Annotated in this window: 53 protein-coding genes, 1 tRNA gene and 2 pseudogenes (2 of these 56 running past the window's edge); 23 read left to right on the forward strand and 33 right to left on the reverse strand. The window is 70.8% G+C overall.

Annotated features, from left to right (window positions below; genetic code table 11):
- Positions 1-248, reverse strand: the 5' end (the start) of a protein-coding gene (locus NGB36_RS22060) for an SGNH/GDSL hydrolase family protein (RefSeq protein ID WP_255922119.1). It extends 625 nt beyond the left edge of the window; the window shows 248 of its 873 coding nt (coding positions 1-248); it begins with the start codon at positions 246-248; the stop codon falls past the left edge of the window.
- A 169-nt stretch (positions 249-417) separates the two neighbouring features.
- Entirely contained in the window at positions 418-1206 is a 789-nt protein-coding gene (locus NGB36_RS22065) for a carbon-nitrogen family hydrolase (protein WP_255922120.1), read from the reverse strand.
- Positions 1207-1343: 137 nt separating this feature from the next.
- Between NGB36_RS22065 and NGB36_RS22070 the strand changes: the two genes are divergently transcribed.
- Positions 1344-2168: a maleylpyruvate isomerase family mycothiol-dependent enzyme gene (locus NGB36_RS22070; protein WP_255922121.1), complete on the forward strand. Its 825-nt coding sequence runs from the start codon at positions 1344-1346 to the stop codon at positions 2166-2168.
- A gap of 130 nt (positions 2169-2298) precedes the next feature.
- On the opposite strand, the gene NGB36_RS22075 is transcribed toward NGB36_RS22070, so the two are convergent.
- The 5 genes from NGB36_RS22075 to pdhA (NGB36_RS22095) all read right to left on the reverse strand — a co-directional run bounded on the left by NGB36_RS22075 (position 2299) and on the right by pdhA (NGB36_RS22095) (position 7943).
- The gene (locus NGB36_RS22075; RefSeq protein ID WP_255922122.1) at positions 2299-3615 is read right to left on the reverse strand and encodes an MFS transporter; all 1317 of its coding nucleotides are present in this window, start codon (positions 3613-3615) and stop codon (positions 2299-2301) included.
- A complete protein-coding gene (locus NGB36_RS22080) occupies positions 3612-4274 on the reverse strand; it encodes a GntR family transcriptional regulator (protein WP_255922123.1) in 663 nt (220 codons plus the stop codon). Before NGB36_RS22080 ends, NGB36_RS22075 begins: the two co-directional genes overlap by 4 nt.
- A 118-nt stretch (positions 4275-4392) precedes the next feature.
- Entirely contained in the window at positions 4393-5796 is a 1404-nt protein-coding gene (locus tag NGB36_RS22085) for a dihydrolipoamide acetyltransferase family protein (protein ID WP_255922124.1), read from the reverse strand.
- Positions 5797-5817: 21 nt separating this feature from the next.
- On the reverse strand, positions 5818-6798 hold the full coding sequence (locus NGB36_RS22090; protein ID WP_255922125.1) for an alpha-ketoacid dehydrogenase subunit beta: 981 nt from the start codon (positions 6796-6798) through the stop codon (positions 5818-5820).
- 2 nt (positions 6799-6800) lie between these two features.
- On the reverse strand, positions 6801-7943 hold the full coding sequence (pdhA, locus tag NGB36_RS22095) for a pyruvate dehydrogenase (acetyl-transferring) E1 component subunit alpha (protein ID WP_255922126.1): 1143 nt from the start codon (positions 7941-7943) through the stop codon (positions 6801-6803).
- Between the two features lie 375 nt (positions 7944-8318).
- Here pdhA (NGB36_RS22095) and NGB36_RS22100 point away from each other — a divergent pair, with 375 nt between their 5' ends.
- A complete protein-coding gene (locus NGB36_RS22100; RefSeq protein ID WP_255922127.1) occupies positions 8319-8534 on the forward strand; it encodes a hypothetical protein in 216 nt (71 codons plus the stop codon).
- 93 nt (positions 8535-8627) lie between these two features.
- A complete protein-coding gene (locus tag NGB36_RS22105) occupies positions 8628-9659 on the forward strand; it encodes a phosphotransferase (protein ID WP_255922173.1) in 1032 nt (343 codons plus the stop codon).
- Between the two features lie 12 nt (positions 9660-9671).
- Here NGB36_RS22105 and NGB36_RS22110 read toward each other — a convergent pair whose 3' ends face one another.
- Positions 9672-11210: a protein kinase domain-containing protein gene (locus NGB36_RS22110; RefSeq protein WP_255922128.1), complete on the reverse strand. Its 1539-nt coding sequence runs from the start codon at positions 11208-11210 to the stop codon at positions 9672-9674.
- 364 nt (positions 11211-11574) lie between these two features.
- Between NGB36_RS22110 and NGB36_RS22115 the strand changes: the two genes are divergently transcribed.
- Positions 11575-13242, forward strand: coding sequence for a protein kinase domain-containing protein (locus NGB36_RS22115; protein WP_255922129.1), 1668 nt, complete (start codon positions 11575-11577; stop codon positions 13240-13242).
- Positions 13243-13318: 76 nt separating this feature from the next.
- On the opposite strand, the gene NGB36_RS22120 is transcribed toward NGB36_RS22115, so the two are convergent.
- The 9 genes and pseudogenes from NGB36_RS22120 to pdhA (NGB36_RS22160) all read right to left on the reverse strand — a co-directional run bounded on the left by NGB36_RS22120 (position 13319) and on the right by pdhA (NGB36_RS22160) (position 21596).
- Entirely contained in the window at positions 13319-13879 is a 561-nt protein-coding gene (locus NGB36_RS22120; RefSeq protein ID WP_269470442.1) for a bacterial proteasome activator family protein, read from the reverse strand.
- A gap of 82 nt (positions 13880-13961) precedes the next feature.
- The gene (locus NGB36_RS22125; RefSeq protein WP_255922131.1) at positions 13962-14504 is read right to left on the reverse strand and encodes a hypothetical protein; all 543 of its coding nucleotides are present in this window, start codon (positions 14502-14504) and stop codon (positions 13962-13964) included.
- A 79-nt stretch (positions 14505-14583) separates the two neighbouring features.
- Positions 14584-15561 (reverse strand): NAD(P)H-quinone oxidoreductase, encoded by a 978-nt coding sequence (locus NGB36_RS22130; protein WP_255922132.1) that lies wholly within the window; start codon positions 15559-15561, stop codon positions 14584-14586.
- Positions 15562-15603: 42 nt separating this feature from the next.
- Positions 15604-15744 (reverse strand): annotated as a pseudogene (locus tag NGB36_RS22135) (Ion channel protein); the annotation flags it as partial.
- 131 nt (positions 15745-15875) lie between these two features.
- Positions 15876-17153 (reverse strand): molybdopterin molybdotransferase MoeA, encoded by a 1278-nt coding sequence (locus NGB36_RS22140; protein WP_372509498.1) that lies wholly within the window; start codon positions 17151-17153, stop codon positions 15876-15878.
- On the reverse strand, positions 17150-18070 hold the full coding sequence (locus NGB36_RS22145; RefSeq protein ID WP_255922133.1) for an NTP transferase domain-containing protein: 921 nt from the start codon (positions 18068-18070) through the stop codon (positions 17150-17152). Before NGB36_RS22145 ends, NGB36_RS22140 begins: the two co-directional genes overlap by 4 nt.
- Positions 18071-18112: 42 nt before the next feature.
- Entirely contained in the window at positions 18113-19417 is a 1305-nt protein-coding gene (locus tag NGB36_RS22150; RefSeq protein WP_255922134.1) for a dihydrolipoamide acetyltransferase family protein, read from the reverse strand.
- Positions 19417-20442, reverse strand: a complete 1026-nt coding sequence (locus NGB36_RS22155; RefSeq protein WP_255922135.1) for an alpha-ketoacid dehydrogenase subunit beta — start codon at positions 20440-20442, stop codon at positions 19417-19419. Before NGB36_RS22155 ends, NGB36_RS22150 begins: the two co-directional genes overlap by 1 nt.
- A complete protein-coding gene (pdhA, locus tag NGB36_RS22160; RefSeq protein ID WP_255922136.1) occupies positions 20439-21596 on the reverse strand; it encodes a pyruvate dehydrogenase (acetyl-transferring) E1 component subunit alpha in 1158 nt (385 codons plus the stop codon). The genes NGB36_RS22155 and pdhA (NGB36_RS22160) overlap by 4 nt, the downstream gene beginning before the upstream one ends.
- 205 nt (positions 21597-21801) lie before the next feature.
- Here pdhA (NGB36_RS22160) and NGB36_RS22165 point away from each other — a divergent pair, with 205 nt between their 5' ends.
- Positions 21802-22284: an Lrp/AsnC family transcriptional regulator gene (locus NGB36_RS22165; protein ID WP_255922137.1), complete on the forward strand. Its 483-nt coding sequence runs from the start codon at positions 21802-21804 to the stop codon at positions 22282-22284.
- Positions 22285-22299: 15 nt separating this feature from the next.
- On the opposite strand, the gene NGB36_RS22170 is transcribed toward NGB36_RS22165, so the two are convergent.
- Positions 22300-22926, reverse strand: a complete 627-nt coding sequence (locus NGB36_RS22170) for a TetR/AcrR family transcriptional regulator (protein WP_255922138.1) — start codon at positions 22924-22926, stop codon at positions 22300-22302.
- A 169-nt stretch (positions 22927-23095) separates the two neighbouring features.
- Between NGB36_RS22170 and paaN the strand changes: the two genes are divergently transcribed.
- Both paaN and NGB36_RS22180 read left to right on the forward strand, forming a co-directional pair.
- A complete protein-coding gene (gene paaN, locus NGB36_RS22175) occupies positions 23096-24787 on the forward strand; it encodes a phenylacetic acid degradation protein PaaN (protein WP_255922139.1) in 1692 nt (563 codons plus the stop codon).
- Positions 24788-24818: 31 nt separating this feature from the next.
- Positions 24819-25589, forward strand: coding sequence for a TrmH family RNA methyltransferase (locus NGB36_RS22180; RefSeq protein ID WP_255922140.1), 771 nt, complete (start codon positions 24819-24821; stop codon positions 25587-25589).
- Between the two features lie 43 nt (positions 25590-25632).
- Here the strand turns inward: NGB36_RS22180 and NGB36_RS22185 are convergent, their stop codons facing one another.
- Together NGB36_RS22185 and NGB36_RS22190 are read right to left on the reverse strand one after the other, a co-directional pair.
- Entirely contained in the window at positions 25633-26913 is a 1281-nt protein-coding gene (locus tag NGB36_RS22185) for an HTTM domain-containing protein (protein WP_372509499.1), read from the reverse strand.
- Positions 26910-27680, reverse strand: a complete 771-nt coding sequence (locus tag NGB36_RS22190) for a DUF5819 family protein (protein WP_255922141.1) — start codon at positions 27678-27680, stop codon at positions 26910-26912. The genes NGB36_RS22185 and NGB36_RS22190 overlap by 4 nt, the downstream gene beginning before the upstream one ends.
- A gap of 160 nt (positions 27681-27840) precedes the next feature.
- Here NGB36_RS22190 and NGB36_RS22195 point away from each other — a divergent pair, with 160 nt between their 5' ends.
- Positions 27841-28983, forward strand: a complete 1143-nt coding sequence (locus NGB36_RS22195) for an acyl-CoA dehydrogenase family protein (RefSeq protein ID WP_255922142.1) — start codon at positions 27841-27843, stop codon at positions 28981-28983.
- Between the two features lie 46 nt (positions 28984-29029).
- Here NGB36_RS22195 and NGB36_RS22200 read toward each other — a convergent pair whose 3' ends face one another.
- Together NGB36_RS22200 and NGB36_RS22205 are read right to left on the reverse strand one after the other, a co-directional pair.
- Entirely contained in the window at positions 29030-29362 is a 333-nt protein-coding gene (locus NGB36_RS22200) for a rhodanese-like domain-containing protein (RefSeq protein ID WP_255922143.1), read from the reverse strand.
- A gap of 63 nt (positions 29363-29425) precedes the next feature.
- On the reverse strand, positions 29426-30244 hold the full coding sequence (locus NGB36_RS22205) for a J domain-containing protein (RefSeq protein ID WP_372509500.1): 819 nt from the start codon (positions 30242-30244) through the stop codon (positions 29426-29428).
- A gap of 148 nt (positions 30245-30392) precedes the next feature.
- On the opposite strand from NGB36_RS22205, the gene NGB36_RS22210 reads away from it, so the two are divergent.
- Together NGB36_RS22210 and NGB36_RS22215 are read left to right on the forward strand one after the other, a co-directional pair.
- Complete coding sequence (locus NGB36_RS22210) at positions 30393-32945, forward strand: ATP-binding SpoIIE family protein phosphatase (RefSeq protein ID WP_255922144.1); 2553 nt, start codon at positions 30393-30395, stop codon at positions 32943-32945.
- A gap of 55 nt (positions 32946-33000) precedes the next feature.
- A pseudogene (locus NGB36_RS22215) lies at positions 33001-33435 on the forward strand (MarR family winged helix-turn-helix transcriptional regulator); the annotation flags it as partial.
- Here NGB36_RS22215 and NGB36_RS22220 read toward each other — a convergent pair.
- Positions 33423-33803 (reverse strand): winged helix-turn-helix transcriptional regulator, encoded by a 381-nt coding sequence (locus tag NGB36_RS22220; RefSeq protein ID WP_255922145.1) that lies wholly within the window; start codon positions 33801-33803, stop codon positions 33423-33425. The pseudogene NGB36_RS22215 and the gene NGB36_RS22220 overlap by 13 nt on opposite strands.
- A 103-nt stretch (positions 33804-33906) precedes the next feature.
- Here NGB36_RS22220 and NGB36_RS22225 point away from each other — a divergent pair, with 103 nt between their 5' ends.
- Both NGB36_RS22225 and NGB36_RS22230 read left to right on the forward strand, forming a co-directional pair.
- Positions 33907-34557, forward strand: coding sequence for an FMN-dependent NADH-azoreductase (locus NGB36_RS22225; RefSeq protein WP_255922146.1), 651 nt, complete (start codon positions 33907-33909; stop codon positions 34555-34557).
- Positions 34558-34745: 188 nt separating this feature from the next.
- Positions 34746-36482, forward strand: a complete 1737-nt coding sequence (locus NGB36_RS22230; protein ID WP_255922147.1) for a sensor histidine kinase — start codon at positions 34746-34748, stop codon at positions 36480-36482.
- Between the two features lie 197 nt (positions 36483-36679).
- On the opposite strand, the gene NGB36_RS22235 is transcribed toward NGB36_RS22230, so the two are convergent.
- A complete protein-coding gene (locus NGB36_RS22235; protein WP_255922148.1) occupies positions 36680-37672 on the reverse strand; it encodes an Acg family FMN-binding oxidoreductase in 993 nt (330 codons plus the stop codon).
- Positions 37673-37866: 194 nt separating this feature from the next.
- On the opposite strand from NGB36_RS22235, the gene NGB36_RS22240 reads away from it, so the two are divergent.
- Positions 37867-38442, forward strand: coding sequence for an Rv1733c family protein (locus tag NGB36_RS22240; RefSeq protein WP_255922149.1), 576 nt, complete (start codon positions 37867-37869; stop codon positions 38440-38442).
- A gap of 108 nt (positions 38443-38550) precedes the next feature.
- Here NGB36_RS22240 and NGB36_RS22245 read toward each other — a convergent pair.
- A tRNA-Leu gene (locus NGB36_RS22245) sits at positions 38551-38637 on the reverse strand.
- A 387-nt stretch (positions 38638-39024) separates the two neighbouring features.
- Here NGB36_RS22245 and NGB36_RS22250 point away from each other — a divergent pair.
- The 6 genes from NGB36_RS22250 (at position 39025) to pknB (ending at position 47179) form a co-directional block, all read left to right on the forward strand.
- Entirely contained in the window at positions 39025-39873 is an 849-nt protein-coding gene (locus NGB36_RS22250) for an FHA domain-containing protein (RefSeq protein WP_255922150.1), read from the forward strand.
- Between the two features lie 10 nt (positions 39874-39883).
- On the forward strand, positions 39884-40399 hold the full coding sequence (locus NGB36_RS22255; RefSeq protein ID WP_255922151.1) for an FHA domain-containing protein FhaB/FipA: 516 nt from the start codon (positions 39884-39886) through the stop codon (positions 40397-40399).
- Positions 40400-40456: 57 nt separating this feature from the next.
- The gene (locus NGB36_RS22260) at positions 40457-42058 is read left to right on the forward strand and encodes a PP2C family protein-serine/threonine phosphatase (RefSeq protein ID WP_269470451.1); all 1602 of its coding nucleotides are present in this window, start codon (positions 40457-40459) and stop codon (positions 42056-42058) included.
- Positions 42059-42070: 12 nt separating this feature from the next.
- On the forward strand, positions 42071-43468 hold the full coding sequence (locus NGB36_RS22265; RefSeq protein ID WP_255922152.1) for an FtsW/RodA/SpoVE family cell cycle protein: 1398 nt from the start codon (positions 42071-42073) through the stop codon (positions 43466-43468).
- Entirely contained in the window at positions 43465-44916 is a 1452-nt protein-coding gene (locus tag NGB36_RS22270) for a peptidoglycan D,D-transpeptidase FtsI family protein (RefSeq protein ID WP_255922153.1), read from the forward strand. The genes NGB36_RS22265 and NGB36_RS22270 overlap by 4 nt, the downstream gene beginning before the upstream one ends.
- Before the next feature lie 286 nt (positions 44917-45202).
- Positions 45203-47179 (forward strand): Stk1 family PASTA domain-containing Ser/Thr kinase, encoded by a 1977-nt coding sequence (pknB, locus tag NGB36_RS22275; protein WP_255922154.1) that lies wholly within the window; start codon positions 45203-45205, stop codon positions 47177-47179.
- Positions 47180-47270: 91 nt separating this feature from the next.
- Here the strand turns inward: pknB and NGB36_RS22280 are convergent, their stop codons facing one another.
- The 6 genes from NGB36_RS22280 to NGB36_RS22305 form a co-directional block, all read right to left on the reverse strand.
- Entirely contained in the window at positions 47271-47858 is a 588-nt protein-coding gene (locus NGB36_RS22280) for a Uma2 family endonuclease (RefSeq protein WP_255922155.1), read from the reverse strand.
- 140 nt (positions 47859-47998) lie between these two features.
- Complete coding sequence (locus NGB36_RS22285; protein ID WP_372509501.1) at positions 47999-48748, reverse strand: class E sortase; 750 nt, start codon at positions 48746-48748, stop codon at positions 47999-48001.
- 31 nt (positions 48749-48779) lie between these two features.
- Complete coding sequence (locus NGB36_RS22290) at positions 48780-50006, reverse strand: class E sortase (protein ID WP_255922156.1); 1227 nt, start codon at positions 50004-50006, stop codon at positions 48780-48782.
- 7 nt (positions 50007-50013) lie between these two features.
- Positions 50014-50652: an aminodeoxychorismate/anthranilate synthase component II gene (locus NGB36_RS22295; protein ID WP_255922157.1), complete on the reverse strand. Its 639-nt coding sequence runs from the start codon at positions 50650-50652 to the stop codon at positions 50014-50016.
- The gene (locus NGB36_RS22300; protein ID WP_255922158.1) at positions 50652-50825 is read right to left on the reverse strand and encodes a hypothetical protein; all 174 of its coding nucleotides are present in this window, start codon (positions 50823-50825) and stop codon (positions 50652-50654) included. Before NGB36_RS22300 ends, NGB36_RS22295 begins: the two co-directional genes overlap by 1 nt.
- Positions 50826-50894: 69 nt before the next feature.
- Entirely contained in the window at positions 50895-51629 is a 735-nt protein-coding gene (locus NGB36_RS22305; RefSeq protein WP_255922159.1) for a class E sortase, read from the reverse strand.
- Positions 51630-51890: 261 nt separating this feature from the next.
- On the opposite strand from NGB36_RS22305, the gene crgA reads away from it, so the two are divergent.
- On the forward strand, positions 51891-52142 hold the full coding sequence (crgA, locus tag NGB36_RS22310; protein WP_255922160.1) for a cell division protein CrgA: 252 nt from the start codon (positions 51891-51893) through the stop codon (positions 52140-52142).
- Between the two features lie 255 nt (positions 52143-52397).
- Here the strand turns inward: crgA and NGB36_RS22315 are convergent, their stop codons facing one another.
- Both NGB36_RS22315 and NGB36_RS22320 read right to left on the reverse strand, forming a co-directional pair.
- Complete coding sequence (locus tag NGB36_RS22315; RefSeq protein ID WP_255922161.1) at positions 52398-53243, reverse strand: rhomboid family intramembrane serine protease; 846 nt, start codon at positions 53241-53243, stop codon at positions 52398-52400.
- Positions 53244-53372: 129 nt separating this feature from the next.
- Complete coding sequence (locus NGB36_RS22320; RefSeq protein WP_255922183.1) at positions 53373-53906, reverse strand: peptidylprolyl isomerase; 534 nt, start codon at positions 53904-53906, stop codon at positions 53373-53375.
- A gap of 202 nt (positions 53907-54108) precedes the next feature.
- Here NGB36_RS22320 and NGB36_RS22325 point away from each other — a divergent pair, with 202 nt between their 5' ends.
- The 3 genes from NGB36_RS22325 to NGB36_RS22335 all read left to right on the forward strand — a co-directional run.
- Positions 54109-54837, forward strand: coding sequence for a DUF5324 family protein (locus NGB36_RS22325; protein WP_255922162.1), 729 nt, complete (start codon positions 54109-54111; stop codon positions 54835-54837).
- Between the two features lie 265 nt (positions 54838-55102).
- Positions 55103-55846, forward strand: coding sequence for a hypothetical protein (locus NGB36_RS22330; protein WP_255922163.1), 744 nt, complete (start codon positions 55103-55105; stop codon positions 55844-55846).
- A 230-nt stretch (positions 55847-56076) separates the two neighbouring features.
- Positions 56077-56444 carry the 5' end (the start) of a hypothetical protein gene (locus tag NGB36_RS22335; protein ID WP_255922164.1) on the forward strand. It continues 883 nt past the right edge of the window, so the window shows 368 of its 1251 coding nt (coding positions 1-368); the start codon lies at positions 56077-56079; the stop codon falls past the right edge of the window.

The following is a 56444-nucleotide window of genomic DNA, read 5'->3' on the forward strand; positions in this document are numbered from 1 at the left end:
GAGACGACGTGCAACCGTCGCGCCACGATGGACGGATAGTTGTGGTTCGAGCGCATGCACCGTGCGTCGACGGTGTCGGGAACGCCGGACGCTGCGGCGGATGAGTCGCCGAGCGCGACGTAGTGCACGCCGTGAACGGGCGTGCCGGCCGCCGAGCCGGGCACGGCCATGAACAGACCGAGCACGAGGGCGACCACCGCGGCAATGCGCGGCGGGCGGAGTGGGGACAGGGACGGTGTGCGGGACATACGGGCTCCTGCGGACTTCCTGCGCGAGACGATCACCACGATCGCTACTGAATGTGATCGTGTGATCACCGCACCCGGAAGTCCACGGGGCGCGCCTGCCGCAACCCGAACGTTGACCGGATGGGCGTACCCCTCGCGCCGGCGGGGCCCGCCGGGCCCGGCGCGGCGACTACGGCGTCGGGAGCCCGAGCACGCGGTCGCGCAGCACCGGGAACTCAGCCCGCGTCTTCGCCACCTTCGCGGGATCGAGTTCCACGGTCAGCGTTTCCTCCCCGGCCCCGGCCTCCGCCACGACCTCGCCCCACGGGTCGACGACGACGCTGTGGCCGGCCTGCTCGACCCCCGCGTGCGTACCCGCCGTGCCGCAGGCGAGGACATACGCCTGCGACTCCACGGCGCGGGCGCGTGCCAGCAGCGACCAGTGCGCGCGGCGTCGCGCGGGCCACCCGGCCGGGACGACGAGCAGCTGCGCCCCGGCGTCGACGAGCAGCCGGAACTGCTCGGGGAAACGGAGGTCGTAGCAGGTGGCGAGGCCGATGACGGTGTCGACGACGGGCGCGGTGACGATCTCGCGCCCGGCTCCCATCAAGGTCGCCTCGCCCTTGTCGAAGCCGAAGCGGTGGATCTTGCGATAGGTACGGTTCAGCTCGCCGTCAGGTGAGAAGAGCAGCGAGGTGTTGTACAGCGTGCCGTCCGTGGCACGTTCCACGATCGACCCCGCGTGCAGCCATACGCCCGCGTCACGCGCCGCGGCGCCCATCGCCCGGGCGGTCGGTCCGTCGGCCGGCTCGGCGTGACTGGCGAACGCGTCGAAGGCGAAGGCGCCCATGGGCCACAGCTCCGGGAGCACGACCAGATCGGCACCGTCTTGTGCGCGTACCAGCCCCGCCACCCGCTCCCGGCGGGTTTCCACCGGCTCGTCCGGCTTGACGTCGATCTGGAGGAGCGAAGCGCGCACAGTACCACCGTCCATGGGTCCGGCCCGCCCCCGCGGGCTCTACGATCGTCACACGAAAGCACTGCCATGGTGCCAGCGCACAGCGTAATTTGGGGCGCACACCGCCACGACCGCGCACCGATCGTTCGAGAGGTCCCGTGACCGTCCACAGCACCCTCCAGCCCTACATCGACGCCTGGACCCAATCCATAGAAGCCATATCGGAATTGGTCGCGCCGCTCGCCGAGGGCGAGTGGAACAAGGCGACCGAATGCCCGGGGTGGTCGGTCCGGGACGTCGTCTCGCACATCATCGGCCTCGAGTGCGAGAAGCTCGGCGACCCCCGGCCGATTCACTCTCTCCCACGCGATCTCTTCCACGTCAAGGACGAATTCAGCCGTTACATGGAGGTGCCGGTCGATGTGCGGCGCTGCCACACCGGCCCGGAGATGACGTCCGAACTGGAGTACACGATCATCCGGCGTGCGAGGCAGTTGCGCAACGAGAACCGCGACCCGGAAACGACCGTGCCCGGCCTGATGGGCACCGAGACGACACTCGAACGCTCCCTGCAGACGCGGGTGTTGGACGTCTGGGTGCACGAGCAGGATCTGCGCCGGGCGCTGGACAAGCCCGGCAACCTCGACTCACCGGCCGCGGTAGTGGCCCGCGACGCGCTGCTCGCCGCGCTGCCGAAGGTTGTCGCGAAGGACGCGGCGGCGCCGGCCGGCTCCGCGGTGGTCTTCGACGTCCACGGCCCCCTCGAATTCATGCGCACCGTCCGCGTCGACGCGGAGGGGCGCGGCACGATCGACGGCCATGTCTCGCTGGGCCCCGCGGCGACGCTCACCCTGGACTGGGAGACGTATGTCCGCCTCGCCTGCGGCCGGGTGCGCGCGGATGCGGTCGACGACCGTGTGAAGGTCGAGGGCGACCAGCGCCTGGCGGAGGCGATCCTGGCGCACTTCGCGGTGACGCCGTAGCGCCATACCGCCGGGACGGCGGCTGCTGCGCGCCGCGGATCGCGCCTTCGGCGCGGAGACGCAACCTGCGCCCGGCACAGGGCCATGCCGCCCCGCGGCGCGCAGCCGCCCCGCTACGGGACCCGGCCGATCACGCGGGGACGTGAACCGCCGAAACGCGGCTGACCGTGATCCGCTCGCGCTCGCGCCTCGCCGCGCGGCGGCGCAGGCGGAGGATCTGGCTCAGGCCGAGACCCTGCAGCACGAAGATGCTGCTGAGCGCGATCGCGTAGTTGTCGCCCGTCGCGTCGAGCAGGACGCCTATAGCCAGCAGCGCGATCATCGACGCCGTGAAGCCGCCCATGTTGACGATTCCCGACGCCGTGCCCAGCCGCTCCGGCGGGTTCGCGGGGCGGGCGAAGTCGAAGCCGATCATCGACGCCGGGCCGCAGGCCCCGAGCACGGAGCACAGCACGATCAGCAGCCACATCGGCGCGTGCGCCCCCGGCCAGGCGAGAACCGCGATCCAAGCCGTGGCCGTCGTCGCGATCACGCCCAGCGCGAGTGGCATCCGCGCACCGTGATGGCGGGCGATGACCTGGCCGAAGACCATCCCCAGCGCCATGTTGGAGACCACCACGAGCGTCAGCAGCGTGCCCGCCGCGCCCTGAGAAAGCCCCTCCCCCTCGACGAGGAACGGCATCCCCCACAGCAGCAGGAACACCATCGCCGAGAACTGCGTGGTGAAGTGCACCCACATCCCGAGCCGTGTGCCCGGCTCCCGCCAGGCGTCGACGAGCTGCCTGCGGACGGCGGCGGCCGACGGCGGCTCGGAAGGCGGCGGTTCGAAGCCCTCTGGATGGTCCTTCATACAGGTCAGCACGAGGATCAGGACAAGGGCGCCGCCGAGCGCCGTGCCCACGAAGGTCGCCGTCCAGCCGATCGAGTGCAGCAGCCGCGAGAGCAGCAGCGTGCTGACGAGGTTGCCGGCCATGCCGAACAGCGCGGCGCCCTGGGCTATCAGCGGTCCGCGCCGCGCCGGGAACCAGCGCGCGCCGAGTCGTAGCACGCTGATGAACGTCATCGCGTCCCCACAGCCCAGCACCGCGCGGGCGCCGAGGGCGAGGCCGTACGAGTGGCAGAGCGCGAACCCCAGCTGCCCGGCGGTGAGTAGCACGATGCCGACGCTGAGCACCCGCTTGGTACCGAACCGGTCGACGAGCAGGCCGACGGGTATCTGCATCCCCGCGTAGACCAGCACCTGGAGGATGGAGAAGGTGGACAGCTCGGAGGCGCTGACGTGGAAGCGCGCCGCCGCGTCGATGCCGGCGACGCCGAGGCTGGAGCGGTGCACCACGGCGATCATGTAGACGAGGACGCCGATGCTCCACACGGCGACGGCACGCGAACCGCCCGGCGGGTCGCCGGGCAGTCTCAGCTTGTTCCTGTCGGTCTCGATCACGCTCATGCCTCCCCCCTCACCAGGGCCTTCACCCGGCTGACGTGCCGGTGGACCATCGCTGCCGCCGCGTCTGCGTCGCCGCTCCGCAGCGCGGCGAGCAGTTCTCCGTGTTCGGCGATGTTCTTGGCGACGCGGCCCGGGTCGGCGTGCATCACCTGCACGCCCATCCGCAGCTGGCGGTCGCGCAGCTGGTCGTACAGGTGGGACAGGATCGCGTTGCCTGCGGCGCGGACGATCTCCGCGTGGAAGCAGCGGTCGGTGACGGCGGCCGCGGCGAGGTCACCGGTCCGTGCGTGCTCCTCGTGCTCGGCCAGCAACTCCTCCAGCTTGCGGAGGAGTTGAGGTTCAGCCGGGACGACCTTGCGGATCGCGTGCTCCTCGACGAGCAGCCGGGTCTCGACTACGTCGGCGATCTCCTGTGCGGAGACCGGGAGCACGAGCGCGCCCTTCTTCGGGTAGAGCTTGATCAGCCCTTCCGCTTCGAGGCGCAGCAGCCCTTCCCGTACGGGGGTGCGTGAGACCCCGACCGCCTCGGCGAGATCGCCCTCGGTGAGCAGCGTGCCGCCCTCGTAACGCCGTTCGAGCACGGCCTGCTTGACATGGGCGTAGACCCGCTCGGCGGCGGGCGGCTGCTTGGTGGTGGTGCCGGAGGCAGTCGAAATCATGATGAGCACATCATAGATACATCATGTATGCGCGGGGAGGTGGCGTCCGGGATACGGACGACGGGCCCGGCCGCGATGTACGCGCCGGGCCCGTGACTGCTACTACGAGGCTGCGGGACTACGCCCAGGTGATGAGCCGCTTCGGTTGTTCCAGGATGGCCGCGACGTCGGCGAGCACCTTGGAGCCCAGCTCCCCGTCGACCAGACGATGGTCGAAGGAGAGCGCCAGGGTGGTCACCTGGCGTGGCTTGACCTTGCCCTTGTGGACCCACGGCTGTTCCTTGACCGCGCCGAAGGCGAGGATCGCGGATTCACCGGGGTTGAGGATGGGCGTTCCGGTGTCGACGCCGAAGACGCCGACGTTGGTGATGGTCACCGTGCCGCCCTGCATGTCCGCCGGCTGCGTCTTGCCCTCGCGGGCGGTGGCCACCAGGTCGCCGAGCGCGGTGGCGAGTTCCGGCAGCGTCTTGGTGTGCGCGTCCTTGATGTTGGGGACGATCAGGCCGCGCGGGGTGGCCGCGGCGATGCCCAGGTTCACATAGTCCTTGTAGACGATCTCCTGGTTGGCCTCGTCCCAGGCGGCGTTGGCCTGCGGGTGCCGCTTGATCGCCACCAGCAGGGCCTTGGCCACCAGCAGCAGCGGGCTCACCCGCAGCCCCTCGAAGGCCTTGTCCTGCTTGAGCTGCCGCACGAGCTTCATCGTGCGGGTGATGTCGAACGTCACGAACTCGGTGACGTGCGGGGCGGTGAACGCGCTGGTCACCATCGCCTGGGCGGTGGCCTTGCGCACGCCCTTGATCGGGACGCGGCGTTCGCGTTCCGCGCGTTCCGCGGCGGATGCGACGGGGGCCGGAGCGGTCGGCCGCACCGGCTGCTCCTGCGGGGGAGCCGCCGCGGCGTGGACGTCCTCGCGGGTGATCGTGCCGTGCGGTCCGGTGGGAACCACGGCCGCCAGATCGACGCCGAGGTCCTTGGCCAGCTTGCGCACCGGCGGCTTGGCGAGCGGGCGCGGCTCCGACGGCTGCACGGACGGTACGGACTGCACGGACGGAGCCGGCGTCGTGGTCCGGCCACGCCCGTTGAGCTCCGAGGCCTGCACCGGGACGCCGGCGACGGGCTTGCGCGGGCGCCGCTTCGTCGACGACTCGCTCACGCCGTAACCCACCAGCACCGCCTGGCGCTTCTTCTCGGGCTCCGGCCCAGGCTGCGCGGGCTCCGGCGTCGCCGGTTCCTGCGCCGACCGGGCCGGTTCGGGTGCGGGCGCCCCGCCCGGCTGGGTGTCGACGGTGATGATGGCCGTACCGACGTCGACCGTGCGGCCCTCGGGGAAGCGGATCTCGTGGACCACGCCGTCGAAGGGGATGGGCAGTTCGACGGCGGCCTTGGCCGTCTCCACCTCGCAGACCACCATCCCGTCGTGGACGGTGTCCCCCGGCGCGACGTACCACTTGAGGATCTCGGCCTCGGTGAGCCCCTCGCCCACATCGGGCATCTTGAACTCACGGAAACGCTCTGCAGTCATGTTCGCTGCTCTCCTCGGCTCTCAGAACGCCAGCGCGCGGTCGACAGCGTCGAGCACACGGTCAAGGCCCGGCAGGTAGTCCTCTTCGAGCCGGGCCGGCGGGTACGGGGCATGGAAGCCGCCCACCCGCAGCACCGGGGCCTCGAGGTGGTAGAAGCAGCGCTCGGTGATCCGGGCCGCGACCTCGGCGCCCGTGCCGAGAAAGACCGGGGCCTCGTGGACCACGACCAGACGCCGAGTCTTGACCACCGACGCCTGCAGGGTGTCGAAGTCGATCGGCGACATCGACCGCATGTCGACGACTTCGAGGGACTTGCCCTCCTCCTCGGCCGCGGCCGCCGCCTCCAGACACGTCTTGACCATCGGCCCGTACGCGGCGAGCGTCACATCGCCGCCCTCGCGGACCACCCGCGCGGAGTGCAGCGGCGCCGGGATCGCCGTCGTGTCGACCTCGCCCTTGTCCCAGTAGCGGCGCTTGGGCTCGAAGTAGATCACCGGGTCGTCGCAGGCGATGGCCTGCTGCATCATCCAGTACGCGTCGGCGGCGTTCGACGGCGAGACCACTTTCAACCCCGCCACATGCGCGAACAGCGCCTCGGGCGACTCGCTGTGGTGCTCGACCGCACCGATCCCGCCGCCGTAGGGGATGCGGATGACGACCGGCAGCTTGACCTTGCCGAGCGCCCGCGCGTGCATCTTCGCCAACTGCGTGACGATCTGGTCGTACGCCGGGAAGACGAAGCCGTCGAACTGGATCTCCACCACCGGCCGGTAGCCGCGCAGCGCGAGACCGATCGCCGTGCCGACGATGCCTGACTCCGCGAGCGGGGTGTCGATCACCCGCGCCTCGCCGAAGTCCTTCTGCAGACCGTCGGTCACCCGGAAGACGCCGCCGAGCTTGCCCACGTCCTCGCCCATGACCAGGACCTTCGGGTCGGTCTCCAGGGCCTTGCGCAACGATTCGTTGATCGCCTTGGCGATCGCCATCTTCTCGTCGGCCATGATCAGTGTCCCTCCCCGTCCGCGAAGGACGCCTGGTACGCGGCGAACTGGGCGCGCTCCTCGTCGACGAGGGCGTGCCCGTCCGCATAGACGTTCTCGAAGATCGCCATCGGATCGGGATTCGGCATCGCGCGTACGCCGTCGCGTACCCGCTTGGCCAGCGCCTCACTCTCCGCGTCGAGCGCGGCGTAGAACTCGTCGTCGGCCAGGCCCTCCTTGGTCAGGTACGCCTGCAACCGGGCGATCGGGTCCTTGGCCTCCCACTCCGCGCGCTCGTCGGCCGTCCGGTAGCGGGTGGCGTCGTCGGAAGTGGTGTGCGCGCCCATCCGGTAGGTGAACGCCTCGACCAGCATGGGCCCCTCGCCGCGGCGCGCCCGCTCCAGGGCGGCGCGGGTGACGGCGAGGCAGGCCAGCACGTCGTTGCCGTCGACGCGTACGCCCGGGAAACCGAATCCGGCCGCGCGCTGGTAGATCGGCACCCGGGTCTGGCGTTCGGTGGGCTCGGAGATCGCCCACTGGTTGTTCTGGCAGAAGAAGACCACCGGCGCGTTGTAGACCGCGGCGAATGTGAATGCCTCGGCGACGTCACCCTGGCTGGAGGCGCCATCACCGAAATAGGCGATGACCGCGGAATCCGCGCCGTCCTTCGCGACCCCCATGGCATATCCGGTCGCGTGCAGCGCCTGCGAGCCGATGACGATCGTGTAGAGGTGGAAGTTGTTCTCGTTGGGGTCCCAACCACCGTTGTTGACGCCCCGGAACATGCCCAGCAGATTCAGCGGGTCCACTCCGCGGCACCAGGCGACGCCGTGCTCGCGGTAGGTGGGGAATACGTAGTCGTCGGACCTGGTCGCCCGCCCGGACCCGATCTGCGCCGCCTCCTGGCCGAGCAGCGAGGCCCACAGCCCCAGCTCGCCCTGGCGTTGCAAGGTGATCGCCTCGGCGTCGAAGCGGCGGGTCAGCACCATGTCGCGGTACAGGCCACGCAGCTCGTCGGGGGTCAGGTCGATGGAGTACTCGCTGTGCTGGACGCGGTCGCCTTCAGGGGTCAGTAGCTGTACCAGCTCGGGCTCCCGCCCGGCCGCCGCCCCTCGGCGCTTCGCGCCGCCGCGGCTGCTGCGCGCGGCAGTGCTCTTCACGCTCACGTCTGCTCCTCCGTCTGTCCGGCCCCCGGGATCCGCCGGTGGCCAGTTGCGGCTCTCACCCGACTTGGCGCGGCGCACGGGGTATGTGCGGCACGGCGAGCCGGGCGTTTCAGGTGCCCGGCGACCGGTCTGCGAAACGAACGTTACCCACATCTTCCGCAATAGCGCGAAGGGGCATCTACCTGCGGTTTTGCTTGGATTTCCTAGTAACTGGTCGTTCTCGCAGGCCACCGGGACAACGGCACCGTATCCCGCGGCTCCACGATTCGTAAGGGGGGTGGAGATCCAATCGTGCGGCAGTCGTGTGGAACGCGGCCAGCCGCCACGCACTGCCGTTCGTGAGCGTCGCCCGCCATCTGCTGCTGGAGGAGGGACGTGGACGGCGAGGGATGGGCCGTGGAGTTCGTGGGAAAGGCGCGCGTCGCCGAGCCGGGGCCCGAGCTTCACGCCCGCCTCGGGGCGCTCCCGGGCACGGTGAACGCAGCGCCCTACGACCCGGTCTACCTGCGGATCGAGCCACAGTTCGTGACGCGCAACCGCCTCACCGGCGTGGACGAACCCGGCTGGGGTGCCACCCGGGATCCCGGCTGACGTCCCGGCCGGGACGGAGCAGCGTGACCGGAACCGAACGCTCCGTGATCTAGGTCCTCTACCATTCCCCGAGTGGTCTCCCGCAGTACGGCAATGGCGCCGCCCTCCACCCGCACGCTCGGCGCGCTGCTGAGCCGCTACGACCGCGCCGGGACCCCGGTCTCGTGCGAGCCCGTCGCCCAGGGGCTGCTCAATCGCGGTTACCGGCTCGCCACCACCCATGGCCGGTTCTTCCTCAAGCACTACGTCGACGGCGCCACCGCCGACTCGGCCACCATCGCCCGCCAGCACCGCGCCACGGTGCGGCTGCGCGCGCTCGGCCTGCCCGTCGCGGCCCCGCTCGCCGACGCGAACGGCCGTACGGTCGCGGTGATCGGCGGCCGCCCCTATGCGCTGTACCCGTGGGTGGAGGGGCGCCACCGCAGCGGCGGGGACCTCGACGAGCAGCAGTCCAGGCGGCTCGGCGCACTGCTCGGCCTCGTCCACACCACCCTCGCAAGAGTGCTGCGCGGCCCCGAGCCCGCGCCTGCCTCCGCGCTGGCCGGCGCCGACCCGACGGAGACGGACCGGCTCATCGACGAGCTGCTGCGCCTCGTGCGGCGCGCTCGAGCCTGTGAGCCGCGCGACCCCTTCGACCGGCTCGCCGAGCAGCGGCTCCTCGAACGGCGCGTACTGCTCGAACAGCACGCACACCGCCGGCCCCCCGCGGCCACCTCATGCGTCACCGGCTGGGTGCACGGCGACTTCCACCCGCTGAACCTGCTCTACCGGGGCGCGGAGCCCGCGGCGATCCTCGACTGGGACCGGCTCGGCGTGCAGCCGCGCGCAGAGGAGGCCGTACGCGCCGCGGTGATCTTCTTCCTGCGGGAGCCGGACGGGACCCTCGACCTGGCCAAGGTGCACGCCTACGCGCGGGCGTACCGCAGCGCGGCGGAGGTGCCCGCGGCGGAGCTCGCGGCGGCCGTGCACCGCGTGTGGTGGGAGCGGCTCAACGACTTCTGGACGCTGCGGTGGCGTTACGAGCGCGATGACCGCCGCGCCGACCCGCTCTTTCCCGCGGCGGCCGCGCTCGCCGTGTGGTGGACGCGCGAGTACGACGCCGTACTCACGGCGTTCACCGGCTGAGCGCGGCGGCCGTCACCCGCCGAGCGGAGTACTGGGTGTCGGCGTCGGCGTGGGGGTCCCCCCGCCTGTCGGGGTCGGCGTGGGCGTCGGGGTCGGGGTGGGCGTGTCCGTCGGCGTCTGCGTGGGCGTGTCCGTCGGCGTCTGCGTGGGCGTCGTCGGGATGGTGTCGGTCGGGCTGCTCGTCGCCGTGTCGCCGGACGACGAGGTGCTGGTGTCGCTCGGCTCGTCGCTCGGCGAGCTGCTGTCGCTCGGGCTCGTGGAGGGGCTCGACGACTGCGTCACGGACGGCGTGGTGCTGGGCGGCGGATTGCCCTGTTGGTTGTTGTGGCTGTTGGCGTTCATGGCGATGAAGACGCCGATGCCGATCGCGAGAATCGCCGCGACCACCACCATGAAGACCCTCCGGCCGCGGCCGCCGCGCCCGTCGCCGTCCCCATAGCCGTCGTCGCCGTCGCCATCGCCTCCGGGCGGGCCCATCAGCAGCGGCGGGCCGAACTCTGCGGTCTGGCCGATCCTGGCCGTCTGCGCGGTCTGCTGCCTGAGCACGGTGGTGGCGTCGGCGCTGCCGCCGACCTGAACGTGCCCGGTGTCCCAGGTGCCGGTCCATCCGCCCTGCTCGTGCAGCATGCGCAGCGCGTACTGGACGACGCCGTGCATCTCCTCGGCGCTCTGGAACCGGTCGTCCGGGTTCTTGGAGAGGGAGCGCAGCACGAGCCCGTCGAGCTCCGGCGGGACCCGGTCGTTGACCTCGGAGGGGATCTTCGGGTCGTCCTGGACGTGCTGATAGACCACCGAGAGCGGCGTCTCGCCGGTGAACGGCGGGCGCAGCGTGAGCAGTTCGTAGAGCAGGCAGCCGGTCGCGTAGAGGTCGCTGCGGTGGTCCACGGCCTTGCCGAGCGCCTGCTCGGGCGAGAGGTACTGCGGGGTGCCCATGACCATGCCGGTCTGGGTCATGGTGTTGGACGCGCCGTGCAGCGCCCGCGCGATGCCGAAGTCCATGACCTTGACCGCGCCCGTCGTGGTGATGATGACGTTGGCGGGCTTGATGTCACGGTGCACGATGCCGTGCTGGTGGCTGTAGGCGAGCGCCTCCAGGACGCCGGAGACGATGATCAACGCCTGGTCGACCGGCGGTGCCTCGGCGTCGATCAGCAGGTCGCGGATGGTGCGGCCCTCGCACAACTCCATGACGATGTACGGAACCTGGTCCTTGCCGATCCAGTCCTCGCCGGAGTCGTAGACCGCGACGACGGCGTGGTGGTTGAGACCTGCCACCGATTGTGCCTCGCGCGTGAAGCGTGCCTTGGAGGTCGGGTCCTCGGCGAGGTCGGCGCGCAGCAGCTTGATGGCGACGGTGCGGCCGAGCCGCAGGTCCTCGGCGGCGAAGACCTCGGCCATGCCACCGCGGCCGAGTCTGCGGGTGAGCTGGTAGCGGCCGTCGCCGATCAGCCCGTTGTTGCCCCACAGTGCCGTGGTGTCGTACCCCGCGGGCTCTCGGGCCGCGGAGGCCGAGGACTCCTCAGGGTTGCTTGAGCCCTGCGTCTGATCCATCAGTCCTCGCCGTCGCTCATCGCCTCGTACAGGGTCGCCAAGAAATGAACGGTACCGTCTCCGGCCGCGGCACCGGAAAAGCGAGGACCGGACATCAAACCCGTAACCGCCTCACCTGCGCAAACCAATTCCCGACCAACCCCACCCCAATACCCGACCATTCCTCAACAGGATCGCGCATGAGCCTCCCCCAAGGCCAGGCCTGCGGCACCGCACGTGAGCCGAACCGTTCCGTCATCCGGGCATCCGGTGACGGAACGGTCAAGCAACTTGACGCATTTCCGCTCTCCGGCAGACTTGGCGGGCAGGATCAGGTCCGGTGTCTTGTGCGTGCGGTTCCCGTGCGCCGAGGGGGAAGCGGTAGATGAGCGGGGACACACAGGCCGACATTTCGGGCAACACCGTCGGAAACGGCCGCTATCGACTGCGCAGCCTGCTCGGCGAAGGCGGCATGGCCTCCGTGCACCTCGGATACGACACGGTGCTGGAACGTCCCGTCGCGGTCAAGACGCTGCACAGTGATCTCGGGCGTGAACAGTCGTTCCGCGAACGCTTCCGCCGCGAGGCGATGGCCGTCGCCAGGCTCAACCACACCAACATCGTCTCGGTCTTCGACTCGGGCGAGGACATCATCGACGGGCGCTCGGTGCCCTTCATCGTCATGGAGCTCGTCGACGGCAAGCCGCTGCGCCAGGAGCTCGACGAGGACGTGGCGAAGTACGGGGCGATGCCGGCCGAGAGGGCACTGAAGATCACCAGTGATGTCCTCGCGGCGCTCGCGGTCAGCCACGAGATGGGGCTGGTCCACCGCGACATCAAGCCGGGCAACGTGATGATGACCCGCCGCGGTGTGGTCAAGGTCATGGACTTCGGCATCGCGCGGGCGCTGCAGTCCGGGGTGACCTCGATGACGCAGACCGGCATGGTCGTCGGCACCCCGCAGTACCTCTCGCCCGAGCAGGCGTTGGGGCGCGGCGTGGACGCCCGCTCCGACCTGTACTCGGTGGGCTGCATGCTCTTCGAGCTGCTGACCGGCCGGCTGCCGTTCGACGGCGATTCGCCGCTGTCGGTGGCCTACCAGCACGTGCAGGAGGAGCCGCCCGCGCCGTCGTCGATCAACCGGTCGCTGCCTCCGGCGGTGGACGCGCTGGTCGCGCGGGCACTGCGGAAGAACCCGTCGGAGCGGTTCCCGACCGCCGAGTCGATGCAGGACGAGTGCGAACGGGTCGCCACGGCGGTCAAGGGCGGCGCGACGCCCCTGGTGATCGGCGAGGGGCCGAAGGCGCATCCGCCGCCGGCACCGCAGGCGCCGCAGGGCGACGGGTATGCGATCTTCCCGCAGGCGCCGAACGGCTACCAGACCCCGCCGCCAGGGCCTGTGCTCCCGCTCTACCAGAACCAGACGCCGCCGCCGCAGGTCAACTACGGGCCGCCGACCCCACCGCCCTCGGTGAACCCGATGGCGAACCCGATGGCGAACCCGATGGGGCAGCAGCCGTACCCGCCGGGCGGCTACCAGGCGCCGCGGCCCGCGTACCAGCCGCCGACGCCGCGGGCGAGCGGCAATCGCGTGCCGTTGATCATCTTCGGCTCGTTCGGCGCGGTGCTCCTGCTCTTCCTCGTGCTGATAGTGATACACGTCGGGAACAGCGGCGGCGGGGACAACAACGCGGGTTCGACGTCCGGCGGCACCACAACGCAGTCATCCACCGCGAGCGGCAGCTCGGACGGTTCGGTCAAGCAGGGTGATCAGAGCCGCACCGTCGACCCCAGCACCTGCACTCAGGCGAGCACGGGATTCACCAACAACGGCAGCAACGGCGTCATCATGCCGGACCTGACCTTCAAGTACATCGACTCGGTCAAGGGCTGCATGGACGCCGCGGGCTGGAAGTACACGCTCAAGTACCAGGACGAGCAGGTGTGGGGCAAGGGCACAGTGCTGAGCCAGATGCCCGCCGCGTACAACACCTTCAACCCCCGCACGAGGCAGATCACGCTCTACGTGTCGACGGGCAAGAGCAGCGGCTGACAGCGGCGTTGAGGCTTGGGGCCCGGGGCGTGCGCCCCGGGCCCCAATGCCGCTCGATGCGGGTCCTCGGTACCGGTCACAGATACGGGCCGGAGCGGGTCGGGCCCGTGTGGCCGTCCTCGTCCTCCTCGCGACCGGAGAGAACGCCCGGGGGAAGCGCGCGGCGCATCTGCTCCAACTGCGCGCGTGCGGCCATCTGCTGGGCGAACAGCGTGGTCTGGATGCCGTGGAAGAGGCCTTCGAGCCAGCCGACCAGCTGGGCCTGGGCGATGCGCAGTTCCGCATCGCTCGGCACGGTGTCGTCGGTGAAGGGCAGCGAGAGCCGCTCCAACTCCTCCACGAGCTCGGGCGCCAGGCCGTCCTCCAGCTCCTTGATCGAGCTGTGATGGATCTCCTTGAGCCGCTGCCTGCTCGCCTCGTCGAGAGGCGCCGCCCGCACCTCCTCCAGAAGCTGCTTGATCATGCTGCCGATCCGCATGACCTTCGCGGGCTGCTCCACCATCTCGGTGACGGGAGTCTCGCGCGACTCCCCCTCCTCGCCGTTGTGGACGCCGCCGCCCAAGGCCATCCCGTCCGGGCCGACGACCAGGACGTGCGGGTTCTCCTGTTGTGGTCGTTCGTTCCTCGGCATCTCCATGCCGCCATTCTCTCGCACAGCTGACTCACTCTTTGGTGTGCCCCGGCTGTGCCGTGATCCACCTCACTGCGAGCAGCTGTGCTCAGCGACGGCGCACGAGGCCGATAACGGCCATGCCGAGGCCGACGAGCGCCAGGCCGAGGCCGAACGGCAGCACGCGCCGTGCCCGCAGCGGTGCGGCGCGTGCCGTCGGCGGCCGGGACGACGTGGCGGGGGCGGGGGGAGCCGGCGAGCTCGGCGGATGCACCTGGTCCGGCGCTGTGCCCGGCGTCGGCCTGGGGCTGGGGGCGGGGGCGGGGGCGGGGGCGCCGAGATCGGCGGCGTCGGCGAGGCGGCCAGGGTGCTCGCGCCCCTCGCCCGCCCGGCTGCCGGCGAGGCCGGGCGGACGGCTCGGCGTCGGCGAGGGGCGCGCCGCAGAGCGCTTCCTGCGATGGTCCTTCTGTTGGTGGCGGTGCTGATGCTGCTGGTGGCGATGATGTTGCTGATGGTGGTGGTCTCTGTGCGAGACGCGCGGGTCGTGCGGGAGTGCGGCCGCCGCCGGGACCGAGGACAGATGGACGGCGACCGCCAGGAGCACACCGCCTGCTGGCCCGAGCACGGACCGGACGCGGGGTGCTTCAGTCACGGCCGCCGCCTCCCTGCCCGGGAATTCGCCCTGTGCCTTCAGCGTCACATAGGGCTACACTTCCGGCATCTCGGGCGCCTCAGACCGTGAGCAGCACCTTCCCCACGTGCTCGCTCGCCTCGACGACGCGATGCGCCTCGGCCGCGTCACGCATCGGCAGCGTGCGGTCCACCACCGGCCTGACCCGGCCGCTCTCGATGAGCGGCCAGACGTGCTCGCGCACCGCCGCGATGATCGCGGCCTTCTCGCGGGGCGGCCGGGAACGCAGCGATGTCGCCATGACCGCAGCCCGCTTGCGCAGCAGCGCATTGAGGTCCAACTCGGCCTTGGTGCCGCCCTGCAGGCCGATCACGGCGAGCCGCCCGTTCACCGCGAGCGCGTCCACGTTCCGGGCCAGATATTTGGCACCCATGATGTCGAGGATGACGTCGGCGCCGGCGCCGTCCGTCGCCTTGCGCACCTCCTCGACGAAGTCCTGCTCGCGGTAGTCGATCAGCACGTCCGCCCCGAGCTCGCGGCAGCGGGCGAGCTTCCGCGGCCCACCCGCGGTCACCGCGACCTTCGCGCCGACGGCCTTGGCCAGCTGGATCGCCATGGTGCCGATGCCACTCGCGCCGCCGTGCACGAGCAGCGTCTCGCCGGGGCGCAGGTGGGCGACCATGAAGACGGTCGACCAGACCGTGCACGCGATCTCGGGCAGCGCTGCGGCCTGCGCCACGTCAAGTCCGTCGGGTACGGGCATGAGTTGGGATGCGGGGACGGCGACCCGCTCGGCGTAGCCGCCGCCCGCGAGCAGCGCGCACACCTCGTCGCCGACGCTCCACCCCGACACCCCCGGGCCGAGGGAAACGATCCGTCCGGAGCATTCGAGCCCGGGGTAGGGGGGTGCGCCGGGTGGCGGTGGGTAGAAGCCCTGCCGCTGCAGCAGGTCGGCGCGGTTGACGGCGCTCGCCGCCACCTCGACCAGGACCTCGCCCTCCGCGGGCACCGGATCCGGGACCTCGGCCCACACCAGCGCCTCGGGACCGCCCGGTTCGGGAATCGTGATCGCATGCATGGCACGACGCTACCCCCCGAGTCCCCCGCATCCCTCACGTCACTACTGCTCGGCCGTAGTGCGGGTGGGCGAGCGCCGGATGGTGATCACGCGGTCGGCGGCACGCAGCGGCGCCGCCTCCGGCGCGTCGTAGGCGAGGAGGCGGTGACCACGCAGCACGGAGACGACGAGATCGTCGAGTTCGAGGGCGGCGACGGCGAGCCGGCTGACCTTGCGCATCGGGCCGGCGGTGGCCCGGGGGAGCAGGATCTGGAAGGCGCGGCCGGCTTCGCCGTCCTGCTGGACGTGATGCCTCTCCCCGCCGCGCGCCAGTCTCAACTGGCGCTCCCCCAGCCGACGTCCAGGATGTCCACCGCCGCTCCGGCCTCGGCGCCGCCCGGAGGGATGACGGCCATGGCGTCGGCGGCCGCCAGTCCGCGCAGCATGGCGGGGCCGCGGAAGCGCAGCGGCCGGGCGGCGCCGGAGGCGTCGTCGAAGGCGACGGGGATCAGCCGGGTGTCGACGGGGTGCCCGGCGACGGGCTCGGCGAGCGGCACGGCGTACGGGACGGGGTCCGGGCGTCCCCCGAGCGCACGCAGCAGGGGCGCCGCGAGCGTCAGCACCCCCGTGACGGCGGCGAGCGGATTGCCGGGCAGCCCGACGAGCGGGCGTCCGGCGGGCAGCAGCGCAAGCAGCATGGGGTGGCCGGGGCGGACGGCGACGCCGTCAACGAGCAGGCGGGCGCCGAGGCGGTGGACGACGAGGTGGACGAAGTCCACGGGGCCGGCCGCCGTACCGCCCGTGGTGATGATCAGATCGGCGGTGCTCGACCCGACGGCCTGGTGGAGGAGGTCGGGGTCGTCGTGGAGTCGGCGCACGGTCGTGTCGGGGCCGGCGCCCAGCGCCCGCAGCCAGGGGGTGAGCAGTGGGCCGAGCGCGTCGCGGACCCGGCCGTCGCGGGGCGGCCCGTCGTCGAGCAGCTCGTCCCCGAGGACGAGCACGTCGACGCGGGGGCGCGGGGTGACGGTCAGTTCGTCGTAGCCCGCGGCGGCGGCGAGGCCGATGAGGGCAGGGGTGACGGGGGTGCCGGAGGCGAGGAGGTGGTCGCCGGAGCGGCACTCCTGGCCCCGGGGGCGCACGTCCTGTCCCGGTTCGGGCTTGGGGCAGCCGTCGGCGACGTGCAGCCAGCCGGCCGGGCCGCGCTCCTCGGTGCGGCCGTCTTCGCTGCGGAGCACGGCGGTGGCGCCGGGCGGCAGGGCGGCGCCGGTCGCGATCCGGATGGCGTGGCCGTCGGGGAGCGGTGCGGCGCCGGGGCGCTGCCCGGCGAGGAGTTCGCCGGAGAGCAGCCAGGGGCCCGGTCCGGAGACGGCCCAGCCGTCCATGGCTGAGGTGTCGAAGGAGGGTAGATCGCTGAGGGCGGCGAGCGGCTCGGCGAGTACGGTGCCTGTGGTCTCGGCGAGCGGGCGCGTGACAGGGGAGAGCGGCCGGGCCGCGTCGCGGGCGATCCGGCGCGCCTCTGGCCAGGGTGTCGCGCCGCCGGGCTCGGCGGCTGCGGCGGGATCCTCCATCGGAGGCCAGATCGGGTCCGACGCCGTCTGCGGATTCGCGGTCATGCCGTCGCCTCCGGACCCTGTTCACCCTGTTCACCCTGTTCACCCTGTTCACCCTGTTCGGCCTGCTCGGCCGCCCAGCGCTGGGCGAGCAGCACCGCCTTGCGGGTCGCTTCGGCCACCTGCTGCGGGCCGCCGCCCGCCGAGGCGGCCGCGTAACCGACGAGGAACGTGGTCAGCGGCGCCGCCGGGCGGTCCACGCCGTGCGCGGCGTCGCGTGCAAGGTCGAGAAGGGCGCGGACGTCGACGTCGAGATCGATCCCGAGGTCGGCCTTGACTGCGGCGATCCATTTATCCAACACATGCCCATGCTCCCTGATACGGGCGCGTGCCGAGGAGAGGTCCTCCCAGGTGTCGCAGTCGAAGGCGGCGCTTGCGGGGTCGGGGAGGCGGGTGAGCGTCAGCTGTGCGATCAGACGGCGCAACGGCAGACCGGTGAGGGTGTCGTGTTCGGCCGTGAGCCGGGCCAACTCGCGGCGCAGTGCCGCGCTGCGGTATGCGGCGGCGAGCAGCTGATCGCGCCCGCCGGCGTCGGTGAGCAGCGCGCCGTCGCCTTCGACGGCATGCAGGAGCGCGCGGGAGGTGGCGGGGGTGAGGAACGGCAGGTCGGCGGCGTAGACCAGGACCCGCCCTGCCGTGGTCCGGTCCAGTCCCGCCGCGAGTGCCGGGAGCGGGCCGCCGCCGGGCGGGTCCTCGCGGGTCCAGACGACGGGCCGTGCCGTGGGCCGGCGCGGCCCGACGACAACCGTCGTGGCGGCGCCCGCGCAGGCGTCGAGCACCCGGTCGAGCAGGGTCGCCCCACCCACGCGGAGCGCGGGCTTGTCCGTCCCGCCGAGCCGCCGCGCGGCGCCCCCGGCGAGGACGATGGCGTCGTACGCTGCCGCCGGCGCTGTCTGTGCCGCTGCCTCTGCCTCGCTCATGCCGCGAGTATCCCGCGCGGCGGGCGTGTCACGCCGGGCGCGTCATACGTTGCGCAGCAGCGTGGCGGGGTGTTCCACGCAGTCGGCGACGAAGCGGAGGAAGCCGCCGGCCGTGCCCCCGTCGCAGACCCGGTGGTCGAAGGTGAACGACAGCTGGACCACGTGGCGCACCGCCAGTTCGCCTTCGTGCACCCACGGTTTGGGGGATATCCGTCCGACGCCGAGCATCGCGGCCTCGGGGTGGTTGATGATCGGCGTGGAGCCGTCGACGCCGAATACGCCGTAGTTGTTGAGGGTGAAGGTGGATCCCGTGAGTTCGGCAGGGGTGAGGCAGCTGGTGCGGGCGGCCTCGGTGAGCCGGGCGATCTCGGCCGACAAGTCGCCGGTCGTCCGGGCGCCCGCGTCGCGGACGACGGGGACGACGAGGCCGCGCTCGGTCTGCGCGGCGAAGCCGAGATGCACCGCCGGAAGGCGGACGATCTCGTTCCGCTCGGTGTCCACGGTGGCGTTGAGCTCGGGGTAGCGGGCGAGCGCGGCGGTGCAGATCCGTGCGAGGAGCGCGAGCACCGAGACCTTCGGCCCGGTGGCGTTCATTGCCGCACGTGCGGCGAGCAGTTCGGTGGCGTCGGCGTCCACCCAGCAGGTGGCGTCGGGGATCTCCCGGCGGCTGCGGGCAAGTTTCTCGGCCACGGCCCCGCGCACACCGCGCAGCGGTATGCGGGTGCCCTCGCCCGTGTCGCGCTGCTCCACGTGAGTCCGGGCGCCGGCGATGGCGCGTTCGACGTCCGAGCGCAGGATCAGCCCCTGGTGGCCGGAGCCGTGCAGCGAGCGCAGGTCGATGCCGTGTTCCCGGGCCAGCCGCCGCACCAGCGGGGAGACGACGGCGACCGGCCGCTCCCCGTCGTGCGTCGCGGCGCGCTGCTCAGGGGGCGCCGGTGCAGCCGCCGGTGTCGGTGCCGCTGCCTCTGCCGGCGTGGGTGCCGGCGCAGGCGCCCGGCGGGCGCGCCTGCGCCGGGGTGCGGGCGCCGACGTGCCGTATCCCACGAGCACGTTGCCCGATTCCCCCGCGCCCTGCTGCGTGCCGGAGTCCGCGTGCTCGGGCGCGCCGACCGCGACGGTCAGCAGCGGCCGGCCGACCGGGATCTCGTCCCCAGGTGCGCCGAACAGCGCGGTGACCACGCCGCCGTACGGGCACGGCACCTCGACTACGGCCTTCGCCGTCTCGACCTCGACCACGGGCTGGTCGACGGCGACCACGTCGCCGGCCTCGACGAGCCACCGGACGATCTCCGCCTCGGTCAGCCCCTCCCCGAGGTCGGGGAGGGTGAACTCCTTCACCTCAGCCATCAGTTCCCCTCCCACTGCAGCCGGGCCACCGCGTCCAGCACCCGGTCGGCGCCGGGCAGATGGTGGCGTTCGAGCATGGGCGGCGGGTACGGGATGTCGAAGCCGGCGACGCGCAGCACGGGGGCTTCGAGGTGATGGAAGCACCGCTCCGTGACGCGGGCCGCTATCTCCGCTCCCGCGCCGCCGAATCCGCTCGATTCGTGGACGACCACGGCGCGACCGGTGCGGCGCACCGATGCGCACACCGTCTCGTCGTCGAACGGCACGAGGCTGCGCAGATCCACCACTTCGAGATCCCAGCCCTCCTCCACTGCCAGCTCGGCGGCCTCCAGGCAGACCGGCAACGAGGGCCCGTAGGTGATCAGAGTGGCCGAGCGGCCGGTGCGGCGGACGGCGGCGCGGCCGAGCGGCGGCACCTGCTGGGGTGCGTCGGCCGACCATTCGGCCTTCGACCAGTACAGCCGCTTGGGCTCGAGGAAGACGACGGGGTCGTCGGAGGCGATCGAGGCGCGCAGCAGCCCGTAGGCGTCGGCGACGGTTGCGGGCGTGACCACGTGCAGGCCTGGGGTGTGCAGGTAGTACGCCTCGGAGGAGTCGCTGTGGTGCTCAACCCCGCCGATACCGCCGCCGTAGGGCACGCGGATGGTTATCGGCAGCGGCAGTGCGCCGCGGGTACGGTTGCGCATCCGCGCGACGTGGCTGATGAGCTGTTCCAGCGCCGGGTAGGCGAAGGCGTCGAACTGCATCTCCACGACGGGCCGCAGCCCGTACATCGCCATGCCGACGGCCGTGCCCAGAATGCCGGCCTCGGCGAGCGGGGTGTCGGTGACGCGGTCGGCGCCGAACTCCTTCGCCAGGCCGTCGGTGATGCGGAAGACTCCGCCGAGGGTGCCGACGTCCTCGCCGAACACGTGGACGGCCGGGTCGGCGGCCATGGCGTCGCGCAGTGCCCGGCCCAACGCCTGTGCCATGGTGGCAGGTTTGCGTCCGGTCGGTGCGGCGGAGGGCGCCGTCGCGGTGCTCATCGCCCTTCCCCCTCCTCTGCGTGGAACTCTGCCTCGGCATCGAGCTCGGCGCGCAACTGTGCTGCTTGTTCGCGCAGTTGGGTGGTCTGCTCCGCGTAGACGTGCTCGAAGAGCTCCATGGGGTCGAGCACGGGATCGGTGTTCATCCTGTCGCGCAACGTCGCCGCCATCGCTTCGGCGGCCGCCTCGGCCTCGCGTATGCCCTCATCGTCGATGAGTGCGCGGTCGCGCAACTCCCGTTCCAGCAAGGCGATCGGGTCGTGTGCGCGCCACTGCTCGACCTCGGCCTGGTCGCGGTAGCGGGTCGCGTCGTCGGCGTTGGTGTGGGCCTCGATGCGGTAGGTGACGGCCTCGATCAGGGTGGGGCCGCCTCCGTTGCGGGCGCGTTCGAGTGCCTCGACGAGCACCTCGTGCACCGCGGGGGCGTCATTGCCGTCCACCAGCCGTCCCGGCATCCCGTAGCCGACCGCCTTGTGGGCAAGGGACGGGGCGGCCGTCTGCTTCTCCAGAGGGACGGAGATGGCGAAGCCGTTGTTCTGGACGAGGAAGACCACCGGTGCCTGCCAGACGGCGGCGAAGTTGAGCGCCTCGTGGAAGTCGCCCTCACTCGTGCCGCCGTCCCCGACGAGGGCGAGCACCACCGTGTCGTCGCCCTTGAGGCGGGCGGCGTGCGCGAGGCCGACGGCGTGCGGGAGTTGGGTGGCCAGCGGTGTGCACAGCGGGGCGACCCGGTGGGTGCGCGGGTCGTAGCCGCTGTGCCAGTCGCCGCGCAGCAGGGTGAGCGCCTCGACGGGCTCGACGCCGCGGGCGACGACGGCGAGGGTGTCGCGGTAGCTGGGGAAGAGCCAGTCCTGGGGGCGGAGAGCAAGTGCCGCGGCGACCTGGCACGCCTCCTGGCCGGTGCTCGACGGATACACCGCGAGGCGGCCCTGCTGGGTGAGGGCGGTGGCCTGCCGGTTGTAGCGGCGGCCGCGCACCAGCTCGGCGTGGAGCCTGCGCAGCAGCGCGGGGTCGAGGCCGGCGGCGGCCGGGGTGCCGAGCACGCGGTACGGCTCGCGCTCGGGCAGCAGGGGGGCGGGGTCGGTGCGGGGATGCCAGTCGGGCGGGGGCGTGTTGCGGTGATCGGCGGTACCGGGCTGTTCCAGGACTGTCATCGCGCACCTCCTCGTGGGCGGCCCGCCGCACCGGCGGCCGATGTCACGGCGGCCGCATCGGGCCGGAGTGAGCGGGGTTCCACTCACCTACCGATTGTTCGGTCGCCGGTGCCACTTTGGCCACAGTCGCGCTCAGCCTGTGGACAAACGGTTCTCCACAGCCTGAGATAGAGGCAGTACGTCCATGGTAGGGAGGCCCGGGGGGATGGCGACTGAACAGATGGCCGACGACGGGCGGCCGACACGACCGCTCGACGCCGTCGACCGCGCGATCCTGCGGCTGCTGCAGGAGGACGGCAGGGCGTCGATACGTTCCGTCGCCGATCGCGTCCATGTCTCGCGCGCCAACGCCTACGCCCGCATCAACCGGCTCATCGAGGACGGGATCATCCGCGGCTTCACCGCCCGGGTCGACCACGAGCGGGCCGGGCAGGGCGCATCCGCATACATCACGCTGAAGATCGTCCAGAACTCGTGGCGCACGGTGCGCGAGAAGCTCCTCACCCTGCCCGGGGTTGCCCATATCGCCCTGGTGAGCGGGGATTTCGACGTACTGCTGCTCGTGCACACCGCCGACAACCGAAGCCTGCGGGAGCTGGTGCTCACCCGCATCCAGGCGGTGCCCGAGGTGCTCAGCAGCCGGACGCTGCTGGTCTTCGAGGAGACCGACCTCGTCGTGGACGAGTGAGCCCGCGCGGGGGCGCTACGACGTGCGCAGGCCCTCGAACGCGATGCGCACCACCGTGTCCGCGACCTGCTCGCCCGCGTGCTCACCGTGGCGCTCGCCGCCCCTGGGCGGCCGGTACCACTCGACGATCGAGTTGATCATGCCGAAGAGCAGCCGGGTGGCGAGCCGCACGTCCACATCGGCCCGCAGATCGCCCTCGGCGACGGCCGCCTGCAGCAGCTCGGCCACCTGGTGGTCGAACTCGCGGCGGCGCTCCATGGCCCAGCGCTCGGTGCCGGTGTTGCCGCGCACCCGCAACAGCAGAGTGACGTACGGCAGCTCGGCCATGAGCACCTCGGCGGTGCGGTGCACGACGTATTCGAGGCGGTCGATCGCGCGCTTCTGCGCGGTTGCGCCCTCCTCCCCGAGGATCGCGAAGAGCCCGTCGAGCGCCCGCCCGACCGCCCGCTCCAGCAGTTCCTCCTTGCCGCGCACGTGGTGGTAGATCGAGGATTTCGAGATGCCGGCGGCGCGCGAGAGGTGCTCCATCGAGGTGCCGTCGTAGCCGCGCTCGTTGAACACCTCGACGGCGACCGCGAGCAGCGATTCCGGTGTGTATGTGTCCCTCTTCGGGGCGGTGGTGTCGCGCTTGGCCATGGTCATGCCGTGACATTAACCCGCTGACCGCGCTGGGAGAGCAGCTCCGGGGCGCGGAGGTTGTCCACAGGCCGGATCACCCCTCTTGCACCGACCGATCATTCGGTCAAGACTGTTCCTGCAGACCGACCGACCTCCCACCGCACAGGCCACCCGAACGAGGATGTGGTTCCGCATGGCCGCAGGCCTTTCCGCCGCCCAGCTGACCGAACGGCACGGCGCCACCCTGGACAAGGCGCTCGGAGCGATCCGCACGCGCGCATACTGGTCCCCGCATCCCGAACACCCCAAGGTGTACGGGGACGGCTCGGGCATCGGCCCGGCCGAGGGCAAGGCCGCCTTCGACGCGCTGCTCGGCACCCGCTTCGAGCTCGACCAGCCCGGCACGGACGACTGGCCGGGGGGTGAAGTCTCCCCGTACGGCATCGAGTTGGGTATCCAGTACCCGCACCCGGACATCGACGTCCTGCTGCCCGCGATGCGCGCGGCGATGCCGGCCTGGCGGGAGGCCGGGCCCAAGACGCGGGCGCTGGCGTGCGTGGAGATCCTGGCCCGGATCAACGCACGCAGCCACGAATTCGCCCACGCGGTGATGCACACCTCTGGCCAGGCCTTCACCATGGCCTTCCAGGCCGGCGGGCCGCATGCGCAGGATCGCGGCCTGGAGGCGGTCGCGTACGCCTACGCCGAGCAGATCCGGGTCCCGGATTCCGCCGAATGGGTCAAACCGCAGGGCAAGCGCGACCCGCTGCAGCTGCGGACCACGTTCACCGCCGTGCCCCGCGGGGTCGCCCTGCTCATCGGCTGCAACACCTTCCCGACCTGGAACGGCTTCCCCGGCCTCTTCGCCTCCCTCGCCACCGGCAATCCCGTCCTGGTCAAGCCGCACCCGAGGGCGGTGCTGCCGCTCGCCCTGACGGTGCGGATCGCCCGCGAGGTACTCGCCGAGGCCGGGTTCGACCCGAATCTGGTCTGCTTGGCGGCGGAGCGTCCGGGCGAGGGGATCGCCAAGACGCTCGCGGTGCGCCCGGAGATCCGGATCATCGACTACACGGGGTCCTCCGCGTTCGGTGAATGGCTGGAGACCACCGCCCGCCAGGCGCAGGTCTTCACCGAGAAGGCCGGGGTCAACACCGTCGTCGTCGACTCGACCGACGACTACCGCGGCATGCTCTCCAACCTCGCCTTCGCACTCTCGCTCTACAGCGGCCAGATGTGCACCACCCCGCAGAACCTGCTGATTCCGCGGGACGGCATCGCCACCGATGCCGGGCACAAGAGCTACGACGAGGTGGTGGCCGACCTCGCCGCGGCCGTGCAGGGCCTGCTCGGCGACGACGCGCGCGCCAACGCGCTGCTCGGCGCGCTGGTCAACCCGGGGGTGCGCGAGCGCCTGGAGAACGCGCCGTCGCTCGGCTCCGTGGCACTGGCGTCACGGCAGGTGACACACCCCGAGTTCCCCGACGCGGTGGTCCGCACGCCGGCAATCGTCACGCTGGACGGCGCCAAGCCGGACGCGGAGGCCGCGTTCCTGTCGGAGTGCTTCGGCCCGGTGTCGTTCGCGGTCGCGGTGGACTCGACGGATCAGGCGATAGCCCTGCTGCGCCGCACGGTCCGGGAGAAGGGCGCGATGACGATCGGCGCCTACACGACGTCACCGCAGGTCGAGCGGGCGGTCGAGGAGGTGTGCCTGGAGGAGTCCGCGCAGTTGTCGCTGAACCTGACGGGCGGGGTGTACGTCAACCAGACCGCCGCCTTCGCCGACTTCCACGGCACGGGCGGCAACCCGGCGGCCAACTCGACACTGTGTGACGGCGCGTTCGTGGCGAACCGCTTCCGGACGGTCGAGGTGCGGCGCCCGGCGTAACGGGCGCGCCGGCCGCTCGTAGGCTGGGGCCATGATCGAGGACGAGGAGGCCGTCGCGGGGCTTGTGCGGCGCTGGCATGAGAGCGCCGGTGACGCCGTGCTGCTCGACGGGTTCCACGCCCTCAAGCACGCGCTGCGCTTCGGCGCGGACGCGACGATCGTGCTCACCAGCGACAAGACCGCCACGCTCGCACTCGCGGAGCAGCTGGCCGACGATCTCACCCGGCGCCTCGACGCGCTCGCCGTCGAGGTGCCGGGTTCCGTGCTCCGCCGGCTCGTACCGCGCGTCCACCCCACGGGGGTCGTCGCGCTCGCGACGCGGCCCAGTGCCACGGCACACCTCGACGCGCTGAACACCGTTCCCCGCCGGTCACCCGTCGTCGTGCTCGACGCGCCGCGCAATCTCGGCAACATCGGGGCCGTCATCCGCCTCGTGGCCGGGTTCGACACCACGGGGGTGATCACCACGGGCGATGTCGACCCGTGGCATCCCACCGTCGTACGCGCCGCCGCAGGCCTGCACTTCGCCACCGCGGTGGAACGCCTCGCCCTGCCCGACCTCCCGCCGGGACCGCTCTATGCGCTCGACCCGGAGGGTGAGGACATCAGGTCGGTCCGCATCCCCGACGACGCGCTGCTCGCCTTCGGCTCCGAACGGCACGGCATCTCACCGGAGCTGCGCGGGCGCGCGACCCGGCTGGTCGCGCTGCCCATGCGGCCGCAAGTCTCCAGCTTCAACCTGGCCACGAGCGTGGCCATGACCCTCTTCCACTGGATGTCGCAGCGGAAACCGCGCGGATAGGTCAGGGCGAAGCGATCAGGGTGAAGCGATCAGGGTGAAGCGGTCAGACCGGAAGGGTGGATGCGGACGGTTCGCCCTCCGACCGCTGCCTGGGCACGACGGCACGCCGTCCGGGCAGCGCACGCACCACGCGGTCGCCCACCCAGCGCAGGAACGACGTCGGCAGGAAGACCGAGTCCGCAGTGATCATCGCCAGCGAGAAGAACGGCAGCCCGAGGACGACCGCGATCCCGGCGTGCTCGCACATCATCATCACCAACAGCACGTTCTTGACACGCCGGTTGAAGAGCGTGAACGGGAACGCGACCTGGACGGCCACCGTGCCGTAGGTGATGAGCATGACGATCAGTCCGCTGCTGCCGAGCGCGTGCGACAGGGCCGGCCAGGGGGTGAAGTCCGCAAGGTGCAGCGGGTAGTACAAAGCGGTGCCGTCCTCCCAGCGGGAGCCCGTGATCTTGTACCAGCCGGCCGTCGAGTAGATCAGGCACACCTCGACGACGATCACGAGCATCGCGCCCGCGTGCACCACATTGCCGACCATGGTCATGACCGTGCGCGGTTCGCCCGGCGCGTAGCGCCGCACCAGCCACCACGCAGCCTGCGCCGCCAGGAACCCCCAGAGGATCAACGCCCAGCCCGTGCTCAGCTTGCCCAGCACGGTGACGAGGGCGAGCACGGCCGCAAAGACCACCCACATCACGATCCCGACCGGATCGCGGTCGCGGTCCCGGTCCCAGTCCCGGTCGCGGTCCCGGTCTGCCGATCGGCGCGCCCTGCGCGCGTCCAGTGACCAGACCTGCCCGCATCGCGCGAACACCAGGTAGATCGCCATGATGTGGATGACGTTGTCGCCGCCGTCGCCCTCGAAGACACTGCGGTTCTGCAGCGCCAACACGCCGATCATGAACAGCAGCGAGGCGGTTCGCGTCCGCCAGCCGACGAGCAGCATCACGGACGCGGCGATCGCGGCCGCGTAGACGAACTCGAACCATGCCCTGCTGTCGGACCACATCAGCACGGTGAAGGCGTGGTTGGTCGCGATCAGCGCACGTGCCATGCTCCAGCTCCACGGGCTGTCCGGCCCGTAGAGCTCGTCGCGGTGCACCCATTCGCGCAGCAGAAACGCGAGCCATGTGAGCGAGAAGCCGATCCGGATGACGGCCGACTGATACGGCGCGACGGGTCCGCCGGTGATACGGGCGAGCCCCTTGCCGATCGCGGCGTCGACTTTGCGCGGCAGCCCGGCGAAGGGCGACGGCACGGGAGCGGACCCGGACGCGGCCCCGTACCCCGACGTGGACGTGGACGTGTTCTGATCGGTCACGTGAAGTCCTCGGAGCTGACGTTCCACCACGGCTGCGGCTGGTAGCTGGTGGCGGTGCTCGTACCGTTGCTGTCGCCGCTCCACGGCGGCGAGCCGACCGGCGTGTCCGCCGAGCGCACCTGGATGCGCTGCACCGTGCCGCCGTTGAGGTGCGGCCCGAAGCGGTGGGCGACGATACGCAGCACGTACTCCTGCGCGAGGGTGCCGCGCAGGCCGACCGGGTGGCCCTGGCTGTCGTGCGAGTCGGTGTAGAAGCTCCAGGCCCTGCGCAGTTCGTTCTGCTGGGTGTGGCTGGGGAACGGGTTGTGGACGATCTGCGCCTGGTCCAGCGCCGTCAGGTCGACCCAGCCGGTGGTCGTGCTGGTGCCGTCGGGCATGAGAACCTCGGCGCGCGCCTGCACGTCGTCGTTCTCCTGCAGCGGGTTGGGCGCGAAGAGCTTCCAGTTCTGCTCGAACTCGGGGTAGACGTAGTCGTTGATCGTCGTGGAGTACTGCTGGGAGAGCGTGTTGGACGGCGCGATGCTGAGGAAGACCATCCCCAGGTGAAAAGCGGCGCCGACGATGACGGCCGCCACCGTGAGCGCGATGACGATCCTCGACGTCAGCGATACAGACGTCAGCTGCAGATCGGATATCTCCTGCGAATCCGGCAACTCCGGCTCCCCCGGCGGACCGTCGACCGGCACCCTTTCGCCCACCTCGACCGCTTCGCCCGCTTCGTCTGCCTCGTCTGCCTCGTCTGCCGCCCTGGTCTCGGGTGGCTCCATGTCGTTCCCCGTCCCTGTGTGTCAGCCGTACGGCATCGTACGGCCCGGAACGCTACCCACGAGGGCGCCTTCGGGCCACTGCCGGGCGGTTCCCTGATCGTAGAACCTGTTCTAGTCTGACACCCAGTCAGAACATCGGGTACGGCGGGAGGGCCGAGCAGTGGACTTCAGCTTCACCGAGGAGCAGCAGGCGGCAGCCGAGGCGGCGCGTGCGGTCTTCTCCTCCGTCGCACCGGACGCGGTGCCCAGCCCAGCGCTCACCGCGGGACCGGTCGCCGACGACTTCGACCGAGCGCTGTGGCGCCGACTCGCCGAAGCGGATCTGCTCTCCTTGCTGCTCGCGCCCGAGTACGGCGGGGACGGGCTCGACCCGATCGCCCTGTGCCTGGTGCTGCGCGAGGCGGGACGAGTGCTGGCCAGGGTGCCACTGCTGGAGACATCGGCCGCAGCACTCGCCGTGCAGAGGTACGGCGGTGAGGCGCTGCGCGCCCGGCTGCTCCCCGAGGTCGGGCGGGGCGGCACCGCCCTCACGGTCGCCACCAGCGGTCGCACCGGGCACGACCCGGCCGAACTCGCCGTCCGGGCACGCGAGGTCACGGGCGACGGGACGTGGCTGCTCGACGGCGTCCACACCGCCGTCCCCTGGGCGCTCCAGGCGGACCACACCCTCGTCCCCGCCCGCACCGACGACGACGGGCGCACCGTGATCGCCGTCGTCCCCCGCGACCACGACGGCGTCACCCCCGCCGAGCAGGTGTCCACCAACGGCGAGAGCTACGCCGAGCTCCGCCTCGACGGCGTGCGCGTCCCGGCGACGGACATCATCACCGCGCCCGGCGCCTGGGAGTGGCTACGGGACCTGCTGGCCACCGGCACCTGCGCCCTCGCGCTCGGCCTCGCCGCCCAGGTCACCACGATGACCAGCGCATACGCCTCGAAACGCGAGCAGTTCGGTCATCCGATCGCGACCTTCCAGGCAGTTGCCGTACAGGCCGCCGACCGCTACATCGACATGCTCGCGATGGAGGCCACGCTCTGGCAGGCCGCATGGCGGCTGACCACCGGCACGCCGGGCGCGTTGCCGGTCACCGGGGACGTCGCGGTCGCGAAGATCTGGGCCGCCGAGGGGGTGCGCCGCGTCGTCCAGACCGCACAGCACCTGCACGGCGGCTTCGGCGCGGACACCGACTACGCACTCCACCGCTACCACGCATGGGCCAAGCAGCTGGAGCTGGCGCTCGGCCCGGCGGCCGCGTACGAGGAGCAGCTCGGCGACCTGCTCGCCGCCCATCCGCTCGGTTAGACGCCTTTAGACAGTCTTTAGACCTTCGGGCGGGACCACGCCCGGATCAGACCACGCCGGCCGGGCCGCCGTGCTCGCTCACCAGCGGGCGGCCCGCCGCCTCCCACGCGAGCATGCCGCCGTCGACGTTCACCGCGTCGACCCCCTGCGCGATCAGGTACTGAGCGACCTGCGCCGAGCGCCCGCCGACCCGGCAGACCACATGCACCGTTCGACCAGCCGGCACCTCCGCGATACGGGCGACCACCTCGCCCATGGGGATGTGCACTGCTTCCTCGGCATGCCCGGCCGCCCACTCGTCGGGCTCCCGGACATCCAGCAGGTAGCCGTCGGACGGCACGGCGGCGGCATCCACCGTGGGCAGCTGGGCGAAGTGCATGGGTCGGCCTTTCCGGTCAGCAGTACGTACCGGCTACGTACCAGGCCAAGGATGCCAGCCCCGTCAGTCGGCGGCAGGGCGCAGCAGGCCCTCGAGGCGCCGTTCACGCTCGGCGACCTGCGCCAGCAGCTGCTCGGCGATCTCGTTGAGCAGCCCGTCCGGGTCCTCGGGCGCAAGCTTCAGCATCTGGCCGATGGCGCTCTGCTCCAGCTCGGCCGCGACCGCCGCCAGCGCCTCCTTGCGCTGGGCCAGCCACTCCAGGCGCCCATACAGCTCCTCGGCCTTGCTCGGCTGGGCCTCCTCGGCCGGCGGGCCCGCCTCCCACTCGGCGGCGAGCGCGCGCAGGCCCTCCTCGTCACCCTGCGCGTACGCCTCGTTGACGCGGGCTATGAACTCACCGCGGCGCTTCTGCTCCGCCTCCTCCTGCGCCAGGTCGGGGTGGACCTTGCGCACCAGCTCCCGGTAGAGGCGCCGGGCCTCCTCGCCGGGCCGGACGCGCCGCGGGGCGTCCGGATCCTCGGGCTGGTGGACGCCGTCGGGGCCGAGCAGCCCCTCGAAGAGCTCCTCGATGCCCGGCATGGGCATCACCAGGGCGCGCGCCTCCCAGGCGTACCGGATGTCCTCGCGGTCGCCGGTTTGTGCCGCGACCGCCTCCGCGATCAGCGCGTCCAGCTCGTCGAGGCGCGTGTACATGGGGCCGAGCCGCTGGTGGTGCAGGCGGGAGAAGTTCTCCACCTCGACCCGGAAGCTCTCCACCGCGATCTCGAACTCGATCAGCGCCTGCTCGGCGGCGCGCACCGCTCTCTCCAGGCGATCTTCCGCCGCCTGCTCCGCCGCCTGCCCCACCGTCTGCTCCGCCTGCCGGCCGTCCGGGTTCGTCACCTGCCCAGCCTACGAGGCCGCGCCAGCCGACCGGCGGGTGACCGGAGGCGGTGACATCCGTTGCTCCGCCCGGGGCAATCTCCGTAATTTCCCGTACTCGTACGACGTTTCGTGCTTCCCTTGCCCCGGAGGGGCGACGTTGGACGAGATGACCGCGGTTCCGTCCGATCAGGCCGGCACCGACACCGATACCCGCACTGCACCGAGCGCAAGCATCGGCAACGGCGGGCGCACCGGCGCACCCGTCGCGGCGCTGCTGCGCCTCGCCGTGCTCACCGTCGACCCGGACGGCCGGATCTCGCACTGGAACCGGGGCGCGCAGGAGCTCTTCGGCCACACCTGGGAGACGGTTTTCGGCCACCGCGCCGCCGGGCTGCTGTCCACCGCCTCGGCCGATGGACGTCCCGGCGCCGGGCGCGACGCGCTCGATCTGCTCGACGACCTGACGCGGCCCGCCTGGGCCGGGTCGCTCGCGGTCACCGACCGGGACGGCGCGGTGCGCGAGGCCCTGTGGTGGTCGTACCGGATCGTCGAACCGGCCGGCCGCAGTCTGCTGGTGCTCGCAGCCGACGCCCAGCCGCTGCGCTCCGGCGCACTACGGCTCACGCTGGGTGACCGCATGGTGTCGTACGCCCCCGATGACCCGCGCGGTGGCGCCGTGCGGGTCACGGCCCGGCTCGCCGAGCCCACCGCCCACGGCGGCGAACCCTCCCGGCTCGGCACCGTGCTGCCCCGCGTCAGCCCGAGCCGGCTGGAGCGCATCGTGCGGCAGGTCGCGCCGCTCGGGAACCCTGCGCTCGAGGTCGACGGCTCGGTGCCGATCCCAGTGCTGCCGTACGAGGCGGCCGAGGCCGCGCGCTCCCCCTGCCTTCGGCGGGAGGTGCCCCCTGCCGCCGCACCCGCGGAGCTGCTGCCCGCGCCCCGCCATCGCAGCGGCGATGCGGTCCCGGCCTCCGCTCTCACGCCCGTTCCGCCGGACGCGTTCACCCCCGCCGCGCCGGGCCATCTCGTGGACCAGCAGCTCGCCCTGCTCCGCGAGACCGGCGCGCGCGTGGGGACCACCCTCGATCTGACCACCACCGCACGCGAGTTGTGCGACGTCGCCGTGCCGCGCTTCGCCGACTTCGCCACCGTCCTCGTCGTCGACCACGTCTTCTCCGACTCCGGGTATTCCGGCTACTCCGGGGCCTTCGAGTCCTTCGGCGCCTGCGAGGCGCCGGCACCGGGTGCCGGCCGTGCCGTCACCGTCCGCCACGTCGCCAGCGCCGGCGGCCGTACCGGCGGCTGGGGAGCCGCGCAGCCCGAGGGCGAGGTGCTCTCCCTGCGCCTGAAGCAGTCCCCCGGTTTCGCCGGCCCGATGCTCCTCCCCGTCGTCGAAGCGGCCCTCGCCGCCGGCCTCGCCGAGGACCTCGGCGTGCCCGCGCTGGGCAGGCTGCTGCCGGGCCGTTCGGTGCTGCTCGTGCCGCTCACCGCCCGCGGCACGCTGCTCGGCCGCATGTGCTTCGTACGCCACCCGCAGCGCCGCCCGTTCAACGCCAGGGACATCGCCACCGCCACCGAACTGGCCGCGCGCGGCGCCGTCCACCTCGACAACGCACGGCTGCACCGTCTCGAATCACGCGCCGCCGCCACGCTGCAGCGCAGCATGCTGCCCACGTCGCCGCCGCGCATCCCTGGTGTGCGCATCGCCCACCACTACCGGCCCGGCGACCGCCAGGCGCAGGTGGGCGGCGACTGGTTCGACGCGATCCAACTCCCGGGCGGGCGCGTCGCGTTGATCGTCGGCGACGTGATGGGGCACGGGCTGCTCAGCGCCGCCGTGATGGGCCAGTTCCGCACCGCGGTGCAGACCATGGCCGCGCTCGACCTGCCGCCCGCCCAACTCCTGCGCCACCTGGACAACCTGGCTCAGCGCCTCGGCGCCGACCACCTCGCCACCTGCGTCTACGCCGTCTATGACCCGATCCACCGCACCCTCACCCTCGCCAACGCGGGCCACATCCCGCCGGTGCTCGCCCGGCACGACGGCCGCAGCGAACTACTGCAGATCCCCAAGGGCGCGCCGATCGGCGTCGGCGGCGTGGCCTTCGAGACGGTGGAGGTCCCGGTTCCGGACGGCAGTTGGCTGGTGCTGTGCACCGACGGCCTCGTCGAGGTACGCGGGCAGGGCATAGACGCCGGACTCGCTGCGCTGTGCGCCAACGTCATCGAGCCGCAGCAGACCCCGGAGGACGTCTGCCAGCAGATCCTCGCGCGTGTGCACTCCGACGACCGCGGCGACGACGTGGCGCTGCTCGTCGCGCGCTTCGAGGGGATCTTGGCGTCGGACGTCGCGCAATGGCCGCTGGCCCTCGACCCCTCCCAGGTGCGCGCCGCGCGCACGCTCACCCGCAAGCAGCTCGCCGCCTGGGGGATCAGCCAGCTCAGCGAGCTCACCGAGCTGCTCGTCAGCGAACTGGTCACCAATGCGCTGCGGGTCGCGTCGCAAAGGGTCGAGCTGCGTCTGATGCGCGTCGGCAAGCTGCTCGTCGAGGTGAGCGACGACGACCACAACCTGCCGCAGCTGCGACGCGCCGACGCGGACGACGAGGACGGCCGCGGTCTGACACTGGTCAGCAATCTCTCGCTGCGCTGGGGGACGAGCAGGCAGGCCGTGGGCAAGGTGGTGTGGTTCGAGCTTCCGCTGCCGCACCACCCATGACGCCGCGCGGGCTCCTCCCGTATGGTTGCAAGTAGCAACATCCAAGGGAGACACCATGCCGACCCCGCGCCCCGCACACTCTCGGGACGAGTCCGTCGAGACGATCCAGCGCGAACTCACCGCGTTCGCGCGCCGCGCCCGTGCCACGGCCGCACGCGTGCACCCGGAGCTGTCGCTGGTCTCCTTCACCCTGCTCGCGCACCTGCAGGAGCAGCAGGGGTGCCGGGCCACCGACCTCGCGGCGCACTACATGCTCGACAAGTCGACGGTCAGCCGCCAGGTCGCGGCCTTGGAGAAGCTCGGTTACGTCGAACGCCGCCCTGACCCGGACGACCAACGGGTACACGTGCTGCACCCCACCGCCGCCGGGCACCAGGCGCTGGAGGCCGCACATACGCGCCGCCGCACGCTCCTCAAGGAGCGGCTCGCCGACTGGCCGGAGGAGGACCTCGCGCGGTTCGCCGACTATCTGGTGCGCTACACCGAGGCCTGGGGCACGACCCCGCTGCGCGGGCAGGCTGGCGCGTCCGGCATGTGTTCCTCGGCCCAGTCCGCGAGCGCGTCCATCGCGGGTCCCAGCGCCGCGCCCGCATCGGTGAGCCGGTAGCAGACGCGCAGCGGCGGGCCCTCGTCCACCTCACGCACCACGAGCCCCGCGCTCGCCAACTCCGTCAACCGGTCGGAGAGCATGCGCTCGCTGATGCCGGGGATGGCGCGTCGCAGCTCTGCGAAGTGCGCGTGCGGACGGCCCATGAGCACCGCGAGGATCAGCCCCGTCCACCGTTTGCCGAGAAGCGCGAAGACGCGCGTGATGCCCTTGTCGACCGCGCTGCACGCGTCGTACCCGTCCGCCGTCATGGCATCAGCGTACTGCGCTTGTCACATCTGCTGCAAAAAAGTAAGGGAGTGTGGTATCTATAGGTCTCGTACGAGTTTCAAGTTTCGAACCCGGAGGCACACCATGGCCACGTTGCTGCACATCGACACCTCGCTCTTCCCCCAGGAGGCCTCGGCCTCGCGTGACGTCACCGCCACCTTCCGCCAGGAATGGGAGGCCCAGCACCCGAACGGGACGGTGATCTACCGCGACCTCGCCGCCGAGCCGCTGCCGCACCTGGACGCGGCCGGTGCCAGCGCCGCATTCGTCCCTGCGGCCGACCACACCCCGGACCAGGCGGCTGCCTTCGCGCTGCGCGAGACCCTTGCCCAGGAGATCGAGCAGGCCGACGCCATTCTCATCGGCGCCCCGATGTACAACTTCACCATCCCGTCCACGCTGAAGGCATGGCTGGACCAGGTGATCATCGCCGGTCGCACGGCCGGCGAGACCCCCTCCGCCAAGGGCACCCCGACCGTCGTCGTCGCCAGCCGCGGCGGCTCCTACGCGCCCGGCACCCCCCGCGAGGGCTTCGAGTTCGTTCAGAACTACCTGGAGAAGCTCCTCGGCGACTTCCTCGGCCTCGACGTCCAGTTCATCGTGCCCGAGCTGACCATGGCCCGGTCCAACCCCGCCATGGCCGAACTGGTCGACAAGGCCGACGCCTCGCGCGCCAAGGCGCACGAGGACGCGGCCCAGACGGCGAAGACGCTCACCTCCCGTCTCGCGGCCTGACCAGACCGGCCGGAACAGACCGGAACAGACCGGCGCAGGGGTGTGAGGAGTTGACTCCCCACACCCCTCAAACTTCCCATCAGACTTCCCAAAGATGGCATATGACGCATTCGTGAGGTACTACGGAGAGGGCGGCTCCCCCCACGGGACGCACGTACCGGGAGCCCGATCCGAGGGACCGAAGGGCAGTGGCGGCGGAGAACGAACGTGAAACGGAGTCCGGCTACCTGCCGCGGTTGCAGCTCGATGAGCTGCTCGAGGAGCTGCAGGTACGGATCGACGCGGCGCGCGGGACCCAGGACCGCGTCCACAGCCTCCTGGAAGCGGTGCTGTCCATCGGCCGCGAGCTGGACCTCCCGCAGGTGCTGCGCAGCATCGTCGAGGCCGCGGCCACCCTCGTCGACTGCCGGTACGGTGCGCTCGGGGTGATCGGCGAGGACCAGAAGCTGTCGGCGTTCGTGCCGATCGGCGTCACCGAGGAGCAGGAACGCGCCATCGGGCATCTGCCCGAGGGGTACGGACTGCTGGGCGAGCTGATCCGGCATCCCAAGCCGCTGCGGCTCCGGGAGCTGTCGGAGCACCCGTCCTCGTACGGCTTCCCCGCCGGCCATCCGCCGATGCACTCCTTCCTCGGGGTGCCCGTCCGGGTACGCGGCGAGGTGTTCGGCAACCTGTACATGGCGGAAAAGCGCGGTCAGCGGGAGTTCGACCCCGAGGACGAGTCGGTGCTGCAGACACTCGCGGTGGCCGCCGGAGTCGCCGTCGAGAACGCCCGGCTCTACCAGGAGGCCACGGACCGGCAACGCTGGCTCGCCGCCAACGCGGAGATCACCAGCCGCCTGCTCTCCGGGGTGGACGAGGAGCGTCTCGTCGAGCTGGTCATCGAGCATGCGCGGCGCATCCTCGCCTGCGACCTCGCCCTGCTCGCCATCCCGGTCGACGGATCGGACTCCATCAGGACCGCCGTGGCCACCGGGACCCACGCTTCGGTCCACCGCGATCTGGTGCTGCCGCGCGAGGGATCGTTCGCCGGTGCGGCCATCGATGCCGGCAAGCCCGTCACCAGTGTCGACATCCAGGACGATCCGATGGTCAGCACCGGCCCGCCCTGGCGCTGGCAAGGACTCGGCCCCGCGGTCGCGGTGCCGATGAGCACGAGCGGCGATCCCCCTGTCGTGCGCGGGGTGCTGCTGCTGGCACGGGCGGCCGGCGGGCAGCCGTTCACCGAGAGCGAGACGACGCCCCTGCTCAACTTCGCCGGGCAGGTCGCGCTCGCAATGGAGCTCGCCGAGCGGCGCCGGGACGCGGAACAGGTGGCACTGCTCGAAGACCACGACCGCATCGCCCGCGACCTGCACGACCTGGCGATCCAACGGCTCTTCGCCACCGGCATGACGCTGCAGAGCGCCATGCGGTTCGTCCAGCACCCGGAGGCGGCCGAACGGATACTGCGCGCCGTGGACGACCTCGACGAGACCATCAAGATCATCCGGACCACGATCTTCGGGCTGCGCAGTCACGAGGCCGAACCGCGCCGCCGCGGCCTGCGGGTCCGTACCGCCCAGGCGATCGAGGACGCCGTCCCCGCCCTGGGGTTCACCCCGACCCTGCGCACCGAGGGGTTCGTCGACACCGACGTCCCGCCCGCGATCGCCGACGACGTGATCGCCGTGCTCGTCGAAGCGCTCTCCAACATCGCCCGGCACGCACGGGCAACCGCCGCCGACATCCGGCTCACGGTCAAGTCCGGCGAGGTGATCGTGTCCGTCACCGACAACGGCGTCGGCATCCCGGAGGGCGGCCGCCGCAGCGGCCTGGCCAACCTCGCCGCACGCGCGGGAAAACTCGGCGGCGAACTCGCCCTCGACACCCGGGCGCAGGGAGGCACCCGCCTGGCGTGGCGGGTGCCGCTGCCCGCCGTCTGAACGGACCGGCCGAACGGGCTCCGAACCGGCTAGGCCCGTACTTCGCAGGTCGCTGAAAAGGTTCGCCGCAGCGGCCTCTTGGCGTCCGAGAGCGACCAGGTCGGCCCCTTGTCGGCGGCTCCTGACCGATCCCGCCCGCCAGGCGATCGACTCCGACCTGTCGATCGTCACGATCGGGTGACCTGCGAAGTACGGGGCTAGGCGGTGACCCCGCTCTCCAGCACCTCCCGCGTCTCGCGCCGCGGCGTCTCGGGCCCGGCGGGCCCGTAGCCGAGCCGCATCAGCATCTGCACATGGCTGGGCCCGGTCTCCGCATCGCGCAGCGCCCACCGCAGATCGGGCCACTCGAGCGCCTGGTGGAGCAGCGAGGCACGCAGGCTGTGCGCGGTGGCCACGAGCAACACGTGCTCCAGCGCCTGCCCGGCGCGCAGCCAGTCGGACCTGTCGTCACGCGCGGTGGAGAGCACGGCGATGGTCGGGGAGGACTCGAACGTCGCGACCGCCCGGTGGTGGCGCGGGCTCAGCGCCGAGAAGTCCCGCACGGGTATGTGCCCGCCCGCGTCCTGCGGCCCCAGCGCGGAGGACGGAAGGCCCTCGCGGCCCTCCTCCCGGATCCACGCGCGGCTCTCGGCGCGCCGTATCCGGTCGTTGGTGGTGCGCCACTCGCCCTCCGCGGTGATCCGCAGCAGACGGCGGGTCTCGGCCGGTCCCGGCACCCGCAGGACGGCGTCCTCCTCGTACGCCGCGTCGGCGAGCGAGGCGAGCAGCTCGGCGGGGAGCGCACGGCCGTCGAACGGGAAGCGGCTGCTGTGCCTGTGCCACACCGACTCGTACAGATCGGGCAGGTCGCGCCCGTGCGTGGTGCGCTCGTGCGCCGGCCCGGCGAGCCGTACGGAGGCGAGCACCTCGGGCTGGTCGTAACGCGGCAGCAGCCGCACCACCGGTCGCCAGCCGAAGTGCGCCACCGCGACCCGCAGATTGAACAGCGCGGCGCCGATCGAGATGTGCAAGGCGCGTCCCGTCGGATCCATTTCGCGCAGCGCACGGTCCGGACGGACGCGCAGTTCCAGCGTGGCGGTTTCGGGGTCGAGCCGGTAGCGCCACGGCTGGGTGTTGTGGAACGAGGGCGCGGCGGAGGCGGCCGAGATCAGCTTCTCCAACGTGGCCGCGTCGAGTGCCGTGGGCTCCATGGCGTGCTCCTTCGTCCGTCCCCGTGGTCCAAGCGTCGGCTCGCTGCGACGCGCACGGCAGGGCCGTTCGTCCCTCCTGCGCCGGGCCGGTCGGGTCGGCCTCTGGCATTGGGGTCCCGGTGCGAGAGACGATGGATGTGCGCACAGGGTGGCCGTGCGGCCGCTACGGCCGTGTGCCTCGGAGGAGGTGCGTGATGCGCTCGACGACGGTGAGGCTGTGGAGGTGGCGGCGCAATCCGCTCAGGCGCCGCTCGGACGTCGTGGAGGCGTGGGTCACGGCGGTGGCTTTGCTGCTGGTCCTGATCTTCGCGCCGTTCGCGGGCTTCGTCGCGGGGCACGCTCTCGACTCCTCCGCGGCCCATCAGCGTACGGAGGTCCACCGGGTGACGGCTGTGCTCCAGCAGAACGCCCCCGTCCTCGCCGGCACCGCCAGTCAGGCCGGCTCCTCGCATGTGCAGGTGCCGGTCCGCTGGAAGGCGTACGACGGTGCGGTGCACACCGGGACGACGCTGGTGCCCCAGGGGCTGAAGGCCGGAACGCCGGTGGTCGTGTGGGCCGACCACGCCGCCCGCCTCGTCCCGCCGCCGCCGAGCGCGGCGCAGGGCTTGGCGCTCGCCGTCACCGGCGGCATCGGAGCGGCCGCCGGCGTCTGCCTGCTGGTGATGATGGCCTGCAGCCTGATCCGGACGGAGCTCGATCACCTGCGCATGGGGGAATGGGACCGCGAGTGGGCCGACAAGGGTCCCCGCTGGAGCCACGGCCGTACCTAGGCGCGCAGGCGCCACCCGCGGCCGCGCACACGTGAGGAACAACACAAAAAGGCGCCCCTCATCAGCGACTTTCGTCACTGTGAAGGGCACCTTTCCGTCGGTACCTCGTGGTGCGCGAGGGGGGAGTTGAACCCCCACGCCCTTTCGGGCACTGGAACCTGAATCCAGCGCGTCTGCCTATTCCGCCACCCGCGCATGGGTGTTGTCGTGGGCGTTCCGCTTGCCCCGGGACCGACTGTGCGATCTTGCGGATCCGGCGGGAGCGCCTGGCGACATCCAGAACAGTAGCACGTGGGAGAGGGTGGATTCACATCCGTTCCGGCCCCCGGCGGCGGGGAACCTGCCACTCTTGCGGGACACTGGCAGACGCCACCTCTACCATCCCTGTGAACACATCGCCGACATCGACACAGCAGCACGACAAACGGGCGGTGATCTTCACATGGCACGGAGAGGTATGTGAGGGTCGACACTGTTGTAGTCGGTGGCAGAGGGGAACCACTCGTTTCCCTCGCGCGTGGATACGATCAGTAAGCAGTACAGGACGTCGAGGGCCGCCGAGCGACGAGGAGGAGGTGCCCCGTGGGAGTACTGAAACGCTTCGAGCAGCGGCTCGAAGGTCTCGTGAACGGCACCTTCGCCAAGGTGTTCAAGTCCGAGGTGCAGCCCGTCGAGATCGCAGGCGCGCTGCAGCGCGAGTGCGACAACAACGCGACCATCTGGAACCGTGACCGCACCGTCGTCCCCAACGACTTCGTCGTCGAGCTGAGCAGCGCCGACTTCGAGCGGCTCAGCCCGTACGCGACACAGCTCGGCGAAGAGCTGGCCGGCATGGTGGGCGACTACGCCAAGCAGCAGCGCTACACCTTCATGGGGCCGGTCAAGGTCCATCTGGAGAAGGCCGAGGACCTCGACACCGGCCTGTACCGGGTGCGCAGCCGCACTCTCGCCTCCAGCGAGTCCCAGCCGCACGCCGCCGCCGCACGCCAGCAGCAGCCGTCCTACCAGCAGCCGCACGGCGCCAACGGCGGCTACCCGCCCCAGCCAGCCGCGCCGCCGCCCATGCCGTCCGCACCGCCTGGCGTCCCCCGCCCGGGGACCGGCCAGGCGCCGGTGAGCAGGCTGCCCGGCACGGCCGACCCGTCCGGGACCACTCGGCGCTGGATCGAGATCAACGGCACCCGCCACCAGATCTCCCGGCCCACCATGGTCCTCGGCCGCAGTACGGAAGCGGATGTGCGCATCGACGACCCGGGGGTCTCCCGCCGTCATTGCGAGATCCGCGCCGGATCGCCCTCGATGATCGCGGACCTCGGATCCACCAACGGCATCGTGGTGGACGGGCAGCACACCGCCCGCGCCACGCTCCGCGACGGCTCTCGGATCGTCGTAGGAAGTACCACCATCGTGTACCGGCAAGCCGAAGGGTGAAGCGGGGAGAATGTCGGAGCTGACCCTCACGGTCATGCGGCTGGGTTTCCTCGCCGTACTGTGGCTGTTCGTCATCGTCGCGGTCCAGGTCATCCGCAGCGACCTGTTCGGCACCAAGGTGACCCAACGCTCGGGCAGGCGCGCCGACACGCAGACGCGCCCGCAGCCGCAGCGCCAGCAGCAGCCCCAGGCCGCGCAATCGCCGGGCCGCTCGGGCCGCCAGCGCCGCGGCGCGCCGACCAAGCTGGTGGTCGCGGAGGGCTCGCTGGCCGGTACGACTGTCGCACTCCAGGGCCAGACCATTACCCTCGGCCGGGCGCATGACTCGACAATCGTGCTCGACGACGACTATGCGTCCAGTCGTCATGCCAGGATCTATCCGGACCGCGACGGTCAGTGGATCGTCGAGGACCTCGGATCCACCAACGGCACCTATCTGGACCGGACCCGGCTGACCGCCCCGACGCCGGTTCCGCCCGGTGCCCCGATCCGCATCGGGAAGACCGTCATCGAGCTGCGGAAGTAGTCGCACAATGAGCCAGCGGAGCCAGCGAGCGCGAGCGAGAGGGTGGGCACCGTGCGGATGTACCCGGAGCCGACGGGCGAGGTGCGCATGAGTCTCTCCCTGCGTTTCGCCGCCGGATCACACAAGGGCATGATCCGGGAGGGCAACGAGGACTCCGGCTATGCCGGGCCCCGCCTCCTCGCGATCGCCGACGGCATGGGCGGCCAGGCGGCCGGCGAGGTCGCCAGCTCCGAGGTCATCTCCACCCTCGTCACGCTCGACGACGACGTCCCCGGCTCCGACATCCTCACCTCACTCGCCACCGCCGTGCAGCACGCCAACGACCAGCTGCGCGTCATGGTCGAGGAGGACCCGCAGCTGGAGGGCATGGGCACCACCCTCACCGCCCTGCTGTGGACCGGCCAGCGGCTCGGCCTCGTCCACGTCGGGGACTCGCGCGCATATCTGCTGCGCGACGGTCTGCTCAGCCAGATCACCCAGGACCACACCTGGGTGCAGCGGCTGGTCGACGAGGGCCGGATCACCGAGGAGGAGGCCGGCACCCACCCGCAGCGCTCGCTGCTGATGCGCGCGCTGGACGGCCGCGGCCAGGTCGAGCCCGATCTGTCGATCCGTGAGGTGCGAGCGGGCGACCGCTATCTCGTCTGCTCCGACGGCCTGTCCGGCGTGGTCAGCCACGAGACGATCGAGGACACGCTCGCCAGCTACCAGGGCCCGTACGAGACGGTGCAGGAGCTCATCCAGCTCGCACTGCGCGGCGGCGGCCCGGACAACATCACGTGCATCGTCGCCGACGTCTTCGACCTCGACGACGGCGACACCCTCGGCGGCATGGTCGCCGAGAACCCGGTCGTGGTCGGCGCCGTCGCCGAGAACCCGCACGGCATCTCCGACCCCCGCCATCTGCAGACCCCCGCCGGGCGTGCCTCCGAGCTCGGCCGCCAGGTACCGCCGCAGACCGCGGCCCCGGAGGGCGCCTTCGGCCCGCCCGACAGCGCCGAGCTCACCATGACCGGGGCGCCGCTCGGCGCCTTCGGTGCCTACGAGGAGCCGGAGGGGGCCGACGCCGCGCTCGGCAGCGCGGGCGGCGAGGGACACGCCAGGCCCAAGAAGCGCCGCACCGGCCTGAAGATCACCCTGTTCGTCCTCGTCGTGCTCGCGCTGCTCGGCGGCGGCGCCTACGGCGGCTATCAGTGGACGCAGACGCAGTACTACGTGGGCGCCAACGGCGACCACGTAGCCGTCTACCGGGGCATCAGCCAGAATCTGCTGGGCCTGAACCTGTCCAGCGTCCACCAGGACTACCCGCAGGTCGAACTCAAGTACCTGCCGACGTACCAGCGCAGCCAGGTCCAGGGCACCATCACGGCGAGCAGCCTGACGGACGCCACCACCAAGGCGCAGAACCTGCAGCAGCAGGCCACCGTCTGCAAGACCCTCGCCGACGCCACCGACGCCAAGAAGACCTCGCCCAGCCCGAGCCCGAGCTCCAGCACCAAGCCGGGCTCCAACAGCAGCGGCAGGAACGGCTCGTCGTCCTCATCGACGACGTCAAACCACCAGCCCGTGACCACCCCGACCCCGACCCCGTCGCCGGGCCCCACGCTCTCCCCCGACGAGCAGAAGCTGGCCTCCCAGTGCGGCGGCGGCCAGCAATAAGGGCGGCCCTACGTGAGCAGCATCAGCACCACTACGATCACGCCGGTCGGCGCACCGAACCGGCGCAACACCGAGCTCGCCCTGCTCGTGTTCGCCGTCCTCGTCCCTGTGCTCGCCTACGCCAACGTCGGGCTCGCCAAGGACGGCTCGGTCCCCGGCGGCATGGCCGGCTACGGCCTGGGGCTCGGCCTGCTGGCAGGCACCGCGCATCTGATGGTGCGCAAGTTCGCTCCGTACGCCGATCCGCTGATGCTGCCGATCGCCACTGTGCTCAACGGCCTCGGCCTGGTCTTCATCTACCGGCTCGACCTGGAGCCGGCGATCACCACCCGGGCGCTCGGCGGCCCCAAGGCGCCCGGCCAGCTGATGTGGTCCGCGCTCGCCGTCGCGCTCTTCATCGGCATCCTGGTCGTCCTCAAGGACCACCGCATCCTGCAGCGCTACACCTACATCTCCGGTGTCGTGGCGCTGGTGCTGCTGATCGCTCCGGCGTTCTTCCCGGCGATCAACGGCTCGAAGCTGTGGATCGTCATCCCCGGTGTGGGCTCGATCGAGCCGGGCGAGTTCGCGAAAATCGTCCTCGCGGTCTTCTTCGCCGGCTACCTGATGGTCAAACGGGACGCGCTCGCCCTCGCAAGCCGCCGCTTCGTGGGCCTTTACCTGCCGCGCGGCCGCGACCTCGGCCCGATCCTGGGTATCTGGGCGCTCAGCATGGTGATCCTCCTCCTGGAGGACGACCTGGGCTCCATGATCCTTTACTTCGGCCTGTTCGTCGTGATGCTGTACGTCGCCACCGAGCGCACCAGCTGGGTGGTCTTCGGGCTGCTGCTCGCCTCCGGCGGGGCGACGGCGGTCGGCCTCACCTCCGCACACGTCAAGGTCCGCATCCAGAACTGGCTCGACCCGTTCGCCGGCATCGCCCAGCACGGCGCGAGCGAGGCCGCCCAGGTCGCCTGGTCGTTCGGCTCCGGCGGAGTACTCGGGGAGGGGCTCGGCCAGGGCTACTCCCGGCTCATCGGGGGCATCGGCGTCAAGAGCGACTACATCCTCGCCACCGTCGGCGAGGAACTCGGCCTCGCCGGGCTGATGGCCGTGCTCCTGCTGTACATACTGCTGATCGAGCGCGGCATCCGGACCGCCCTCGCGGCGCGCGACCCGTTCGGCAAGCTGCTCGCCGTCGGACTCGCCAGCGCCATGGCGCTGCAGGTGTTCGTGGTCGCGGGCGGTGTCACCGGACTGATCCCGCTCACCGGCATGACGATGCCGTTCCTCGCGCAGGGCGGCTCCTCCGTCGTCGCCAACTGGGCGCTCGTCGCGCTCCTCATCCGTATCAGCGACACCGCGCGCCGCCCCAACCCGATCCCGACCCCGTCCACCGACGCCGAACCGACTCAGGTGGTCCGCCTGTGAACAAGCCACTGCGACGGGTCGCCATATTCTGCGGCCTGCTCATCTTCTCCCTGCTGCTGCGGGACAACTGGATCCAGTTCGTCGAGGCGGACTCGCTGAAGAACAATCCGAACAACCGTCGGATCGCCATCAACGAGTACGCCCAGCCGCGCGGCGACATCATCGTGGACGGCAAGGCCATCACCGGCTCCACCACCACGGGCGGCGACTTCAAGTACAAGCGCACCTACACGGACGGTCCGATGTGGGCACCGGTGACCGGCTACGCCTCGCAGGCGTACGGCACCAACATGCTCGAAGGCGTCGAGGACTCCATCCTCAACGGCACCGACGACCGTCTGTTCTTCAACAACACGCTCGACATGCTGACGGGCAAGAACAAGCAGGGCGGCGACGTCGTCACCACGCTCAACGCGAAGGCGCAGGCCGCCGCGTTCAACGGCCTGGGCAACAAGAAGGGCGCGGTCGCCGCGATCGACCCGCAGACCGGCGCGATCCTGGCGCTGGCCAGCACCCCGTCGTACGACCCGTCGACGATCGCGGGCAACGGCAAGAACGACCAGGCCAACTGGCAGTCGCTCAACGCGGACAGCAACCAGCCGATGCTCAACCGCGCGCTGCGCGAGACGTACCCGCCCGGCTCGACGTTCAAGGTGGTCACCGCCGCGGCGGCGCTGGACAACGGCCTGTACAGCAGCATCGACCAGCCGACCGACTCGCCGCTGCCGTACACGCTGCCCGGCACCACCACGCAGCTGAACAACGAGGGCAACATCCCCTGCAAGAACGCCACGCTGCGGGTGGCCCTGCAGTACTCGTGCAACACGGTCTACGGTCACATCGGCGCCCAGCTGGGCGCGGCCAAGATGCTGGAGGAGGCGAAGAAGTTCGGCTTCGACCAGCCCATCTACACCCCGGTCCGGGCGGTGCCGAGCAACTTCGACCAGAATCTGAACGCGCCGCAGACCGCGCTGTCGTCGATCGGCCAGTACGACACCGCCGCGACCCCGCTGCAGATGGCGATGATCGCCGCGGCGGTCGCCAATGACGGCAAGCTGATGAAGCCGTACATGGTCGACCAGCTGCGAGCGCCCAACCTGAACGTCATCGAGCAGACCACACCGCAGGTGATGGACCAGGCGATGTCTCCGCAGACCGCGCAGGACCTCCAGCAGATGATGGAGACGGTGGTCAACAGCGGCACCGGAACCAACGCCCAGATCCCGGGCGTCGAGGTGGGCGGCAAGACAGGTACCGCACAGCACGGTGTGGCGAACAGCGCACTGCCGTACGCGTGGTTCATCTCATATGCCAAGACGTCCTCCGGTTCGCCGGTCGCGGTCGCGGTCGTCGTCGAGGACGGCAACGCCAACCGGGACGACATCTCGGGCGGCGGCCTCGCGGCTCCCATCGCCAAATCCGTCATGGAGGCCGTGCTGAACAAGTGACTCCGGTCACGTCCCGATGCCGGAATCGGTACGTTTTCGCACGTCGACGTACCGGTCGGATATCGGGTCGCGGTCAGGGCAGGGATCGCTGTGGAGTGCCCGGTACCGTATGCCCGAGCAGCACTGCGAGCGACGCACGCGAGCAGGCGGAGTGGGCGGCCGAGGAACGAGGCCGGCCGCAGAGCCTGCGAGTGAGCGCAGCAGCGAGCAGAACAGGGAAGCCGCGCACGCCTCAGAGCAGAAGACGGACGGTCCGGAAACAGGGAATCAGGGAGAGGCTGGAACTATGGAAGAGCCGCGTCGCCTCGGCGGCCGGTACGAGCTGGGCTCGGTGCTCGGCCGCGGCGGCATGGCCGAGGTGTACCTCGCCCATGACACCCGCCTCGGACGCACCGTCGCTGTGAAGACGCTGCGGGCGGACCTCGCTCGCGATCCGTCGTTCCAGGCCCGGTTCCGCCGAGAGGCCCAGTCGGCCGCCTCGCTCAACCATCCCGCGATCGTGGCGGTCTACGACACCGGCGAGGACTACGTCGACGGGGTCTCCATCCCGTACATCGTCATGGAGTACGTCGACGGCTCGACCCTGCGTGAGCTGCTGCACAGCGGCAGAAAACTGCTGCCGGAACGGTCGCTGGAGATGGCGGTCGGCATCCTGCAGGCGCTGGAGTACTCGCACCGCAACGGCATCGTCCACCGCGACATCAAGCCGGCGAATGTCATGCTCACGCGAACGGGTCAAGTCAAGGTCATGGACTTCGGCATCGCCCGTGCGATGGGCGACTCCGGCATGACGATGACACAGACCGCCGCGGTCATCGGCACGGCGCAGTACCTCTCACCCGAGCAGGCGAAGGGAGAGACCGTCGATGCCCGCTCCGACCTGTACTCCACCGGCTGCCTGCTCTACGAGCTGCTGACCGTCCGCCCGCCGTTCGTCGGCGACTCGCCGGTCGCGGTCGCGTACCAGCACGTACGCGAGGAACCGCAGCCGCCGAGCGTCTACGACCCCGAGGTCACCCCCGAGATGGACGCGATCGTCCTCAAGGCGCTGACCAAGGACCCCGACTACCGGTACCAGAGCGCGGACGAGATGCGCGCGGACGTCGAGGCCTGCCTCGACGGCCAGCCGGTCGCCGCCACCGCCGCCTTGGGCGCCGTCGGCTACGGATACGGCAACAGCTCGTACAGCGACGCCCCCACCACGGCACTCCCGCGCAACCAGGACGCCGGCCACACCTCGGTGCTGCCGCCGACGCCCGCCGGGCCGGACGACGGTTACGGCTACGAGGACCGCCGCGACCGGCGCCGCTCGAACCAGCGCAAGAGCCGCGCCTCGACGATCCTGCTGGTGCTCGCGGCGATGCTCGTCCTCGTGGGCGCGGTCTTCATCGGCAAGTCGATCTTCTCCGGCGGTGCCAACGACCAGATCAGCGTGCCGGATCTCAAGGGCCAGACGCTCTCCCAGGCCCAGACCTCGGCGCAGAACGTCGGCCTGACGGCCCAGAAGGGCGGGGACACGTTCTGCGACGAGCCCAAGAACACGGTGTGCAGCCAGACCCCGGCCGCGAATTCCACCGCCTCCAAGGGCCAGACCATCACCCTGACCATGTCCAAGGGCCCGGCGCCGGTCTCGGTGCCGAGCGTGGTCGGCCAGCCCCAGGACTCGGCGACGCAGGCGCTGGAGTCCGCGGGCTTCCAGGTGAGCGTGAAGCAGGACGACGGGACGTCCGGCCAGCCGGCCGGCCAGGTGCTGAAGCAGGACCCGGCCGGTAACGCGCAGGCCCAGAAGGGGTCGACCGTCACCATCACGGTCGCGGCGTCGCCGCAGCAGGTCACCGTCCCCAACGTGGTGGGCCAGCAGTTCAGCCAGGCTCAGTCGCAGCTGCAGAACATGGGCTTCAAGGTGGTCGAGAGCGACGCCCAGGCGTCTCAGCCCGCCGGCCAGGTCATCGCCCAGAGCCCGAGCGCCAACGCCCAGGCCGCCCAGGGAACGACGGTGACGCTGACCGTCTCAAAAGGGCAAAGTCAGGGCACCCTCCCCGACGAAACGGGTAAAACGCTCGCCCAGGCCAAGCAGGACCTCGCTTCGCTCGGGCTGAACCTGCAGATCTCCGGGCCCTCCGACCCCAACGCCGTCGTCGTCAGCACCAACCCGCCGGCGGGCACCCAGGTCACCCAGGGCCAGGCCGTCACCATCCAGACCATGGACAACCCGAACGGCGGCAACGGGAACGGCGGCTTCATCGGCGGCATGGGCGGCTAGAAAGCGGAAGGGTCCGGGGGCTTCGGCCCCCGGACCCTCACCTTTCCGTTGCCTATGCCTACTGCAGCTGCCCACTGCAGCTCGGGCGGGACTAGGCGTAGCGTGGCAGGCCGTCTGTCGAGATCGTCCACCCGCCGATCGTGATGTCCTCGCCGTACACGAAGTCCTTCCTGGTCGCGTACCGGGGACCGTTCGGGGTTGCGTGGATGTCGGAGAGGACGGCTCCCTCACCGGTGCGCGGATCGAAGATCACGTAAACGGGGATTCCGAGCAGAGGGTAGTCCCGCATCTTGCCGGACCAGTCGTTGTCCGGGTTGGACCGGGACACCACCTCGACGGCGGCGAGCACGGCCCGCGGATCGAAGGCGCCCTCGACTTCCATGTCCGCTTCGGCGATCACCATGATGTCGGGGTGGCGCATCACACCTACGTGCACATCCTCCACGTCGGGCGTCCCCGTGTGGGCCAGTAGGCCCTCGGGCATCACCTTTTCAAGCCGCCTGCTGATGCGCGCCGCCGTCAGTTCGTGAGGCCCCCCCGGCGACATCATGTCGTGGACGATCCCTTCCTTGGTGATCTCGAGCTTGCCGGGCACACCGGCCTGCATCTGATCAACGATGTCCCGCATGGCCTGGTACTGGAATGCGTCACGCCCTGCATGGTCCGGGGCCATGGTCATGACACTCGCTCCTTCATCTGGGGCAGTGACCTGCCGCGTGACAGGGGCCTCGCATTCATGCTAGCCACGCGGACCATGGCGGCCCGGCTTGCCGGCCGTCCACGCCCCGCCCCCGGTGGACTCCGGGAGCGGGGCAGCGATCACTGCAGCTCCGGCGGAAGCGTCCGCTTCGCGTCGACCGGCTGGGTGCGGACCAGTTCGCCCCAGACGATGTAGCGGTAGAGCGAGGTGTAGACGGGCGTGCAGGTCGTCAGCGTGATGTAGCGGCCCGGCGTGGTCTTGCCGGATTCGCGCGGGATCGGCTGCAGCACCTTCACGTTGTACTTCGAGGTCGGCGCGAGGATGTCGTAGACCTTGTAGATGTACCAAGTGTCCCGGGTCTCGAAGACGACCGCGTCGCCGACCTTGATCTTGTCGATGTTGTGGAACTTCGCGCCGTGGCCGTCGCGGTGGGCGGCCACGGTGAAGTTGCCGGTCGTGTCCCACGGCATCGCCGACTTGTACGGGCTGGTGTAGTAACCGGCCACGCCTTCGTTGAGCACGTCGACCGAGGTGCCCCTCTTCACCAGCACCTCGTAGCCCTTGCCCATCGCCGGGACGTGCAGGAAGCCGATGCCGTCCTCGGTGTTGAGGGCGCCGGGTGCCTGCGGTGCGGACCATGCCTTGCGGATCGCGGCGGCATCCTTGTTCTCCTGACGGTCCGCTATAACGTTCGTCCACCAGAGCGAGTAGACGACGAAGAGCGCGAGCACCACGCCCGACGTGATGAGCAGTTCGCCGATCACGCTGATCGTGGTGGCGATACGCCTCCGCTTGCGGCGCGCGGGCGGCGATCCGGCACCGGTGCCGTCCGTATCGGCGATGTCCTGGTCGTGCTCGGTGGTAGCCACCGGTCACCCCGTTCCGTATACGTGTGACGTATTACCCGGCCAGCGCGGCGGGGGTTCCCTTGCTGCGTGGCTGTTCGTCGACCATCTTGCCCCACACGATGAGCCGGTAGAGGCTGGTGAACTCGGGCGTGCAGGTGGTCAATGTGATGTAGCGACCCGGCTTGGTGAATCCGGACTCCTGAGGAATGGGCTGGATCACACCGATGTTCGACGGAGAGGTCTGCGGCAGGGTGCTGGTGATCTCATACGTGTAATACATGCTCGACGTCTCGACCACGACCTTGTCGCCCGGAACCAGCTTGTTGATGTACCGGAATGGCTCACCATGCGTGTTGCGGTGCGCGGCGACTGCGAAGTTGCCCGTCGTGTCCCAGGGGAACGCGGTCTCCAGCGAGCCGGAGTAATGACCGACCTCGCCCTTGTCGAGGATCGTGGTCTCGTCGACCCCCTCGGCGATCGGCGCTTCGACGTCCAGCTTCGGCAGATAGATGATGGCGAAGGTCTGGCCCTCGGCGAAGTGGTTGGGCATGTCGGCATCGCTCGTTGCGCTCGCGCCGGCCCACTGGTGCTTGAGGTTGTTGGTTGCGCCGTTGGCCGCCTCGTCGGCGAGGATGTTGGTGTACCACAGCTGGTAGACGACGAAGAGCAGCATGAGCGCACCGAGGGTGATGAAGACCTCGCCGGTGATCCTGCTCGCCACGACCATCGTGGGATCCTTGGCGGCGCGCGCCGCACGCCGGGCTTCCATCCGGGTGCGGGGCGCGGCCGGCGCATCGGTGGAGGCCACGGTGGCAGGGCCGGCGGCCCGTCTTCCCCGGCTGCGCTTCGCCGCCTTCCGCCGGGCGGCGCGGCCGCCGGGCATGGGCGCCGGTTCGGCGGCCGTCTCAGCGGCAGCAGCCGCTCCCGGTTCGACGACCGGGAGCTGCGCCGTCTGCGAGACACCCGAAACCCCGCCCGCGCGTGGCGCACGCCGCGGCGCGGGCACTGCCACCGGCACGGGTTCCGGCTCCGGCGCCGGCTCCCACTGCGGCTGCGCCTCAGGCGCATAGGCGTACGCGGGCGCCTGATACTGCTGCTGATACCCGGGCGCCGCGTACGCCGTCCCGTAGTCGTACGACGCGTACGCCCCGGGATCGGGCTCCGGTCCGGGTGCGGGTTCGGACTTCGGCGAGGCCCCCGGCAGCGGGTCGCTCAGCGGGTCCGCGAGCCTGCCCACGGCGGCCGCGAACTCCCCAGTGTCCTCGTACGACGTGGTCACGCCACCGTCACGCCCCGACCTTGCCGACCACCGGCGCCAGACCCGCGGAGCGCTCGACGGCGCCGGCGTCCCCGCACACCGCGAGCCAGTTGGCGAGCATCCGGTGGCCCCATTCGGTCAGCACGGACTCCGGGTGGAACTGGACTCCCTCGACCGGGAGTTCGCGATGGCGCAGCGCCATGATGACGCCGGTCTCCGTCCAGGCGGTGATCGCCAGTTCGTCCGGAACGGTGTCGCGTTCGACGGCGAGCGAGTGGTAGCGGGTTGCGGTGTACGGCGAGGGGAGGCCCGCGAAGACGCCCTTGCCCTCGTGGGTGACGAGCGAGGTCTTGCCGTGCAGCAGTTCCGGCGCCCGGTCCACCACGCCCCCGTACGCCACCGCGATCGACTGCAGCCCGAGACAGACGCCGAAGACAGGCACCCCGGTCGACGCGCAGTGCCGCACCATGTCGACGCAGACGCCCGCCTGCTCGGGCGTACCAGGCCCGGGGGAGAGCAGCACCCCGTCGAAGCCGTCCTGCGCGTGCCTCAGCTCGACCTCGTCGTTGCGCAGCACCTCGCACTCGGCACCGAGCTGGTATAGGTACTGGACAAGGTTGAAGACGAAGCTGTCGTAATTGTCGACAACGAGAATCCGTGCGCTCATCAGCCTGCGCTGCCTCCGCCGTTCACCGTCACGTCGTTGAACGGGAGCAGTGGCTCCGCCCAGGGGAACACCCACTGGAAGAGGATGAAGACCACTGCCAGGACCAGCACGAGTGAGATGGCGGCCTTCGCCCACGCGTTGCCTGGCAGGCGGCGCCAGATCCAGCCGTACATACGGTGTCTTCCCTCCGGTTCTGCACCAGTTCTGCACCAGACTAAGGGGAGAGGGGCGGGGCGCGAGGGTCAGCTGAGCAAAGCTCTCGGCATCCCTTGTTCAACGGGCTGGGTGGACTCCAGGTGGCCCCATGCGATGAGGCGGTGGCTGTGACCCCACGGGGGGTCGCATGTGGTCAGCGTGAGATAGCGGCCGGGGGACGTGTACGGGGTGGCCGAGGTGTCGAGCGGTGCCGGGATGGGATTGATCACACCGATGTCGTTCGGCAGGGTCAGGTACGGCTGATCGTCGATGACGTACGTGTACCAGGTCACGCCGTCCGTGAGGACGACCTTGTCGCCGGGGCGCAGCTCGGCGAAGGCCTCGAACGGGTTGCCGTAGGTGCGGCGGTGTCCGGCGACCGCGAAGTTTCCCACAGCCCCGAGGCGGGCGGTGCCCGTGTAGTGGGCGACGCCGCGCTGGAGGTCGCTGGTGCTGGTGCCCTCGATGACGGGCTTGTGCCAGTCGGCGCCGAACCGCGGGATGTACATGATCGCGAAAGGCTGGCCGTCCCGGTAGACGGGCGGCGTGGGGGTGGCCGAGGGAGACGGGGTGCTCTGCTGCGTCTGCGGCGCGGGCGTCGCGGGGGCGGTGGCGGTGAGCGGGGTGCGCGCCCACTGGTTCTGCAGTTTGGCGACCTCGTCGGACATGGTGTTGTCGGCGCGAACGCCCGTCCAGAAGAGCAGATAAACGACAAGCAGGACGATCAAGGAGCCTACGGTGACGCACAGTTCGCTGAGTGTCCGTACGGCCAGGCGTACCATCGCGCCGCTCCCCTCCCGTCACCTCCGCCGTCGGTGGTCACTGTGCCTGAGGAGAGTGCAGGAGTCACGGGTCGTGAGCGCATAATTGGCGACGGGGCACTTATCTCATCCGCACCCCAAGAAGCACTACGCTAACGGACGCTCCGGGGGCGGCGCCGGCGATGCCGGCCGTCCTCGGCCCGCGACAAGACACAACCGCCGCGCGTCCCGCAGGGGGCACCCCCGCCGAAGGCAGGGGGAGCATCGACAGGAGAATCTCTCGTGCCGAAGTCACGGATCCGCAAGAAGGCCGACTTCACTCCGCCGCCGGAGAAGACGAGCATCAAGCTGGGCTCGGGCCGAAGCTGGGTCGCTCCGCTGATGCTGGCGCTGTTCCTGATTGGTCTCGCCTGGATCGTCATCTTCTACGTCACCACCGGCAGTCTGCCGGTCGAGGCGCTGGGCAACTGGAACATCGTCATCGGCTTCGGATTCATCGCGGGCGGGTTCGTCGTCTCGACGCAGTGGAAGTAGGCGCGCGGCGCGCGTCAAGCTCTCGCCAGGGCTGTCCACAGAGTTATCCACAGGGTGACGCCCGGTGGGGACAAAGGTCGGAAGATCTGTGGATAACCTCTGGCGCATTGACGCCGGTGTGACCGGGTGGCGTGTCGCCGCACGGTGCAGTGCGCAGCAATTGGGCCGTCTTCCACGCCGTGCACAGGTGTACGCACGCTCTGTGGATAAGTCTGATCAGCAGGTGAAGCGGCCGGCGGCGTCAGCCGTAAGGATTCAGCTGCCCAGCCGTATCGTCCCCACCGCCACGATCCCGATGATCACCGCGAGCGCCACCGCACACGCACCCCACTGCACCAGCGCCCGGCGCTCGCGCGGCGCGTGCGCCATCGCGTACGTCAGCGCCGTGCCTGTGATCAGCCCGCCGACATGGGCACGCCAGTCGATGTCCGGGATGGTGAAGGTGAAGACCAGGTTCAGCCCGATCAGGATGATCACGGGCCGCACGTCGAGCCGCAGCCGCCGCATCAGGACGAACATAGCGCCGAGCAGCCCGAAGATCGCACCGGAGGCGCCGAGGCCCACCTCGTTGACGGGCGCGAGCAGGAACGACAGCGCGCTGCCACCGAGCCCCGAGAGCAGATAGAGCGCGAGATAGCGGACCCGTCCGAGGGCCACCTCGACGCTCGGCCCGATCCACCACAGCGAGAGCATGTTCAGGCCGATGTGCGCGATCTGCTGGTGGAGGAAGACCGCCGTCAGCAGTCGGTACCACTGGCCCTGTGCGACGCCGACCGTGTGCCCGGCGTAGGGGTCGAAGGCCTTGGGCACCAGCCCCAGGTCGTTGACGAGCGGGTTCCCGTACGCCTGCACCAGCAGGAACACCACGACGTTGATCCCGATCAGGACCATGGTGACCAGTCGCGGGTTGGCGGCCAGCGTGCCGCCTGCGATGGTGCGCGGCCGGGTCACGGGCTGGCGGCCCTCCGTGACGCACTCCGGACAGTGGAAGCCGACAGAGGCGGGGATCATGCACTGCGGGCAGATCGGACGCTCGCAGCGGGAGCACCGCACGCCGGTCTCACGGCTCTGGTGTCGGTAGCAGCAGACCGCCTGGTCCATGGTCGCCTTCTTCCCTGTCTACGAGTGCGTGGTCCCGTCACGAGCGCATGGCGCCCCGCCCGTACGTACGCATACGGCATACGGACGGGCGGGGCGCCTGAGTTCCCGTGACGTCCCGGTCGGTTCCGGTCAGCCCTCGCGCTTCTCGATCACCACGGATTCCAGGACGACGTCCTTGACCGGGCGGTCGGTGCGCGGGTTGGTCTGGGTGGCGGCGATGGCGTCGACGACGCGCTGGCTCGCCGGGTCCGTGACCTCGCCGAAGATGGTGTGCTTGTTGTTGAGCCATGCCGTCGGGGCGACCGTGATGAAGAACTGCGAGCCGTTGGTGCCGGGACCGGCGTTGGCCATGGCCAGCAGGTACGGGCGGTCGAACTGCAGGTCCGGGTGGAACTCGTCGCCGAACTCGTAGCCCGGGCCGCCGGTGCCGTTACCCAGCGGGTCGCCGCCCTGCAGCATGAAGCCCGCGATGACGCGGTGGAAGACCGTTCCGTCGTAGAGGCGGGCATTGGTCTTCTTGCCGGTCCGCGGGTCGGTCCACTCCCGTTCGCCCTGAGCGAGCTCGACGAAGTTCTTCACGGTCTTCGGCGCGTGGTTCGGCAGAAGCCGGATTGCGATGTCCCCGTTGTTGGTCTTGAGGGTGGCGTAGAGCTGCTCGGCCACGACGTACCTTCCATAGACTTCATTGACGGCCACAAATCCTCCCACGGCCCGCCCCCGGCCGAGCACGCACGAGCGCCGCGCCGTCGTCGCTGTGCCCCGGATGCCCCTGCGCACATGCCGGTCCGCCCGCAAACGGGCATGATCTCATTTCGGGCGGAAAGGCGAATTCTGTACGCCCACGAGCACCGAGGAGGAGGTTCCCGTGACCCGCACTGAGAGCGTGCGCCACGCAGCCGCTACGACCAAGGAAAGCGTGCGTCACGCGGCGGTGGTGGCGGCACCCTATGCCGGCACGGCCAAGGACACCGCCGTGCACTACGCCGGTGAAGCACGCCGGCGGATCGCCCCGAAGGTGTCGAGCGCCGCAGGGCAGGCCCGCGACGTGGCCCGCGCCCAGTACGACGCGTACCTGGCGGAGCGGATCGCGGACCGGATCGCGCAGGCCAAGGGCGCGGTGCCGCCGGGCGTCAGCACTTCCGCGGCGCAGACCGTCAAGCACGCCCGCGAGACGGCACGGCAGGCAGCCGAGTACGCATCGCCTCGCGTGGGCCATGCCGTCGAGACGGCACGGGCCGCTGCCGAGCCGGTGCGCGAAGAGGCCGTGGCGCGCGGCGCTGCCGCGCTCGCCGCGCTGCGCGGACAGGTCTCGGCCCGTGACATCGACAAGCTGCTGCACCGCCAGGAGCGGCGCGCGAAGTGCGGACGCTTCGCCAGGCGCCTGATGGTCCTCGGCACGCTCGCGGGCGGCGGTGTTGCCGTGTGGCGGTGGTGGAACCGCCAGGCCAACCCCGACTGGCTGGTCGAGGCCCCGTCCCCGACGGAGGTCGCCGACCAGACGACGACGAGCGAGACCGCGGCCGACCGTGCGCATCTGAAGTCGGTCGACGGGCCGGAAGGCGAGTCCGATGAGCCCGGGCAGAATCCCGCCTGAGGCTGAAGCGCCGTCAAACATCCACAGTCCACTCACGTATCGAGCACATCCGCTGCTCTCGCCGTGCGCGGCAGCCTCACGGGGCGACGCAACTCGCGCCGCCCATACCGGACATGGCACCCCATCGGTAGCAAGAGGGGACGACGAGCTTGCAACGCCCCCCGCCGGGCGTGCAAGGATCACCTCCGTCACCCGGAACGTGTGTCATCCGTACGGGAAGGTCCCCCCTTTGCTGCCTGCTTCGCCCGCCTTGCCTGCTGCCGACGTGCGCCCGCGCACGACGGTCGCCCGGCGCGCGCTGCACGTGCTGCTGTTCCTCGGGGGGTTCCTGACTCTTGCCTTCATCCTGGGCGGGCAGGCGCACGCGGACACCCCGGCGTCGCCGTTCTCATCGAGCACGGCGTCGTCCACGTCCAGCAGCGCATCTCCGGCGGCGACGGCCGGCCGGACCACGGTCGAGCACGCCGCCGCCACCCTCACCTCCCGTGCCCAGCAGGCCGGTAAGAGCCTCACGAGCGCGGTCGCCCAGGTCGGCAGCGTCACCAGGACCGTCCGGCCGCTCAGTCTTCTCCTCGGGACGGTCCAAGGCGCGGCCCAGCAGGTCGTGTCCCCCCTCGTCGACGCGGCCACCGGGCTCACCTGCCCCGGTCACGCGGCCAAGAGCGCTCCGAACGCCGTGGGCCACACGGCGGTTCGGCCGCACTCGGCAGGCCGTACCGCGCTCACCGCGCGGGTCGGCCGTACGGCCGCCACGGCACACGGCACCGCAGCGCACCACGCGCTCGCGGCGCACCAGCAGCAGGCGCCGGGCTCCCAGGCTCCGGTGCCCGCGGATCACTCCTCCGACCACCCCGTCGAGGGTGACGGAGGCTTCCACCACTCCGGTGACACGCACGCCGCGCTGCTCTCGGGCGGCGTGCGGTTCCCGCTGTGCGCGGCCGTGATCGGCACCGCGCACGGTTCGTCGCCCGTCATGCGGTCGACGAACGTCTCCGTACAGCCTGACTAGGCAGGTCGCGGCAACGCCCGGTGCACGGCACGGGCGACCGACGTCGCGGCCGCGTCCATGATCCCCGCCCGCGCGTCCCGTCCCGGCTGTACGTGCTCCTTCCCGGCTGAGCCGCTCCCCCTCATCGCACGCCGTCAATTCGAGTCTGACGGCCTGATGAGCCACCAACCCTGCCCTGTCCCAGGCACGTTCAGCCACCTTCATCATTTCGCTAGGAGAAATTCCCCATCATGCGTAGCAACATCAGCCGTGCGGTAGTCGTCGCAGCAGCAGCCACCGGGATCTGGGCCCTCGGCAACGCCGCCGCCAACGCGGCCACCCTCCCCTCCGTTCCCTCCACCGGCTCCACGGTCTCCACCGTCACCGGCACCCTCGGCTCCGCGACGAGCACGCTCCCCTCGCCGACCGGCGTGGTCAACGGCGTCGTCAAGAGCGTCACCGCCGTGCCGAGCAGCGCCCCCGGCATCCTCAGCACCAGCAACCTGGGCAACACCCTGCAGGGCCTGCAGCAGTCCGAGCCCGGCGTCCAGCAGACGCTGCAGGGCCTCACCGGCGGCCTCACCGGCACCGGCCAGATCGAGCAGCCGATGCTCGCCCA

Source organism: Streptomyces humicola, from assembly GCF_024436035.1.
GTDB lineage: Bacteria > Actinomycetota > Actinomycetes > Streptomycetales > Streptomycetaceae > Streptantibioticus_B > Streptantibioticus_B humicola.

What these genes read in the sequence shown, in the direction of transcription:
- NGB36_RS22140 (WP_372509498.1), bottom strand. Translation starts at nt 17,153, where the DNA reads ATGACCGCGAATCCGCAGACGGCGTCGGACCCGATCTGGCCTCCGATG.
- NGB36_RS22155 (WP_255922135.1), bottom strand. Translation starts at nt 20,442, where the DNA reads ATGAGCACCGCGACGGCGCCCTCCGCCGCACCGACCGGACGCAAACCT.
- NGB36_RS22295 (WP_255922157.1), bottom strand. Translation starts at nt 50,652, where the DNA reads ATGAGCGCACGGATTCTCGTTGTCGACAATTACGACAGCTTCGTCTTC.
- NGB36_RS22115 (WP_255922129.1), top strand. Translation starts at nt 11,575, where the DNA reads ATGAGCGGGGACACACAGGCCGACATTTCGGGCAACACCGTCGGAAAC.
- NGB36_RS22150 (WP_255922134.1), bottom strand. Translation starts at nt 19,417, where the DNA reads ATGGCTGAGGTGAAGGAGTTCACCCTCCCCGACCTCGGGGAGGGGCTG.
- NGB36_RS22105 (WP_255922173.1), top strand. Translation starts at nt 8,628, where the DNA reads ATGGCGCCGCCCTCCACCCGCACGCTCGGCGCGCTGCTGAGCCGCTAC.
- NGB36_RS22170 (WP_255922138.1), bottom strand. Translation starts at nt 22,926, where the DNA reads ATGACCATGGCCAAGCGCGACACCACCGCCCCGAAGAGGGACACATAC.
- NGB36_RS22240 (WP_255922149.1), top strand. Translation starts at nt 37,867, where the DNA reads ATGCGCTCGACGACGGTGAGGCTGTGGAGGTGGCGGCGCAATCCGCTC.
- NGB36_RS22280 (WP_255922155.1), bottom strand. Translation starts at nt 47,858, where the DNA reads ATGACCATGGCCCCGGACCATGCAGGGCGTGACGCATTCCAGTACCAG.
- NGB36_RS22210 (WP_255922144.1), top strand. Translation starts at nt 30,393, where the DNA reads ATGACCGCGGTTCCGTCCGATCAGGCCGGCACCGACACCGATACCCGC.
- NGB36_RS22145 (WP_255922133.1), bottom strand. Translation starts at nt 18,070, where the DNA reads ATGAGCGAGGCAGAGGCAGCGGCACAGACAGCGCCGGCGGCAGCGTAC.
- NGB36_RS22120 (WP_269470442.1), bottom strand. Translation starts at nt 13,879, where the DNA reads ATGGAGATGCCGAGGAACGAACGACCACAACAGGAGAACCCGCACGTC.
- NGB36_RS22110 (WP_255922128.1), bottom strand. Translation starts at nt 11,210, where the DNA reads ATGGATCAGACGCAGGGCTCAAGCAACCCTGAGGAGTCCTCGGCCTCC.
- paaN (WP_255922139.1), top strand. Translation starts at nt 23,096, where the DNA reads ATGGCCGCAGGCCTTTCCGCCGCCCAGCTGACCGAACGGCACGGCGCC.
- pdhA (WP_255922136.1), bottom strand. Translation starts at nt 21,596, where the DNA reads ATGACAGTCCTGGAACAGCCCGGTACCGCCGATCACCGCAACACGCCC.
- NGB36_RS22305 (WP_255922159.1), bottom strand. Translation starts at nt 51,629, where the DNA reads ATGGTACGCCTGGCCGTACGGACACTCAGCGAACTGTGCGTCACCGTA.
- NGB36_RS22180 (WP_255922140.1), top strand. Translation starts at nt 24,819, where the DNA reads ATGATCGAGGACGAGGAGGCCGTCGCGGGGCTTGTGCGGCGCTGGCAT.
- NGB36_RS22080 (WP_255922123.1), bottom strand. Translation starts at nt 4,274, where the DNA reads ATGATTTCGACTGCCTCCGGCACCACCACCAAGCAGCCGCCCGCCGCC.
- NGB36_RS22075 (WP_255922122.1), bottom strand. Translation starts at nt 3,615, where the DNA reads ATGAGCGTGATCGAGACCGACAGGAACAAGCTGAGACTGCCCGGCGAC.
- NGB36_RS22090 (WP_255922125.1), bottom strand. Translation starts at nt 6,798, where the DNA reads ATGGCCGACGAGAAGATGGCGATCGCCAAGGCGATCAACGAATCGTTG.
- NGB36_RS22085 (WP_255922124.1), bottom strand. Translation starts at nt 5,796, where the DNA reads ATGACTGCAGAGCGTTTCCGTGAGTTCAAGATGCCCGATGTGGGCGAG.
- NGB36_RS22260 (WP_269470451.1), top strand. Translation starts at nt 40,457, where the DNA reads ATGTACCCGGAGCCGACGGGCGAGGTGCGCATGAGTCTCTCCCTGCGT.
- NGB36_RS22300 (WP_255922158.1), bottom strand. Translation starts at nt 50,825, where the DNA reads ATGTACGGCTGGATCTGGCGCCGCCTGCCAGGCAACGCGTGGGCGAAG.
- NGB36_RS22220 (WP_255922145.1), bottom strand. Translation starts at nt 33,803, where the DNA reads ATGACGGCGGACGGGTACGACGCGTGCAGCGCGGTCGACAAGGGCATC.
- NGB36_RS22225 (WP_255922146.1), top strand. Translation starts at nt 33,907, where the DNA reads ATGGCCACGTTGCTGCACATCGACACCTCGCTCTTCCCCCAGGAGGCC.
- NGB36_RS22315 (WP_255922161.1), bottom strand. Translation starts at nt 53,243, where the DNA reads ATGGACCAGGCGGTCTGCTGCTACCGACACCAGAGCCGTGAGACCGGC.
- NGB36_RS22200 (WP_255922143.1), bottom strand. Translation starts at nt 29,362, where the DNA reads ATGCACTTCGCCCAGCTGCCCACGGTGGATGCCGCCGCCGTGCCGTCC.
- NGB36_RS22130 (WP_255922132.1), bottom strand. Translation starts at nt 15,561, where the DNA reads ATGCATGCGATCACGATTCCCGAACCGGGCGGTCCCGAGGCGCTGGTG.
- NGB36_RS22165 (WP_255922137.1), top strand. Translation starts at nt 21,802, where the DNA reads ATGGCGACTGAACAGATGGCCGACGACGGGCGGCCGACACGACCGCTC.
- pknB (WP_255922154.1), top strand. Translation starts at nt 45,203, where the DNA reads ATGGAAGAGCCGCGTCGCCTCGGCGGCCGGTACGAGCTGGGCTCGGTG.
- NGB36_RS22255 (WP_255922151.1), top strand. Translation starts at nt 39,884, where the DNA reads ATGTCGGAGCTGACCCTCACGGTCATGCGGCTGGGTTTCCTCGCCGTA.
- NGB36_RS22235 (WP_255922148.1), bottom strand. Translation starts at nt 37,672, where the DNA reads ATGGAGCCCACGGCACTCGACGCGGCCACGTTGGAGAAGCTGATCTCG.
- NGB36_RS22190 (WP_255922141.1), bottom strand. Translation starts at nt 27,680, where the DNA reads ATGGAGCCACCCGAGACCAGGGCGGCAGACGAGGCAGACGAGGCAGAC.